The following is a 56,058-nucleotide window of genomic DNA, read 5'->3' as shown; positions in this document are numbered from 1 at the left end:
CTTGGTGAAGCTCTCTGGCGCGGCGTCCAGCAGGTCGAACACGCGCTCGGAGGGGCGGCACAGCCCGACGCCCTTGGCCGAGACGACGATCGGGCGTTCCACCAGGATCGGCTCGGCGATCATGGCGGCGAGGATCGCGTCGTCAGTCACGCCCGGCTCCAACAGGCCCAGCTCGGTAGCCGGTCCCTTGGCGCGCAGCCAGTCGCGCGGCGTCGCGCCGGCCTTGGCCAGCAGGTCCCCAAGCTGTTCCCGCGTCCAGCCGGCCTTCAGGTATTCGACGACCGTGGGCTCGACGCCCGAGGCCTGGATCATGGCCAAGACGTTGCGCGAGGTGCCGCACTTGGGATTGTGGAAGATCGTGACGGGGAAATTGGTCCGGGTCATGGGCGGTCTTGGTCCTTGAGAAGCCATCCGAACACTCCTGTCGCCAGCAGGGCGCCGACGAGCTGGGAGAGGATGAAGGCGGGCGCCGAGGCGGGGGCGACGCCGGCGAAGGTGTCCGACAGGGCGCGCGCCACGGTGACCGCCGGATTGGCGAACGATGTCGAGGCGGTGAACCAGTAGGCGGCGGTGATGTAAAGTCCGACCGCGACGGCCGTGAAGTCGGGCCGGAAGCGGACCGCGCCCAGGATGGTCACGACCAGGCCGAAGGTCGCCACCGCCTCGGACAGCATCTGGGCGGGACCGTCGCGCAGCCGGGTCGAGATCTGGAGGATCGGTTCGCCGAACATCGCATGGGCCAGCCAGACCCCGGCCACGGCCCCGGCGACCTGGGCCGGCGGATAGAGCAGGGCGTCGCGCGTCGACATCTCCTTGCGGAGCAGGGCGACCAGGGTGACGGCGGGATTGAAATGGGCGCCCGAGATCGGCCCGAACACGGTGATCAGCACCACCAGGCCCGCGCCGGTGGCCACGGTGTTGCCGAGCAGGGCGATGGCGACATTGCCGCCCGCCAACCGCTCACCCATGATCCCGGAACCGATGACCACGGCCAGCAGCAGGGCCGAGCCCAGGGCTTCGGCGGCCAGACGGCGAGGGAGGTCGAAGTAAGCGGTCACTGCGCCTCGCAACAGGTCGCTCGGGCGATCAGGCCCTCAAGCGGCGCGCAGATCTCCGGCGCGCCGCCGCAGCAGTCCTCCATCAGGAAGCCCAGCAGGCCGCTCATCGCCGCGTAGTCGGCGGTGTAGATGATCGACCGGCCCTCGCGCCGCGCGCCGATCAGCCCGGCATGCGACAGGATGTTGAGGTTGGCCGACAGGGTGTTGGGGACCATGGCCAGGCGGCGGGCGATCTCGCCGGCGGCGACGCCGGGCGGGCCGGCCTGGACCAGCAGGCGGAAGATCGCCAAACGGCCCTCGTGGCCGAGCGCGGAAAGCGAAACAGTGGCGGCTTTCAATTCCATATTTCCAATATGATGGAAATATGTGACGAGGGGAAGACGGCTTCGAGGATCTTCCCGCCATGACCGACCTGCCCGCCCTGCAATCCCGGTTCCTGTCCGTTCCGACCCCGGCCGGCCTGGAGGTCGCGGCGCCCCAGGTCCATCCGCCGCGCATCCTGCTGCTTTACGGCTCGCTGCGGGAGCGTTCGTTCAGCCGGTTGCTGACCGAGGAGGCGGCACGGCTGCTGGAGTTGATGGGCTGCGAGACCCGGATCTTCGATCCCCGCGACCTGCCGCTGCCGGACGCTGTCGGCCCCGATCATCCCAAGGTCCAGGAACTACGGACCCTCTCATTGTGGTCGGAGGGTCAGGTGTGGTGCAGTCCGGAACGGCACGGGGCGATCACCGGGGTGATGAAGGCGCAGATCGACTGGATCCCGCTGGAGATCGGCAGCGTGCGGCCGACCCAGGGCCGGACCCTGGCGGTGATGCAGGTCAGCGGCGGCTCGCAGTCGTTCAACGCCGTCAACACCCTGCGCCTGCTGGGCCGCTGGATGCGGATGATCACCATTCCCAACCAGTCGTCGGTGGCCATGGCCTGGCAGGAGTTCGACGAGCAGGGTCGCATGCGCCCCTCGGCCTATTATGACCGGGTGGTCGACGTGATGGAGGAACTGGTCAAGTTCACCCTGCTGACGCGGGACCGCGCCGATCACCTGGTCGATCGCTACAGCGAGCGCAAGGCGGCGGGCGGGATGTCGCGCGAGGCGGCGCTGGCGGCGCGCGCGACGGCCTAGGCGCGATCCTCTGTCGCAGCCCGCGGGCGCCCCCCGTCAATGCGGCGGAAACCACGCCGGCGGATAGTCGGCGTGGGAGGCGTCCATGTCCGCGTTTCATGCTGTTCGCAGCTTTGTCCTGATGACCGTCATCGTCTGCGGGTTGCTCACCGCCGCCTGGAGCGGCTTGAAGGACATGCCCTGGGTTCATGACCGCGATCGGGGTGACGTGGTCTGGATCGACACCACCCGGGGCTGAAGCCCTCGGGCCGTCCAGCGCGGACGGCCGGTCAAGTCGCGACGCTTTTGGCGGCCCCTTGTGCGCTGTGGATCAAGTTTCTTGACCTTCGCCGGGCGCAAGGCGGCGCGGACTGAACAAGAAGCGAGCGGCGGAGACATTTCGTTCAAAATGTCAGTTGACGATCCGGCCAGGACGGCGAGGGCGGGTGATGCTGCTCCTCAAGAGGCGTCGTCCTGGGGATAATCACCGCGGGTGATGGGCGCGACGCCTCGAACGAGGACGTCATGTCGAACCAACGGCTTTTGATGGCGGGTGCTTCCGCCGCTGTGCTGCTCGCCCTGTCTGGCCATGCCTTCGCCGCTGCCGATCCGGTCCCGGCCGACGCGTCAACCGCCGTCGACGAGATCGTCGTCAAGGCGCGCGACAAGGCAGGCCTGCTGGAGAAGCAGCCCAACAACACCGTGTTCGGGCTGGACAAGCCGCTGCTGGAAACGCCGCGCTCGGCCAGCTTCGTCAGCGACGTAACGCTGCAACGTTACGGCATCGAGACGATCGACGGCCTCACGGCAGTGTCGCCGGGCACCTATACCGCCAGCTTCTACGGGGTGCCCGGCGCGCTCAACATTCGCGGCACCCTGGCCGAGAACTACTTCCGGGGCTTCAAGCGGATCGAGAACCGCGGCACCTATTCGACGCCGATCGGCGCGGCTGACCAGATCCAGATCGTGCGCGGCCCGCCCACCCCGATCTACGGCTCGGGCAAGGTCGGCGGCATGCTCAACTTCATCCCCAAGTCGGGGAAGAACGAGGGCGGCTATCTCAGCGAGCCGACCGGCGAGATCACCGCCACCTACGGCTCGTACAACAAGAAGAACGTCACCGGGCAGTTCGGCCTGCCGGTCAATTTCGGGCCGGTGACCGGCGGCGTCTATGTCTATGGCGAGGCCGAGGATAGCCACAGCTATTACAAGGGCGTCTATCCGCGTCGCCAGACCGGCGAGATTTCCGCCGACTTCGACCTGGGCAACGGCTGGACCACGGCGTTCGGCGGTATGCTCTACCACTCGGACGGCGACGTGCAGACGCCGGGCTGGAACCGCCTGACCCAGGACCTGATCGACAATAGGAACTACACCACTGGCCGCGACACCAGCATCGTCGACAGCGACCACAACGGCCGCCTGACCCTCAACGAGATCAGCGGTAACGCCGCCAACCCCTACTATTACGACCCGACCTTCAACCCGCTCTACATCCCGTACTACAACTTCTACAACACCAACGCCGCCCACACCCTGGACACCGGGGTCGGCACGTTGAAGCTCAGCCCGCAGCAGGTCTATATCAGCCCGGCCGACTTCTCGAAGACCAACACCAACACCTTCTATTTCGACCTGGCCAAGGACCTGACGGCGACCAGCGCCATCAAGGCCCAGCTGTTCTATGACGACCAGGAGAACAAGCGCTTCGTCTCCTACGGCTACCCGGCCTGGTTCGACAGCTCGGTGTGGGAGGCCCGCGTCACCTACAATTTCGCCAACGAATTCCTGGACGGCAAGGTCAGCGCCAAGTCGTTCGTCGGGGCCTCGTACCGCGACTTCTCGGGCCGCCGACGCGAGAGCTACAATAGCGGTGTGATCGCCCTGGACCGTCGCGACATCGCCTTCGGCGCCACCGCCACCGACATCATCGACAGTCCCTTCAGCACCGAGACCGGAGCCGGCGTTCTCGGGCTGGCCTGGGAGAACGACAACAAGTCCGACTGGACCCAGCAGGGCGTGTTCTTCACCACCGACATCATGGTCGGCGAAAAGCTGAACCTGATGCTGGGCGGGCGCTACGACGACTACGACGTCAAGTCGCAAGATACCGGCGTGCTCAGCTACCAGATCGCCGGCCAGCAGAAGGCCAGCAAGGGCAAGGGCACCTACACCGCCAGCCTGACCTACAAGGCCCCGGCCGACATCATGCCCTACATCACCTACGCCAAGGCCTCGGCCCTGGAGATGAGCCAGGCCGGTGACATCGCCCCGGGCCTGGTGGCCTCGGCCACCGACGCCTGGCTGTCGGACAGCGACCTGGCCGAGGCCGGTTTCAAGTTCCAGTGGCTGCGCGGCACGCTGGTGGGCTCGCTGGCCGGCTACCGCCAGAATCGCACCCAGCTGATGGGCATCAACGCCACCCCGACCGGCACCCGCGCCAAGGGCGTGGAGCTGGAGGTCCGCTGGCTGGCGTCCGAGAACTTCAGCTTCACCTTCTCGGGCAACACCCAGCACACGACCGTCAAGGGGCCGGATGCGTCGTTCCAGTACATCCCGGCCTACACCGCCGGCGTCCCGGGTTCGCAAGCCTTCGGCGGCACCTATGTGGTGTGGAGCTTCGCCGGCCTGGCCGGCCGAGCGGGGGACTACGACTACACCCTGATCCCCAAGTCGGTGGTCAGCCTGTACGGCGCCTACACCAGCAACGATTACGACTGGGGCAAGGTCGGCGGCACGTTCGGGGTCACCCACGTGACCAAGACCTCGGGCACCGTGCAGGACGCCGTGACCTATCCGGCCTACTGGGTGGCCAACGCCTCGGCCTATTACAGCTACGGTCCGTACACGGCGACGTTCAACGTCGATAACCTGTTCGACAAGCTCTACTTCACCCCCGACGCCGACAGCTACGCCAACCTCGGCGCCCTGCCGAGCAGGGGCCGCGAATGGCGCCTGACCCTGGCCCGCAAGTTCTAGTTCCCGCCGCCCACACGCCCTGGAGACGGGGCGTGGGGTTCATCGCTTAAACATGGAGGCCCCCATGTCGACGATCCCGTGGAGATCCTGGCTGCTGCTCGGCGCGCTGAGCCTGCTGCTGTTCCTGATCACCGCCTCGACCTTCTCGTCGCTGGGCGTCGTGCTGCCGGCGATGATCAAGGAACAGGGGTGGAGCTTCGGCACGGCGTTCCTGGGCTTCACCCTGCTGGGGGCCTTCTGCGGCGGCTCGTCGTGGCTGCCGGCCATCCTGATCCGCAGGCTGGGGGTGCGGCTGACCATCGTCGCCGGCTCGGCGGTGATGGTGGCGGGCTTCGCCTGCCTGGCTAGCGCGCACGGCCTGCCGGTCTATCTGGTCGGCACGGCCCTGCTGGGCGTCGGCTACCAGATGATGGCCCTGATCCCCGGCACCCACGTGCTGTCGATGCTGTTCAAGAAGCGCGCCCTGCCGTTCGGGGTCTATTTCACCATCGGCTCGCTGGGCGGGGTGGCCGGACCCTGGATGGCCCTGACCGGCATGGCGGCGGCCCACGGCGGCTGGCGTCCGTACTGGTGGGCCCAGGCCATCGCCTCGGTGGCGGTCGGCGCCCTGTGCGCGGCCCTGGTCGGCGGCCGCGCCTGGCTGGCCGCCGCCGCCGTCGAAACCGACAAGGCGGTGGCGCAGGAGGCCCAGACCGCGCCCGTCAACGCCAAGGTCTATCGCACCACCACCGACTGGACGGTGAAGGAGGCCCTCGCCACCCCGCAGTTCTGGGTGATCCTGGCCGCCTATTTCGCCCACCTGCTGGGCGGGGTCACCGCCGTCAGCCTGGCGCCGACCCACTTCAGCGAACTGGGCGTGGTCTCGGCCGTGGCGGTCAGCGTCATCAGCTTCGAATCCCTGATGCAGGTGGTGGCCCGCATGGGCGGAGGCCTGCTGGGCGATCGCGTCGATCCGCGCTGGTTGCTGGCCGGGGCCCAGGGGATGATGGCCGTCGGCCTGCTGGCCCTGACCCATGCCACGACCTGGCCGCTGATGATGCTGTTCGCCGTCGGCGTCGGCGTCGGGTTCGGCATGACGGTGCTGGCGATCAGCATTCTTTTGCTCAACTATTATGGCCGGAAGAACAATCTGGAGATCTTCTCGCTGGTCTGCCTGGTGGGCGCGGTCTCGGCCCTGGGGCCGGTGATCGGCGGCGTGATGCGTGACCGTCTCGGTGGCTTCGCCCCAACCTTCCAGGTATTCGCCGCCATAATCGGCGTAATCTTCGTCGCGGCGCTGTTCATGCGGCCGCCGCGCAAGGCCACCCATGTGGAACCGGTCGCGGAACCGGTCCCGACCATGCTTCAAGACGCCGCCTGAGGAGGAAGCGCCATGTTCCACAGCCCATCCAAGCACAAGGACTTCGGGGTGTTCCTGCCGGTCGCCAACGGCGGCTGGATCATCTCCAAGACCACGCCGGTCCTCGACGGCCTCTACCAGCAGAACAAGGCCGCGGCGGTCACCGCCGACCAGGTCGGCATGGACTTCGTGATGTCGATGGGCAAGTTCCGCGGCTTCGGCGGCGAGACCGACCACTGGGGCACGGCCCTGGAGTCGGTGACGATGATGGCCGGCATCGCCGAGGCCACTTCGAGCGTCCGCATCTGGGCCACTATCCATCCGCTGCTGCAGAACCCGGCGGTGGCCGCGAAGCTAATTTCCACTCTCGACCACATCAGCGGCGGCCGCGCGGGCCTCAACATCGTGGCGGGCGCCTACAAGGGCGAGTTCGACCAGATGGGGGCCTGGGACGACAGCCTCAGCCATGACGACCGCTACGCCCTGACCGAGGAATGGACCACGGTGGTCAAGCGCCTGTGGGCCGAGGACAGCGTCGACTTCGCCGGCAAGTTCTTCACGATGAAGGACTGCCAGTCCAAGCCCAAGCCGCTGTCCAAGCCGCGTCCCGAGCTGATCTGCGCTGGCATGTCGGACCGTGGCTTCCAGTTCTCGGTGCGCGAGGCCGACATCTGCTTCATCGGCGGCCGCACGCCCGACGAGCGCCGCGACGCCTCGCTGCGGGCCAAGAAGGCGGCCGAGGGCATGGGCAAGACCATCAAGACCTACGCCATGTGCACCATTGTCCACGGCGACACCGACGCGAAGGCGCAAGGTTTGGTCGAGCACTACAAGGACGGCGCCGACATGGGCGCGATCCTGGCCATGCTGGCCAGCTGGGGCGTGCCGGCCGAGAAGCTGAGTTCCGTCGCAGCCCAGCAGGGCGCCTTCATGACCCACACCGTGGTCGGCTCGCCGAGTTCCTGCGCCGCCCAGGTCGAGGAGTTCGTCACCTATTGCGAGCTGGACGGCCTGATGCTGATTTTCCCCGACTATGTCGAGGGCCTGACCATGTTCGGCTCTGACATCCTGCCGGGCCTGCGGGCGGTCTATTCGTGAACGCCGTGAACCCGACCGCCGCAACCACGGGCGACCTGGCCGGCTGGATCGCGCCCGGCCGCACGGCGGTACTGATCATCGACATGCAGGTCGACTTCGCCTCGCCCGACGGCGTGCTGGGGGCCTTCATCGACATGAGCGTGGTCGCGCCGGCCCTGGCCGCCGCGCAAGCCCTGGCCGACAGCGCCCGCGCCGCCGGCGTGCCGGTGGTGTTCGTCGGCCTGTCGACGACGCCCGAGACCGACTCCCCGGCCTGGAACGAGCGCATGCGCCGTCGCGGCGGGGATCCCGACGTCGACGCGGCCCTGTGCCGGGCCGGCGCCGTGGGCTCGGACTTCTACGGTCCCAAGCCCCTGCCGGGCGAACGGGTGGTGTCCAAGACCCGCTACAGCGGTTTCGTCGGCACCGACCTGGACGTCAAGCTGACGGAGATGGATGTCGACACCCTGGTGGTGGCCGGCCTGACCACCGAGTGCTGCGTCGACAGCACCGTGCGCGACGCCTTCGACCTCGACTACCACGTGTTCGTCGCCGCCGACGCCTGCGCCGCCTACGAGGCCGACATCCACGCGGCGTCGCTGAAGGTGATGGAACTGAACAGCGCGATCCTCACCGACACGGCGGCGGTCGCGCGCGCCTGGAAAGGGGCTGCTTGAGTATGGCCGATGGATTTCCGCCCCTGGGCGCCAGCGCGCCCTACGCCGTCACCGACGCCGACCGCGCCGCCATCGCCGCCGCGATCAGCCAGGACGAGATCGTCGAGCTGGCCCTGACCCTGGGCAACATCCCCGCGCCGTCGGGCAAGGAGCTGGAGGTCGCCAACTACGTCCACGACTGGATGGCGCGCGAGGGCTTTTCGCCGCGCAAGGTGGGGGCCACGCCGGAACGTCCGAACATCATTGGCACGCACGGCGGCAAGGGCGTCGGCAAGAACCTGCTGTTCACCGCCCACCTCGACACCGAGGCGCCGACCTGGAACCCCGACCTCGACGCCTACAAGTACAGCCCCGAGACGATGGCCAATCCCGAATGGGAGAAATGCTGGCTGGAGGACGGCAAGCTCTACGGCTACCCGATCGCCAATGATCGCGGCCCATTGAGCTGCTTCCTCATTGCCGCCAAGGCCCTGAAGACCGCCGGCTACGAGCTGGCCGGCAAGATGTACCTGACCGCCTGTCCCGGCGAGATCGGCCCCGAGCCGATCGAGGAGCACCGGGGCGTGGCCTATATGGGCAAGGACATCGGGGCCCACTACCTGTTCCACCACGGCGGCGTGGCCCCCGACTACGCCATCGCCGCCGAGGGCTGCGACTTCGGCCTGACCTGGGTGGGCTGCGGCTATGCGGTGTTCCGCTTCCAGGTCTGGGGCGAGGGGGTGTTCACCCCGCTGCTCGACCAGCCGGCGACGGCGGCCCAGCACCCCAACCCGATCTACAAGATCGGCCGGCTGACCGACGCCATCCACGCCTGGAGCGGCGAGTGGGAGAAGAACAGCCGCTATGACAGCCCGGGCGGCGTGGCCCAGCCCAAGTCGCAGATCGCCTCGATCCGCGGCGGCATTCCGTTCGCCTTCGGGGCCGGCACCGAGCTGGTGAACCTCTATCTCGAGGTCGGCCTCAATCCGAAGCAGCGGGTGGCCGACGTCCAGCATTCGCTGGAGGCCATGGTCCGCGAGGCCGGCCTGGGACGCATCGACATCGAGCCGGTGGTGGTGCGCCATGGTTTCGAGGCCGACGCCCGCGAGGTGGCCCCGCTGGTCGCCGCCGTCGACGACGCCACCAAGCTGAGCCTGGGTCACCCCGTGGCGCTGGCCAACCCGGTCTATTCCAGCATGTGGCGCGACCACAACGTCTTCAACATGCATCGCATCCCGGCCATCACCACCGGCTTCAAGCGCTGGCGGCCCACGCCCCAGGACCTGGTCGACAGCGCCCTGGTCTATGCCCTGACCGCCCTGGCGGTCTGCGGCCGGGCCGATCCCGAGAACGGCGCCAAGCGTCCGGCCTCGGCGGTCTATCCCGACAACCCATTCGGGAACGGCTGATGGGCGCGGTGAAGGAACTCGCGCCGGAGCCGTCGGACTTCCGCAAGGCCATGGGCAGTTTCGCGGCCGGGGTGACGGTGGTCACTACCTGTCACGAGGGCCGCCTGGTCGGCACCACGGTCAGCGCCTTCAGCGCGGTGTCGCTGGACCCGCCGCTGGTCATGGTCTGCCTCAAGCGCGACAGCCGCACCCTGGCGGCCCTGAGCCAGGCCAGGACGTTCTGCGTCAACATCCTGTCGGCCGAGCAGGGCGACCTGGCCCACCGCTTCGCCAAGAGCGGGGCCGACGACCGCTTCGCCCTGACCGCCGTCGAGACGGGGGTGTGCGGCGCGCCGGTGCTGGCCGGCTGCGCGGCGGCCGTCGAATGTGAGCTGCACGCCGCTCATGACGGCGGCGATCACGAGATCCTGGTCGGCCGCGTCCTGCGCGTCGTGGTCGATGAAGCCAAGGCCCCGCTCGTCTACGTGCGCGGCGGTTTTCTGAACGTTTAGTTGGAGTTGCGCCGCATGGCTTACGACGTGCTCGATGTGAGGCCGATGACCCGCCGGATCGGCGCCGAGATCTTCGGGGTGGATCTGGGCCAGCCCCTGTCGAACCGCCAGTTCGAGGAGCTGCACCAGGCCCTGACCCAGTACCAGGTGATCTTCTTTCGCGACCAGGAGATGGACCACGAGGCCCACAAGGATTTCGGCCGCAAGTTCGGAAACCTGGCCATCCATTCGGGCGTGCCCGGCATCGAGGGCCATCCCGAGATCGTCGCCATCCACGCCGACGCCAATTCCAGGTTCGTGGCCGGCGAGAACTGGCATTCGGACCTGACCTGCGACCCCGAGCCGCCGCTGGGCAGCATTCTGCACATGAAGGTCCTGCCCGACGACGGCGGCGACACCTGCTTCGCCAGCATGTACGCGGCCTACGAGACCCTGTCGGATCGGATGAAGGCCTATCTGGAAGGCCTGTCGGCGGTGCACGACGCCAACCCGGTCTACAAGGCGATCTTCCCGGACATCGACCGCAAGTACAATTGCTCGACCCACCCGATCGTCCGCACCCATCCGGTCAGCGGTCGCAAGAGCCTGTTCGTCAACCCGTCCTACACCACCCACGTCGCCGGCCTGACCAAGGCCGAGAGCGCGGCGATCCTCAGCTACCTCTATCAACACGCGTCGAACCCCGACTTCCAGGTGCGCTTCCGCTGGCAGAAGAACTCGGTGGCCTTCTGGGACAACCGCTGCACCTGGCACCAGGCGATCTGGGACTACTTCCCGGACACACGGACGGGTTTCCGGGTGACGGTGGCGGGCGACAAGCCGTTCTAGGCTCGAAGCACTCCATCCAATCACGGCTGTCATCCCGGACAAGCGCGCAGCGCGCCGATCCGGGACCGACGCGTGAACTCAGCGCTTCCGGCGGTCCCGGATCTTCCCCCGGCTTTCGCCGGGGTACGTCCGGGATGACAGGGAGTTTGTAGATGGACCCCGCCAACCGCCGCATCCTCCTGCTCGGCGCCGCCGGCGGCATCGGCGGCGCGATCCGCGAGGGTCTGCGCGGCCGCTACGGCCTGATGCGCCTGGCCGACATCGCGCCGATGCCGCCGGCCGCGCCGGGCGAAGAAACCGTCCAGGCCGACCTCTTGGACATCCCGTCACTGGTCGCGGCGATGACCGGGATCGACTGCGTGGTTCACATGGCCGGCGTGCCCGTCGAGCCCGAGACGAACGCCTGGGAGCAGGTCCTCCCGGCCAATATCATCGGGGTCCACAACCTGTTCGAGGCCGCGCGGCTGGCGGGCGTCAAGCGGGTGCTGTTCGCCTCGTCGCATCACGCCGCCGGCTTTCATCGCCGCGATACGCCGACGGCGAATACCATGGTTCCCAGGCCCGACAGCTACTACGGAGTCAGCAAGGTGTTCGGCGAGGCCATGGGCCGGATGTACGCCGACAAGTTCGGCCTGCAGGTGCTGTCCTTGCGGATCGGCGCCTATCGCGACGCCCCGACCGACCCACGCCACCTGTCGGTCTGGGTCAGCCCGCGCGACATGGTCGAACTGGTCCGCTGTGGGGTCGAGGCCTTGGATTTCGGCTATGCGGTCGCCTACGGAGTCTCGGCCAACACGCGGAATTTCTGGGACAATCGCGAGGTGGCGTTCCTGGGCTACGAACCGAAGGATAACGCCGAGGACTGGGCGGGGGAGATCCTGGCCGGCGGCCCGGAGGACCCGGTCGCCGCGCCGTTCCAAGGCGGCTGGTATTGCGCCAAGGACTTCGTCGGCGCGCCCGAACGCGTGAATGACGGACGCTAAATCTCGCCGCGGGTGTTCCGGTTTGACAAGCCGGCCCGGTCGTTTTCAAACATATGGAACGGTCGGGGAGTGGTGTCCGTGAAGGCGCGTCGGTTTCTCATCTCCCTCAACGCGGCGTTCCTGGGCCTGCTCCCGGCGTCGCATGTCGGGGCCGCTGTCGCCGCTCCCGCCCAGGCCTTCGCCCAGGCCCCGGTTGAGGTTCAGGTCCTGGCGCCGCCCCGGCCGACGGTCGGCAGCGACGGGGTGATCCATCTGGCCTACGAGCTGCATGTCAGCAATTTCTACAAGGACACCGGCCTGCTGAGCCTGCGTCGGGTGACGGTCTATGCCGATGATGGCGCCAAGCCGTTGGCCAGTTTCATCGACGCCCAGGTCAACGATCTGCTGGCCCACCCGGCCGACGTGGCGGGTTCCGGCGTCCCGGTCGAGGGCGGCGGGCGGGTGGTGCTGTTCCTGTGGCTCGACCTGCCGGTCGGCGCCAAACCGCCCAAGGTCCTGCGCCATCAGCTGGAGTTTCAGCCCGAGAACGGGCCGTGGCGCCGGGTTGACGGCGTTCGCACGGTCGTCGACGCCACGCCGCCGATCGTCATCGGCCCGCCGCTGGGCGCGGGGCGTTGGTTGGCCCATGAGGGGCCGGGCAATCACCTGTCCCACCACTGGGGAAGCCTGGTGGCCGCCAACGGCCGGGTGACCGTCCCACAGCGTTACGCCATCGACTTCTTCGGCCTCGACGGGGCGGGCCATCTCGTCCACGTGGCGCGCGATCAACTGGCCGAGTCGACCGACGCCGACTGGACGGGTTTCGGCGCGCCGGTGCTGGCCGTGGCCGACGGCGTGGTGCGCGACGCCCGCGACGGCAGGCCCAACAACAAGCCGATGACCAGCCCGCCCGCGTCCGCCGAGCTGACCGCCCGGTCGCTGATGGGCAATTTCGTGGTGCTGGAGATCGCGCCCAAGGTCTTCGTGTCCTACGCCCACCTCCAGTCCGGCAGCCTGACCGTCAAGGTCGGCGACCGGGTGAAGCGCGGCGCGGTGCTCGGCCTTCTGGGCCAGTCGGGCGCCGCCAATGCGCCCCATCTGCATTTCCAGGTCACCGACGCGCCGACCTTCGAGGAGTCCGAGGGCCTGCCGTTCGTGATCGACCGCTTCGACCGCCTGGGCGCCGCGAGCATCAGCGACGCGCTCGACCAGACGGCGAAGGTGTCGTTCGGCCCGCCGTCGCCGACGGCGCGGCATGACCAGACGCCGCTGGACGGTGATGTGCTGGAGTTTCGGTAGGACGGCCCTACATCCGTCATCCGCCGCATAAAGCGGGGAATGACGACCGTAAGGGCGCGCGCAAACCTACTCCCGCGTATAGCTCTCCGGGATCTGCGGGTTCGCCCCCGCCTTGCCCCACAGCAGGATCTCGTTGCCCCACGGGTCGCGGAAGGCGTGGTTGTAGCCGTTGAATTCGGCCCAGTAGTGGTCGCGCCACAGCAGCTCGGCGCCCAGGCCGACGGCCGTGTCCAGGATGCGGTCGGCGCTGTCGTCGTCGCTGATCAGCACCCAGATCCGCGGCTTGCGGCCGTCGGTCGAGAGGTAGCGCGGCTCGACGCCGGTCGGCTCCGGATGGGGGCGGGCGTTGGCGGCCTTGAAGATTCCCAGGTGCAGGTTGCCGATCTCGCTGTCGGTCCCGTCGGGCTTCTTGAAGAACCCGCCCGGCACCATGCGGTGATAGAGGCCCTCGGGGCGGGCGTCGTTCTCCCAGCCAAACACTTCGGCGTAGAACTTGCCGGCGGCGGACGGGTCTTCGGAGGCCAGGTCGACGAAGATCAGGGTGTTGGTCACGGGTGGTCCTCTTGCACAGCGAAGGGGCCGTCGGGGAAGCCGATCGACAGGGTGAGGTCTTTCCAGGCGTCGATGTCGGCCCGCAGGGCGGCGGCCGCGTAGCCGGCGTATTTCAGGGCGTCCTCGCCCAGCAGCAGGTGCATCGGCGGGGCGTCGGCGTCGGCGACCTGGAGGATGGCCTGGGCCGCCTTGGCCGGGTCGCCGGGCTCGGCGCCGGCGTGGTCGGCCATGATCCGTTCGGCGTCGCGGGCCAGGCCGTCATAGTCGGCGATCTTGGACGCCACGATCGCCTTGGAGCCGGCCGAGAAAGCCGTCCGCAGGCCTCCCGGGGCGATATTGATGACATTGATTCCAAGTTCGGCGACCTCGGCGGCCAGGGTCTGGGTCAGGCCCTCCAGCGCCCACTTGCTGGCGCAATAGACCCCGGTGCCGGCCCAGACGGCCAGGCCCGAGACCGAGGTGATGTTGATGATCCGCCCGGCCCGGCGGGCGCGCATGGCCGGCAGCACCGCCTTGAGCAGGGCCAGGGGGCCGATGACATTGGTCTCGAACTGGGCGCGGATCTCGTCGAGCGAGGCCTCTTCGACCGCCCCGACCAGGCCGTAGCCGGCGTTGTTGACCAGGATGTCGATCCGGCCGGTCAGGGCTTGCGCCTTGGCGACGCCGGCCCGCACCGCGGCTTCGTCGGTGACGTCGAGGATCAGGGCGTGGCCGCCCAGCAGCTCGAAGGCGTCGGCGTCGCGCGCCTTGCGCACCGTGCCGACGACGACGTCGCCGCGCGCCAGGGCCGCCAGGGCGATCTCGCGCCCGAGGCCGCCGGACACGCCGGTGATCAGCCAGGTTTGGGTCATTTCAACTCCTGAAAACTCGGTCCTCCCCCTGTGGGGGAGGTGGCCCGAAGGGCCGGAGGGGGGAGAAGCCGGGGCGTCTCAGATACTCACCCCCTCAGTCGCTCCGCGACAGCTCCCCCACAGGGGGAGCATTCAATAGGGCTTGTCCCCTTTCACCCACAACCGCTGCATCGTCCGGAAGTACTTGGTGTCGTCGTACAGCGTGCCGGTGTGCAGGGTGCAGCGGTTGTCCCACATCAGCAGGTCGCCGGCCCGCCACTTGTGGCGATAGACGAAGTCGTCGCCGGTCATGAAGGCCACCAGCTCGTCGATCAGCGCCAGGCCCTCGGGGCCGGGCTTGCCGATCACCTGCGTCACCGTGCCGGTCGACGGCCACAGCGCCTTGCGGCCGTCGGCCGGGTGGGTGCGGATCAGCGGGTGCTCGACGTCGGGATTGGCCGCCTCCAGTTCCGGCGACAGGATCTGGGCCCCGAACTCGCGGGTGGCCATGAAGTGTTTGTAGCTGTGGTGCAGGCGCAGGGGCAGAAGCTCGGCCTGCTTTTCGGGCGACAGGGCGTTCCAGGCGGCGCAGCCGTCGGCCAGCAGGGTGTCGGAGCCCTCGTCGGGCACTTCCACCGCATAGAGCATGGTCAGCATCACCGGCTCGGGCTTGTAGCTGTAGTCGGTGTGCCAGCCGACGCCGTCGTTGTGGGCGCCGATCGGCTTGCCGTCGACGACCCGGTTGCTGAGGATGAAGATCTTCGGATAGCCGGGCAGGGTGAAGCGGGTCTGGGTGTGGTCCTCCGGATCGCCGAATCGGCCGATGAATCGCATCAGGTCGTCGGGGGTCATGGTCTGGTCGCGCAGCACGATGGCGCCGTGGCGATGGAAGGCGGCGACCACCTCGTCGATCTTCTCGTCCGTGGCGGTGGGCAGGTCGACGCCCTGGATCAGCGCGCCGAAGCCGGGTTTCAGGTCCTGGATGGCGAGGTCGTCGGCGAGCGTCATGTCCACGGGGCGCGGTCCTTTGGCGGTGTCTGAAGCAAAGCCTAGGCGGGGTCGCCGGGCCCGTCTTGCCTGAGCGCGCCCGATCCCTTTCCGTGCGCGCTGGGCGAACTTCCCTTCCGCCGGAAGCTGCGTGTCTTTTGCTCATTTCCGCCCCAGAAGGCGGCGAACCCGCCCCGGTGTCAGGCGATGGCCAAGTTATCGTGCGCGCTGGTGCAAGACCGTGGGGCGCGCCGCGCCTAGCCTCCGTATCGATCTCTCGAAGGGAGCGCTTGCACCATGGGCCCCAGTCCGCCCGCCTCCGCATATTTGAACGACGCCTTCTTCGACGGCCTGTCGCGCTCGATGCTCGACGTCGGTTCGGCCGAGACCCTGCCGCCGGCCTGCTACACCGACGCCGCCTTCTACGACTTCGAGAAGGAGGCGCTGTTCAATCACGAATGGCTGTGCGTGGGCCGCGTCGACTGGATCAAGGAACAGGGCGACTACTTCACCACCACGATCATCGGCGAGCCGATCATCGTCACCCGCAACCGGTCGGACGAGATCAAGGCGATGTCGGCCGTGTGCCAGCACCGCGCCATGCTGGTGGCCGAGGGCCGGGGCAACACCCGCGGCTTCGTCTGCCCCTACCACCACTGGGTCTATTCGCTGAACGGCGACCTGGTGAACGCCCCGGCCATGGACCGCACTTGCGACTTCGACAAGAAGTCGGTGAAGCTGCCGAGCTTCAAGGTCGAGGTCTGGCTGGGCTTCATCTTCATCAATTTCGACGCGGACGCGCCGCCGCTGGCGCCGCGCCTTTCGGACGTCGAGAGCGCCATCGCCAACTTCGACCTCGCCAACGCCGAGGGCCTGACCCCGCCGATGACCGGCCAGTTCGCCTGGAACTGGAAGGTGATGTTCGAGAACAACAACGACGGCTACCACGCCAACAAGCTGCATCGCGGCCCGCTGCACGACTTCATCCCCAGCGAGCTGTGCAGCTTCCCCGAGGCGGGCGAGGGCGACGCCGGCTTCCTGCGCTACAACGGAACGACCCATCCCGACGCCAGCTTCAACCCGACCCAGAAGGCCGTGCTGCCGGTGTTCCCGAAGCTGACCGACGAGGATCGCAACCGCGCCACCTTCGCCAACATCCCGCCGACCCTCTCGCTGGTGATGACCAGCGACATGGTCATCTACCTGATCCTGCGGCCCACCGGCCCCGAGACCATGGAGCAGGACACCGGCCTGCTGGTCGCCCCCGGCGCCACCGAGACCCCCGGCTTCGAGGAGCGGCTGGAGATGATCATGACCTCGGCGGGCAAGATCATCGCCCAGGACATGCATGTCGACGCCCTGGTCCAGCAGGGCCTGCGCTCGCGCTTCGCGGTGCGCGGCCGCTATAGCTGGCAGGAGGGCGCGCAGGTGCAGTTCAACCGCTGGCTCACCCCGCGCTACCAGAAGGCCTGGGCGGCGCTAAAAGAGGGAACCGCCGCATGAGCCGGATGCCCGTCGTCTTCTTCGGTCACGGCAGCCCGATGATCGCCCTGGAGACCAACGACACCACCAAGACCTGGAAGGCGATGGGCGAGGCGTTCGGCAAGCCCAAGGCCATCCTCTGCGTCTCGGCTCACTGGCTGACCCAGGGGGTCGGCGTCACCGCCATGGCCGCGCCGCGCACCATTCACGATTTCGGAGCTTCCTTCCCCAAGGCCTTGTTCGACGTGCAGTATCCGGCTCCGGGCTCGCCCGAGCTGGCGGCGCGGGTGGCGCAGCTTCTGGCCCCGCAGCCGGTCTTCCTGGACCAGCAGGCCTGGGGCCTGGACCACGGGACCTGGTCGGTGCTGAGCAAGGCCTATCCCGACGCCGACGTGCCGGTGGTGCAACTCTCCATGGACGCCGGCAAGCCGCCGGCCTGGCACTTCGAGCTGGCCAAACGGCTGGCGCCCCTGCGCGACGAAGGCGTGCTGATCGTCGGCACCGGCAACATCGTCCACAACCTGCCGGCCATGAACTGGGGCGAGCGCCATTGCGCGCCCTATGAGTGGTCGCGGCGGTTCAATGACCACATCAAGCAGGCCATCGTCGACGACGCCCCGCAGCGGGCGGTGGACTTCGCCTCGCAGGGCCAGGACGCGTCGCGTTCCGTGCCGACCCCGGACCACTACTGGCCGCTGCTCTACGTGCTGGGCGCGCGCCTGCCGGGCGACGCGCCGACCTTCGCCCCCGACCACATCGAGCACGGCTCGCTGAGCATGACCAGCGTCACGCTCGCGCCCGTGGCGGCCTGACCCGGAGACTCCGATGCCCTTCATCTGCGAACCCGGCCAGACCCGTCCCGACGTTCTGCCCGGAGCCCTGCACACCCTGCGCGCCACGCCCAAGACCGTGCACTGGGGCTATTTCGACCCGTCGACCGGCCCGTCCCTGCGCATCAAGAGCGGCGACCTGGTCTCGGCCGAGGCGATCACCCACCACGCCGGCGACGCCCCCCACCTGATGATGGACGAGGCGGTGACCAGGATCTTCACCGACATCCCCGAGGACGACCGCAACCCCGGTGTCCACATCATGACCGGGCCGATCTTCGTGGAGGACGCCAAGCCCGGCGACGTGCTGGAGGTGCGCTACCTGCGCATGGTTCCGCGCAACAACTACGGCTCCAACCTCGCGGCCAACTGGGGCTACCTCTACAAGGAGTTCGGCGAGAAGGAGCGGGTGACGATCTACGAGCTGGATCCCAACGCCAACACCGCCAGCGCCCTCTATGCCTACGACTTCCAGGGCAAGTACCTGATCCCCGGAACCATCACCCATTGCCCCGAATGCGACCGCCAGCCGGCCCTGAACGGGGTGCGGGTGGCGGCCCGGCCGCACCTGGGCACCGCCGGGGTCGCGCCGGCCGTCGACGGCCGCGTCAGCACCATCCCGCCCGGCGCCCATGGCGGCAATATCGACAACTGGCGGATCGGGGCGGGGGCGACGATGTACTACCCCGTGCAGGTCGAGGGTGGGCTGTTCTCGATCGGCGACCCCCACGTGTCGCAGGGCGACGGCGAGATTTCCGGCACGGCCATCGAGAGCTCGCTGAACGTCCTGATGCAGATCGTGCTGCGCAAGGACTTCGAGTCGCCTGGACCTCTGCTGGAGACGCCAAAGTGGTGGATCGTCCATGGCTTCCACGAGGATCTTGATGTCGCCATGCGCGACGCTTCGCTGAACATGCTGACCCTGCTCAGCGACCATGTGGGCCTGTCGAAGAACGACGCCTACTCACTGATGAGCGTGGCCAGCGACTTCGGCGTCACCCAGGTGGTCGACGGCAAGCAGGGCTGCCATGTGCGCATCCCGCGCGACATCTTTCCCAAGAAGAGCGGATAGGGCGTCCCATGAAAGCCTGGTCGTTCAGCACCGACAGCCACCCCCGCGCCGAGCGCGCGGAGGCCTGGCGCGAGGCGATGAGCCGGCTGGGCCTGCCGATCGAGGGCTTGTCGGACGCCGAGCCGGCCAGCGCCTCGGTGGTCTGCCTGACCTCGCCCCTGGGCATCGAGTTCGCCCTGGTCGAGGCCGGGGCCCAGGCGATCTCCGGCCGCCGCACCGGCCAGCCGGCGGCGGTCTGGCTGGCGGTGCTGCTGAGCGGCGAGGCCACCCTGGTCACCGACGACCTGGCCGAGGAGATGGTGGCCGGCGACATCGCCTACGGCCCGACCGGCCAGCCCGCGGCCCTGCGGCTGGAGACCCGCTGCCGGCTGATGTTCGTCCGCGCCCCGCGCGTGGCCCTGGACCACCGGCTGATCGCGCCGGTCAACCTGCGGATCGGACGGTTGCAGGGGGCGACCGGCGTGGCCCACATCCTGTCGGGCCTGCTGCGGGCCACGGCCGACGGGCTGGAGGACCTGACCGTCGACCAGCTGCGGCCCGTCGAACTGGCCCTGACCGAGTTCCTGGCCATCTGCCTGGTCGAGGGCGGGGCCGAGGCCGACGTCCTGGGCGTCGGCGGCGGCGGCGGTGCGCCGACCGCCCACCTGCAGCGGCTGTGCCAGACCATCGAGACCCTGCTGCCCGACCCGGACCTGTCCTTGCGCCAGGTGGCCGACGAAGAGGGGGTCTCGCCGCGCTACGTCCAGAAGCTGTTCGCCAGCGCCGACGAGACCTTCAGCCACTATCTGCGCACCCGGCGGCTGGAACGCTGTCGCACCGACCTGGCCAGCCCGCAGCACGCGCGGCTGTCGATCTCGGAGATCTGCTTCCGCTGGGGCTTCAACGGTTCGGCCCACTTCAGCCGGACGTTCCGCGACCAGTACGGGATGTCGCCGCGGGAATTCCGGCAAGGGGCGGCGGCTTAGGCCTTCCACCTCGCTTACGGGACGAACACCTCGCTGGTGTCCATGCGCACGTTGCGGACGGCGCGACAGGCGTCCTCGCCCGCCCGATTGTGCTCCGGCATGAAGTTCAGCAGAAGTGAACGTCGCCGCGCGCCGGAGCGGTTGCAGGTCGCCCCATGCAACAGGTCGGCGTCGAACACCAGGATGTCCCCCGCCTCACCCGCCAGGATCAAGGACAGGGTCTCGTCCGGCTCGCCCCGGTCGAGATGGCGCGGAACCACGCGGGTGGCGCCGTTGTCCGGCCCATAGGGATCGAGGAAGACCAGCGCGGCGACGGCGTTCAGGCCTGCGCCATCACGGTGCAGGGGCTGATGGCCCCCGTCCGGCAGCGGCTCGCGGCCCTCGACCTGGCTGAGGAAAAAGGGGCCGCCCAGCATCTGCCCTCCCGCCGCCAGCAGGGACGGCAAGCGGCAGGTCCGCTGCACCGTGGGATCGAGATCGACCAGAGCGTGGCGCCAGCCGGCGCCTCGGGGCGTGGCCCATTGGTCCTTGGTCCCCACACCGGCGTCGAAGGCGGCGCGCAGGGCATCGCGCCACGCTTCGGGCGCGGCGCCCCGCAGCAGGAGATAACCGTCGCGGTCCAGGGCGGCGGCTTGCTCCGCCTCCAGCGGATCGACCTCGGTGGGCGTCAGGAGATCGCTCATGGCGCTCCCTAGAGCATTTTCGAGCGAAGTGGATGCCGGTTCGCGTGAAGAAAATGCGCCAAAACAAAAACCTGGAGCCCCGGCCTGATGCAATCAGGTCGGGAAACGCTCTAGAATCTAGCCGTGCCGTTCGCAAGGGCGTCGCGCATGGCCACAAGTCGGCGTGAGCGTAGCAACCACGGGCCTTTTGAAGTGGAAATGGACACCTGTTCCGAGATCCACCCTCTGTCCGCACGGAGCGGACCTACTTGCTCACCCCGAACCGGAACTCCGTCGTCTGCCGAAACACCTCTCCCGGCCGCAGGACTGTGGAGGGAAAGTTCGGATGGTTGGGGCTGTCGGCGAAGTGCTGGGTCTCGATCGCCAGGCCGGCGCCCTTGTCCAGGGGGCGGCCATCGGGGGCCTTCAGCGAACCGTTGAAGCTGTTGGCGGTGAACAGCTGGACGCCCGGTTGGGTGGTGCGCACGTCCAGGGTCCGGCCGCTGGCAGGATCGGCCATCCGCACCGCTAGGGCCAGCTTGCCGCGTCCGCCGCCGTTGACGACGAAGTTGTGGTCCAGGCCACCGCCCAGCTTGATCTGCGGATCGTCGGCCGCCACCGCGTCACCCAGGCGCTTCGCCCGGCGCAGGTCCAGCCCCGTGCCGGCCACCGGCGCCACCGTGCCGATCGCCAGCTTGCGGACGTCGATCGGGGTGAAGGCCTTGGCCATCACCTGGACCGTCTGGTCGTAGACCGTCCCGCCGCCCGCCAGGTTGAAATAGGCGTGGTGGCTGAGGTTGAGCACGGTCGCCTTGTCGGTGGTGGCCCGATAGTCGATGCGCAGGGCGTTCTTGGCGGTCAGAGTGTAGGTCACGCTGACCGACAGGGCGCCGGGATAGCCGCCTTCGCCGTCGGTGGCGACATAGGCCAGGGTCACCCCGGCCTCGCCGCGCCGCTGGAACGGGGTTCCGGTCCACACCTGCTTGGCCATGCTGGTGGGACCGCCATGCGAGGAGATGCCTTCGGGGCCGCTGGGCAGGTCGTGGCGCACGCCGTCCAGGGTGAAGCCGCCGCCGGAGATGCGGTTGGCGTAGCGGCCGAGCAGCGAGCTGAAGAACGGCTTGGCCTCGTAGGCCTTGAGGTCGGCCAGTTCCAGCACGACGTTCGCGACCTGACCCGCGCGGTCCGGGACGTTGACCTGGGTGATGATCCCGCCCAGGGACAGCACCTTGACGCTCATGCCGTGGTCGTTCTTCAGGGTGAAGACCTCGACCGGCGCGCCGCTCGCCATGACGCCATAGGGCGCGCGGCTGGCTTCGGCGGCCAGGGCGGCCTGGGCGGTCAGGCCGGCGACGACCAGGGCGGCGGCCAACAGGTCAGGCCGCATGGGCCATCAGCCTTTCGTAGCGGTGCAGGATCCGCTCCAGGGTCGAGCGCTTAATGGGCTTGCCGTCGCGCAGCTTGGTCCAGGTGGTCTCGCTGATCGAATAGCAGTCGAACAGATGCTCGCGGGTCACGGCCGGCAGCCGGGCGCGCAGGCGCAGGACGAGGTCGCGGGGAACGGTGAGGGTTTCGGCCATGGCGTCAGGTACCAACGCACGATGACAAGAGTGTTGACCCGGACGGTCTCCGGCTCGACTTCCCGATCTCGTCCGCTCCGGCGGCCATGCGTTCCTTCCCGTCGTTGTTATTGGAAAGCGGTGTCAGTCAAACCGGGACGGAGATCAAGACCCCAAAAGGTCGTAGACGCCGTGGAGATATCCCTCGCACGGGAAAGCGGCCTCTCTACGGCCCTGGCGTCAGAGCGTGCCCATGCCGCCGTTGATGATCAACTCGCCGCCCACCCACGTTCGTCACCCCCGAACTGTTCGGGGGACCCAAGCGGGATCTGACGCCACGTCCAGCGCCGCTTGGGTCACCCGCATGAAGCGGGTACGGACTTCTAGACGGCGGCGGCCGGCGTCCGGTCGGGCAGGGCGGCGCGGGCGGCGAACAGGGCGATCGGCAGGCCGACGCCGAACATGTGGATCGCCACCCCGCCGAGCAGCATGGCCAACTCGGGGGTGGGGCGGGGGCCGAACCGGATGGCCAGCACCACGTAGTTCATCACCATGTAGCAGCCCAGGCCGTAGACCGGTCCCCACAGCCAGGGGCGCTTGTCGAGGGCGGGCAGGGACCGGCTGGCGGTCACGTAGACCGCCGCCATGACCAGGGCGATCGCCGCGTGCAGCAGACCGCCCAGGGCGGCGGTCGCCAGGCCGCCCTGGTAGCTGGCCTTGCCGAGCAGGCCGCTGGCCACCGACTGCAACACCCGGACCGGCCCCACGTCGCGCAGGCCGGAGGCGGCGAAGGCGTAGAGGATGTCCAGCAGCGCGGCGGTCAATCCGCCGCCGACGACGGCGACCAGGGGGGTGATCCCGGCCTTGGGGTGCGAAGACATGGCTTGCCTCAATTGGATCGCGTGGACCGGGCGGGGGCGGCCTCGACGTTCGGGCCGGGGGCAGGGTCGGGGGTCGGGTCATTGGACACGACGATGGGCGTGTGGGCGGCGATCAGCAGCTCGATGCGCGCGACCAGGGCCTGACCGCTGGCCGAGAGTCGCAGGACACGCTCGCGCGGGTCGGCGGCGCTGGTCGCGCAGTCCAGCAGGCCCAGCGAGGGCGGCAGCGGCCGGTCGATGCCCCGCGCCGCCAGGCCGCGCGACACCCGCGAGGCGCCGGCGTCGGTCAGCCCGCAGGCCTGGGCCAGTTCCGAGACGTTGATGCCCGGGTTCTCGGCCACGTAGAGGAAGGCCCGGATGCTGGTCAGGCTGATGGGCGGATAGATCCGCCGGAAGGCCTCCAGGGCGCCGAGCACCGCGTCGCGGCGGCGGATGCGGACCACGTTAGCTGTCATGATAGACCGCCAGGGCGCGGGGGCGGGTCTTGTAGTGGCGCGGCCGTCCGTCCGAAGGGGTCTCGCCCTCGGGGCGTCCGGCGCCCTTGGGGCGCACGTGGTGGAACGAGAAGGCGGCGGCGGGATATTCGGCGCGGACGGCCGCGAACAGGGCCTGCGCCCGTCGCTGATGCTCCGCCGCCTCGACATAGTCCTGGGCCGAAATCTCGATGGTGATCTGGGTGCGCAGGGTCAGTATCGGGATGTCCTTTGGCCGGGCCGTCATCTGGGCTCCCTCCGGTGAGCGTCGAATCCCAGTCTTGGCGGGGCGAGCGGTCTTGTCAGGCGTTGGGAGACCAACGGTCGGCGGAGTGCTGCGGGCGGCGCGGGGGTCTGCGAACGACGCCGCTGCGTCTGCGAACAACGCTTTGCGACCGCCGCGCCAGCAGCGACAATGCGCCATGAGGTCGACGCCCGCCGCACAACAGCAGACCCGGACCATCCTGATCGCCACGGCCGGGGTCTGGCTGCTGGCCTATGCCGCCATGACCCTGGGCTGGGTGAGCGCCGGCGCGCCGCACTTCTGGGACGGCGCCTTCCGCCGCGGGATCATCTGCCTGGTCGGCGCGATGATGTGCCTGGCCATGGGGCCGCTGCTGCTGCGCTCGACGCCATGGCCGTTCGGCTGGCGACTGGCCCTGGCGGCGGGACTGTCGCTGGTCGGCTCGCTGATCTTCGGCGTGCTCGACTACACGGTCTATGTCGTGATCCTGCCGCGTTGGCCGGAGTCGACGTTCTGGGGGGTGATGCTGATCGCCCGCACGGTGTTCTGGTTCTTCGGGGCCTGGGCGGCGATCTTCATGGCGGTTCACGCCGACCTGGCGGCGCGGGAGGCCCGGTTCAAGCTGGAGGCGGCGCGGGTGCTGGCCACCGAGACCCAGAACCGCATGCTGCGCTACCAGATCAGCCCGCACTTCCTGTTCAACACCCTCAATGCCCTGGCGACCCTGGTCATGGAGCGCCAGAACGATCGCGCCGAGCAGATGATCCTGGGCCTGTCGGGCTTCCTGCGCCGCTCGCTGGAGCGCGACGTGCGCGAGATGGTCACCCTGGCCGAGGAACTGGACGGCGAGCGCCAGTACGTGGCCATCGAGCAGATCCGCTTCGGCGACCGCCTGTCCTATGTCGAGCGTATCCCGGCCGACCTGGCCGACGCCCTGGCGCCCAATCTGATCCTGCAGCCGGTCATCGAGAACGCCGTCAAGCATGGCCTGTCGCGCACCCGCGAGCCGATGACCATCGAGGTGGTGGCCGCCGCCCAGGCGGGGGGCATGATGTCGATCACGGTCAGCGACGACGGGGCCTCGGGCGCCGGCGCGCCGCCGGGCCTGGGCGTCGGACTGGAGAACGTCCGCCGCCGCCTGGAGACCCACTATGGCGAGCGGGCGACCCTGACCTGCGGCGTGCGCGAGCCGCGCGGTTTCCAGGTGCGCCTGGATCTGCCCCTGGAGCGCGCATGACGCCGCCGGCCCTCACCGTCCTGCTGGCCGACGACGAGCCCCTGGCCTTGCGCCGGCTGCAACGGCTGGTCTCCGAGGTCGAGGACGTGCGGATCGTCGCCACGGCCACCGACGGCGACCAGGCCCTGGCCCGGGCGCGCGAGACCGCCGCCGAGGTGGTGATCATCGACATCAAGATGCCGGGCCTCGACGGGGTCAGCGTGGCCCGCGCCTTGGCCGGGCCGCCAAACGGGCCACGGGAGGGGCCGGTGGTGATCTTCGCCACCGCCTTCGACCGCTACGCCATCCAGGCCTTCGACCTGGCGGCGGTGGACTATCTGCTCAAGCCGTTCGACGCCCCGCGCGTGGCCGAGGCCCTGGCCCGAGCCCGCGCCCAGGTCCGGGCTCGGGACGCCGAGCAGCGGATCGGCGAACTGCGGGCCATCGTCCAGGACCTGCGGGCCGAGCATCCGGAGGCGGTGGGCGGCGGCTTCGAGACCGAGCTGTGGATCGACAACCGCGGCGGGGCCCAGCGGCTTCTGGTGCGCGACCTCGACTGGATCGAGGCCGAGCGCGACTATGTCCGCCTGCATGTCGGCGAGCGCAGCTATCTGGTGCGGGACTCGATCCGCAGCCTGATCGAGCGCCTGGATCCGGCCTGCTTCGTGCGCATCCACCGTTCGGCCGTGGTGCAGCGCGACCGGGTGGCCCAGTTGGCGCCGCGTCCGGGCGGGGGGCTGACCGCGGTGCTGTCGACCGGAGCGCGTCCGCCGATCGGCCGCAGCCATGCCGCCGCCGTGCGTCAGCTGTTTCGCCGAACGTCAAACCGCGCCTGAACCGTCGAAGTCATGGGAAGAGGAGGGGGAGGGGCAAACCCCTTCGTCGGGCGCGTGATCGCTGGCCCGGAATATCGTCTGGCCGGCCAAGGCGGCCAGGATGAGCGGTCGGCTCCCGTCCAGGACGGAGGCCGACCGCTCGCCGTGGATTAGCCGTTGACGGCGTCCTTCAGCTGCTTGGCCGGCGTGAAGGCGACCTTCTTGCTGGCGGCGATTTCGATGGCGGCGCCCGTCGAAGGGTTGCGGCCGGTGCGGGCCGGCTTGGCCTGCACCTTGAACTTGCCGAAGCCCGGGATCGAGGCTTCTTCGCCCTTCACGGCGGCGTCGGTCAACGACTTGAAGACGCCGTCGATGATGGCCTTGGCTTGGGCCTTGGTCAGCTTGTCGTCGGCGGCCACGGCGGCGTCGACCAGATCCGAAACGTTCATAAGTCAGCTCATCTGCTGGGAATCAAAAGAGAGCCAAGCCTGCCGGGGGAAACGCGCTTTGTCACCCTATGATGGAAACAAGGGTTAATGCGCGGGTCCTAGAGACGCTGGCGCACGCTTCCTCGCGGAAAAATCAGGCTTTATCAAGCCCTTACCGGAGTGGTTGACAACGAGCGGGGGCGATCGACGAGACCCTGGCGACCGGGCGGACCGTCGATCGGCTGGTGAGCGGCGCGGCGGATTCGGTGGAATCGAGCTCCAGAACGGCCGGCGTGGGCGAGGCGGGCGCCGTCGTCGCCCCGAGGCGCGACCGGAGAACGGGGCTTCCCGCTGGCCTCGGCGATTGGATGTTTGGTCTCGGCGGGGAGGCGGAACGTTCAAGCGCCGACCCCGTCGAAGGGCGCAGCATCCGGCGTTGGCGCGAAAGGAATGCCTGGTCGTGGATGTGCTGATGGTGCTCACGTCCCACGGACGCCCGCCGGACGGCGGGGGAGGATGCGGGCTGAGTTTCGACCAGTTCCTGAGCCCCTACTATCTCTTCGTGACGGCCGGGATCGACGTGGCTCTGGCCTCGCCACGCGGCGGCCCCCCGCCGCTGGACCCGGGCATGGACCAGCGGGAAGCCGATCCGGTCCTGGCGGCGCGGTTCCGGAGCGACAATGCCGCCCGTGACCTGCTGGCCGACACACTGAAGCTGTCGCAGGTGGCGCCGGAGGACTTCGCGGCGGTGCTCTATCCTGGTGGCCTGGGCGCGCTGTTCGACCTGCCCGCCGACCCCGTTTCGCAGGGGCTGATCGAGGCCTTCGCACGAGCCGGAAGACCCATGGGCTTTATCGGCCATGCCCCCGCCGTTCTGGCGGGGCTGAGGCGGCCGGACGGCGCGCCCTTCGTCGCCGGCCGGCGGCTGACCGCCCTGTCCGATCGGGAAGGATGGGGGACTGGCGCCGCGCCCGCGCCGGCCTGGTCGGCGGAACAGGTCTTGCGGGGGCTGGGAGCGGACTACCGCTGTGGGCCGGAAGGGCGGTCGCACTTGGTCCGCGACGGCTTGCTGGTGACCGGCCAGAACACCGCCTCGGCGCCGGGCGTGGCCCGCGAGCTGATGACGCTGATGGCCTGACCGGCGGGCCTCAGCCCGGCGCGGTCCAGCCGCCGCCCAGGGCCTGGATCAGGGCCACCGCCGTGGTCTGGCGGGCCACCGCCGCCGTCAGCAGCGCGCGCCGGGCCGACAGGGCCGAGGCCTGGGCGGTCACCACGTCGGTATAGGCCACCTGGCCGGCGCGATACTGGTTGAGCAGCATCTGCTCGGTCTGGTCGGCGGCGCTGGACGAGGTCTGCAGCAGGCCGTAGCGGCGTTCCAGCACGCGGACGCCGGTCAACTGGTTCTCGACGTCCTCGAAGGCGGTCAGCACGGTCTGCCGGTAGTCGGCGACCGAGGCGTCGTAGGACGCGCGGGCCTGCTCCACCCGGGCCTTGCGGGCCCCGGCGTCGAACAGGGTCTGGGCCGCTGACAGGCCCAGCGACCAGGTGTTGGCCGAGGCCGAGAACAGGTCGCCCAGGCGGCTGGCGCCGCTGGCGCCCGAGCCGGTCAGCGACAGGGTGGGGAAGAAGGCGGCGCGGGCCACGCCGATGTCGGCGTTGGCGGCGGCCACCCGGCGCTCGGCGGCGGCGATGTCGGGGCGGCGCTCCAGCAGGGTGGAGGGCACGCCGGCCGGGATCTCCGGCAGTTGGGCGGCCCAGTTCGGGTCGGCGGTGACCTTGAAGGCGCTGGCCGGTTCGCCCACCAGCACGGCGATGGCGTTTTCGTAGGTCGCCCGGGTCTGTTCCAGGCTGGCCAGGTCGGCCTGGGCGTTGGCCAGCTGGGTCTGGGCCTGCAGCACGTCGGACTTGGGCGCGATGGCGGCGGCGTAGCGGTTCTGGGTGATGGTCAGGCTACGCTGGTAGCCCTCGACGGTCTTCGAGACGAGCGCGATCTCGGCGTCGGTCTGGCGCAGGCCCAGATAGCTTATCGCCAATTCGCCCTGCATCGACAGCTTGGCGGCCGCCAGGTCGGCGGCGCTGGCCTGGGCCGAGGCCTGCGCGCCGTTGACGGTCTGGCGGATGCGGCCCCAGACGTCCGGCTCCCAACTGGCGCCGATGCCGGCCTGGTAGCGTTGGCCGCTGCTGGAGCCGCTGGTCCCCGAACTGGTCGAGCCCGAACCGCCGCTCCTGGTCGCCGAACCGGTCAAGTCGAGGGTCGGGAACAGGCTGGCCCGCTGCTCGCGCACCAGGGCCCGGGCCTGGCGATAGTTGGCCTCGGCGGCGGCGATGGTCTGGTTGGAGACGTTGACCCGGGCGATCAGGGCGTCGAGTCGCGGATCGCCCAGCAGGGTCCACCAGTCGCCGCGATCCAGCAGGTCACCGGGCGTCGCCGGCTTCCAGCCGTCCAGCGCCTTGAAGGTGGCGGGTAGCGGTGTCGGCGTGGCGAGGGCCGGCTTTTGATAGGCCGGGCCCACCGTGCAGGCCGACAGCAGGGCGAGGGCGGAGACGGCGCAGGCCAGGCGTTGAACGGACATCAGGCGGGCTCCGGCGCGTTCGGGGGCGCGGTGGGATTGTGGGTCAGGTAGCGCTCGTCGCGCGGCTTGCCCCGCAGGCGGTCGAGATAGACGTAGACGACCGGCGTGGTGATCAGGGTCAGCAGCTGGCTGGCGATCAGCCCGCCGATGATGGTGATGCCCAGCGGCCGGCGCAGCTCGGCGCCTTCGCCAAAGCCGATGGCCAGGGGCAGGGCGCCCAGGGCGGCGGCCAGGGTGGTCATCAGGATCGGCCGGAAGCGCAGCAGACTGGCCTCGCGCACCGCCTCGATCGCCGTCAGCCCGCGCGAGCGCTGGGCCTCCAGGGCGAAGTCGATGATCAGGATGGCGTTCTTCTTGACGATGCCCAGCAGCAGGAACACCCCGATCAGGGCGATGATCGAGAACTCCATCTTGAAGACCAGCAGGGCCAGCACCGCCCCGACCCCGGCGGCGGGCAGGGTGGACAGCACGGTCAGCGGGTGGACGTAGCTCTCGTAGAGCATGCCCAGCACGATGTAGATGGCGATGACGGCGGCGGCGATCAGCAGCGGCTGCTGCTTCATCTGCTCGTTGTAGCTGCGGGCGCTGCCCTGGAACCCGCCGCGCACGCTGGTCGGCAGGCCGATGTCGGCCTCGGCCTGCTTGATGGCGGCCTGGGCGTCGCTCAGCGACTTGCCGTCGGCCAGGTTGAACGACACGGTGGTGGCCAGCTCGCCGTTCTGGTGGTTGATCGAGGTCGGGGTGGCGGCCTGGGCGACGCTGGCGATCGCCATCAGCGGCGTCATCGGCGTCACCGTCGTGTTGAGGGCCGAGCCGGTCGAGGGGTCGCGCAGCGACGGGTTGACCGCCGCGCCGCTGCTGGTGGTTCCGCCGGTCGTCGCGGCCGCCCCCCCACCGGAAGTGGTGGGCACATAGACGTCGTTCAGGGCCTCGGGACCCTGGGCGAAGGCCTTCTGCCATTCCAGGATCACGCTGTACTGATTGATGTCTTCGTAGATGGTCGCCACCTGGCGCTGGCCGAAGGCGTCGTAGAGGGCGTTGTCGATGGCGCGCGGGGTGACGCCCATCCGCGAGGCGCTGTCGCGGTCGATGGTGATGTAGGTCTCGACGCCGTTCTCCGACTGGTCGGAATCGACGTCGGTCATCACGTCGCTGTGCTCTTTCATCGCCTCGGCCAGCTTGGGAGCCCACTGCTTGAGGGCGGCGCTGCTGTCGCTGGTCAGGGTGTACTGGTAGGTCGAGTTGGCCTGCCGGCCGCCCATCCGCACGTCCTGCACGGGGTTGAGGAAGACGCTGATGCCGGTCACCTGCTGCAGCTTGGGCCGCAGGCGGTTGATGACCGCGGAGCCCTTCTCCTTGCGCTCGTCGGCCCCATCGCCCAACGGCTTGAGGTTGACGAACATGAAGCCGCCGCCGGCCCGGGCCCCGCCGGTGAAGCCGACCACGGTGTCGACCGCCGGGTCCTTGCGGATGATCTCGACCACCTGCCGCAGTTTCAGCTGCATGGCCTGGAACGACACGCTCTGGTCGGCGCGCAGCCCGGCCTGGATCTGGCCGCTGTCCTGCTGCGGGAAGAAGCCCTTGGGCACGGCGATATAGAGCCAGGCGGTCAGGCCCAGCACCACCACCAGGATCAGCAGCACCACCGGCTTGGCGGCCAGGGCCCAGTCGAGGCTGTGTTCGTAGGTCCTGTGCACGCGGTTGAAGCCGGCCTCGAACCAGCGGCCGATCCGGCCCTCCTTCTGGCCTTCGGGGCGCGGCCGCAGCAGGTAGGCGCACATCATCGGCGTGGTGGTCAGCGAGATGACCAGCGAGATCAGCACCGCCGCCGACAGGGTGACGGCGAACTCGCGGAACAGCCGCCCGACCTGGCCGCCCATGAACAGCAACGGGATGAACACCGCCACCAGCGAGATGCTGATCGACAGCACCGTGAAGCCGACCTCCTTGGCCCCCAGGGTGGCAGCGGCGAAGCGTTCCATGCCGTTCTCGATGTGGCGCTGGGTGTTCTCCAGCACGACGATGGCGTCGTCGACGACGAAGCCGGTCGCCACGGTGATGGCCATCAGGCTGAGGTTGTTGAGCGAGAAGCCCAGCAGGTACATCACCCCGAATGTGCCCAGCAGCGAGACGATGGTCGCCGCCGCCGGGATGAAGGTGGCCCGGGCGCCGCGCAGGAAGGCGCTGACCACCAGGACGACCAGCACGATTGAGATCAGCAGGGTGACCTCGATCTCGTGCAGCGAGGCGCGGATCGAGTTGGTGCTGTCGCTGGCCACCTGGATGCTGACGTCGGCCGGCAGCTGGGCGCGCAGCTCGGGCAGCACCTGGCGGACGCTGTCCACCGTCTGGATGATGTTGGCCCCCGGCTGGCGGGTGACCAGGATGATGATGGCCGGCTTGCCGTTGAACAGGCCCAGAGTGCGGGTGTCGGCGACGCTGTCGGTGACGCTGGCCACGTCCGAGAGCTTGACCCCGGCGTCGCCGCGCCAGGCCACGACCAGGCCGGCATAGTCGGCGGCCTTGCGCCCGCCGCTGCTGGTATAGACCTGGAACCGCTGGCCATCGCCCTCGACCGCGCCCTTTGGGCGGTTGGCGTTGGCGGCCTGGACGGCGGCGCGGACGTCTTCCAGGGCGACGCCGTACTTGTTGAGCAGGAACGGGTTGACCGACACCCGCACGGCCGGCAGCGAGCCGCCGCCGATCTCGACGTCGCCGACGCCCGTCACCTGGGCCAGGCGCTGGGAGACGATGTTGGAGACCGCGTCGTAGATCTGGCCCGGGGTCTTGGTGTCGCTGGTCAGGGCCAGGATGATGACGGGCGCGTCGGAGGGGTTCTGCTTGCGGTAGGTGGGGTTGCTGCGCAGCGTGGCGGGCAGATCGCCGCGCGCCGCGTTGATCGCCGCCTGCACTTCGCGGGCCGCGCCGTCGATATTGCGGTTGAGGTCGAACTGCAGGGTCACCCGGGCCGAGCCGGTATTGCTCTGCGAGGTCATCTCGGTGACGCCGGGGATCACCCCCAGTCGCCGCTCCAGCGGGGTGGCGACGCTGGAGGCCATGGTGTCGGGGCTGGCCCCCGACAGGTTGGCCGAGACCGAGATGGTCGGATAGTCGACCTGCGGCAGGGGCGAGATCGGCAGCACGAAGAAGGCCGCGATCCCGGCCATGGCCAGGCCGATGGTCAGCAGGACCGTCGCCACCGGCCGGCGGATGAACGGGGCCGAGAGGTTCACGACGGTGTCCCTGGGATCGGCTCGGGGTCGATACGCTCTTCATGGCGCAGACCGCGGTCGGCCGGGCTCAGGCGGTCGAAGGCCAGGTAGATCACCGGGGTGGTGAACATGGTCAGCAACTGGCTGACCAGCAGGCCGCCGAAGATGGCGATGCCCAGAGGGCGGCGCAGCTCGCCGCCGTCGCCGAAGCTGAGCATCAGCGGCACGGCGGCGAACAGGGCCGCCAGGGTGGTCATCAGGATCGGCCGGAAGCGCAGGATGGCGGCCTGGAAGATGGCGTCCTGGGGGCTCTTGCCCTGGTTGCGCTGGGCGTCGATGGCGAAGTCGATCATCATGATCGCGTTCTTCTTGACGATGCCGATCAGCAGGATGATGCCGATGATCCCGATGACGCCCAGGTCGTTGCCGGTGATCCACAGGGCCAGCAGCGCCCCGACCCCGGCCGACGGCAGGGTCGACAGGATGGTCAGCGGGTGGATGTAGCTCTCGTAGAGCACGCCCAGCACGATGTAGACGCAGACCACGGCGGCCAGGATCAGCCACAGCTGGTTGGACAGCGAGTTCTCGTAGGCCCCCGCCGCGCCCAGGAAGGTGTGGGTGACGGCCACCGGCATGCCGATGTCCTTCATCGCCGCGCGGATGTCGTCGACCGCCTTGCCCAGCGAGACGCCGGGCGCGGTGTCGAAGCCGAGGGTGGTGGCCGGGAACTGGGCGACGTGGGTCACCTGCAGCGGCGCGGTCTGCTCGCGGATGGTCGAGATCGCCGACAGCGGGGTGGGACTGCCGCCGCCGGTCTTGAGGTTCAGCAGGCCCAGCGACTGCGGCGCGGTCAGCAGGCCGGGCTTGGCCTCGAGGATCACCCGGTACTGGTTGGTCTCGGTGAAGATGGTCGAGACGATGCGCTGTCCGAAGGCGCTGTACAGGGCGTCGTCGATGTCGGCCGCGGTGATCGAAAGACGCGCGGCGGTGTCGCGGTCGATGTCGACATAGGCCGCCGCGCCCACGGCGCCGGCGTCGCTATAGACGTTGCGCACCGACTTCACGGTCTTCAGCCGTTCAGCCAGCTTGCCGGCCCATTCGCGCACCGTGGCGGTGTCGGCCCCCTCCAGCGACAGTCGGTAGAGGGTGGGGCCGGTCTCGGCGTCGATGGTCAGGTCCTGGGTGGGCTGCAGGTAGAGGGTGACGCCCGGCACGGCGGCGACGCGGTCGCGCAGCCGCTGCATGATCTTCTCCTGCGAGCCCTTGCGGTCGGGCTTGAGGTTGATCAGCATCTGGCCGGTGTGGAGCATGGCGTTGTTGGCGCCGTCGACGCCGATGAACGAGCTGAGGTTCTCCACCGCCGGGTCGGCCAGGATCGCCTTGGCCGCCTGTTGCTGCAGCCCGGCCATACGGTCGTAGGACACCGACTGCTCGACTTCCGTACGTGCTTGAAGTTGGCCGGTGTCCTGGGTGGGGAACAGGCCCTTGGGGATGATCAGGTAGAGGGCGGCGGTCAGGGCGAAGGTCAGGACCGCGACGACCAGGGTGGCCTTCTGGCGCTTCAGCACCCAGGCCAGCCCGCGTTCGTACTGGCGCTCGACCCGCTCGAAGACCTCCTGCGACTTGCGGGCGACGCGGCCCGGCTTCTCTTCGCTCTGCGGCTTCAGCCAGCGGGCCGACAGCATCGGCGTCAGGGTCAGCGACACCACGGCCGAGATCAGGATGGTGATGGCCAGGGTGACCGCGAACTCGCGAAACAGCCGCCCGACCACGTCGCCCATGAACAGCAGCGGGATCAGCACGGCGATCAGCGAGACGGTCAGCGAGATGATCGTGAAGCCGATTTCGCGGGCCCCGTTCAGGGCGGCGGCCATCGGTTTCTCACCGCGCTCCAGGTGGCGCGAGATGTTCTCGATCATGACGATGGCGTCGTCGACCACGAACCCCGTGGCGATGGTCAGGGCCATCAGGCTCAGGTTGTTGAGACTGTAGCCCAGCAGGTACATCACCCCGCACGAGCCGATCAGCGAGATCGGCACGGCCAGGCCGGCGATCAGGGTGGCGCGCAGGCTGTGGAGGAAGAAGAAGATCACCACCACCACCATCACCACGGCCAGCAGCAGCTCGATCTCCACGTGGTGGACGGACGATCGGATGCCGGTGGTGCGGTCGGCCAGCACCTCGACCTTGAGCGTGGCGGGCAGGGCCTCTTCCAGCTCCGGCAGCTTGGCCTTGATGGCGTCGACGGTCTTGATGACGTTGGCGCCGGGCTGGCGCTGGACGTTGACGACGATCGCCGGGGTCTGGCTGGCCCAGGCGCCCAGGCGGGTGTTCTCGGCGCTCTGCACCACCTGGGCGATGTCGCGCAGGCGGATCGGGGCCTGGTTCTTGTAGGCGACGATCAGGCTGGAATAGTCCTCGACGGTCAGCAACTGGTCGTTGGCGTTGATGGTGTAGCTGCGGGTCGGGCCGTCGAAACTGCCCTTGGCGCTGTTGGCGTTGGCGTTGCTGATGGCGCTCTGCAGGTTGGCCAGGGTGACGCCGTACGAGGCCATGGCCTGGGTGTCGGCCTGGATGCGGATGGCCGGGCGCTGGCCGCCGCTCAGGGTGACCAGGCCGACGCCGGAGACCTGGCTGATCTTCTGGGCCAGGCGGGTGTTGACCAGGTTCTGCACCTCGGTCAGCGGCAGGGTGTCAGACGTCACCGCCAGGGTCAGGACCGGGGCGTCGGCCGGATTGACCTTGGCGTAGACCGGCGGGGCGGGCAGGTCGGCGGGCAGCAGGCTGTTGGAGGCGTTGATCGCCGCCTGCACCTCCTGCTCGGCGACGTCCAGCGTCTCGCCGAGGTTGAACTGCAGGGTGATGATCGAGGCGCCGGCCGTGCTGACCGAGCTCATCCGCGCCAGGCCGGACATCTCGCCCAACTGGCGCTCCAGCGGGGCGGTGACCGTCTGGCTCATCACCTCGGGGCTGGCCCCCGGATAGAGGGTCTGGATCTGGATGGTGGGATAGTCGACCTGGGGCAGGGCCGACAGCGGCAGCAGCCGGAAGCCGACCAGGCCGGCCAGGACGATGGCCGCCATGAACAGGGCCGTGGCGACCGGCCGCTGGATGAAGGGACGCGAGGGGTTCATCGGATGCGGGCCCGGCTACTGGGCTTGCTGCTGGCGGCGGCGACGCTCGCCGCCCTTGCCCTTGCCCTTGCCTTGGCCCGGGCGTTGGGCCGCCTGGCCTGGAAGCTGGACCTTGCCGCCTTCCGTCAGACGGTCGCCGCCTTCGGTGATCACCTTCTCGCCGACCTTCAGGCCGGTGGCGATGGAGACCTGGGTGGTGGTCGAGGGGCCGGCCGTGACCTTGCGCTTGCTGACCGTCTGGTCGGCGTTCAGCACCCAGACGAACGCCCCGTCGGCGCTCTGGCGCAGGGCGGTGGCGGGCACGACGACCGCGCCCTTGATGTTGTCCAGCTCCAGCCGGACATTGACGAACTGGCTGGGGAACAGCGCCCCGCCGGTGTTGGCGAACCGGGCCTTGGCCTTGACCGTGCCGGTGCCGGTGTCGACGACGTTGTCGAGGGTCGAGAAGGTCCCCTTGTCCAGGGTCACGGTCCGCGTCCGGTCCAGCGCGGTGACCGGCAGGACGGCGCCGGTGGCGACGCGGGCCCCGATGCGGGGCACGTCGTCCTGCGGGACGGTGAACTCCACATCGATCGGCGAGACGGTGGTGACCACCGCCACGCCGTTGGCGTCGCCCGCGGCGATATAGTTGCCGACATCGACGACCCGCAGGCCGACCCTGCCGCTGACCGGCGCGACGATACGGGCGTAGCCGAGGTTCAGCTGGGCCGTGCCTACGGCGGCGCGGTCGGCCATCACCGTGCCCTGCAACTGCTTGACGGTGGCGGCCTGGGTGTCGACCTCCTGGCGGGCGATGCTGTCCTGGGTCAGCAGGGTCTGGAAGCGGGCCAGGGTGACGCGGGCGCTGGCCAGCTGGGCCTCGTCGCGGGTCAGGTTGCCCTGGGCCTGCATCAGGTCCATCTGGAACTGGCGCGGATCGATCTGCGCCAACGCCTGGCCGGCGCGGACCATCTGGCCTTCCTTGAACAGCACCTGGGTGATCGTGCCCGACACCTGCGGGCGGACCGTCACCGTCGCGGCCGGGGTCACCGCGCCCAGGGCCTCGATGATCACCGGCAGGTCGGCCTGACCGGCCGTGGCCACCGCCACCGTGCTGGCGGGACCGCGCCGTCCGCCGCCGCCGCCGGGACCGCCGCCGAAGCCGCCCCCGCCGGCGCCGGCGCTCGGCGCGGCGTGCATCAGCGTCCAGGCCAGCCAGACGATCCCCGCCAGCACCGCCAGGGCGATCGCGCCGCCGATGATCTGGGCCTTGCGGCTGACGGTGCGGGGCTGGTGCGGGGGCAGTGCGGTCATCGAGGGCCTCGGGCGAGCGGCGGGCATGGCGAAGGGCGGCGAACGCGACCAAACAACAAACGCCACGGTAGCGAACTGGATGCTTGGCCGTGGCGCGAACGGTCGAACGGCGCTCGTGGGGATGTTCTTGGGGCCCGACGTTGCGCCGACATTTCACGATGGAAATGTCACGCGCCCCACTTGAGGCAGGGACGCGCCTAGCGCGGAGGGCGATCCTTGGTTTCGAGAACGAAGCCCGGGAATGCGGAAGAGACGACACCGTCGAGGGTGATGGCGCGCCGACCGATCCGTTGCGATCCCGGCCAAGTGACGTGGATCGCTCCGTCCCGGCGCTAGGGTTCGATGCCGGGGCGGTGGGTTGCGCGCCAGGCGCCCTTGAACAGAGCCGCGTAGAGCCGCGCCTTCAGGTCGCCGGGATGGTCGAGGGCGAGCCGGGCCAGGGCGGGCCCGGCATCCTTCGACGAAGCGGTCAGCCCGCTCCACAGCAGGCGGGCCAGGCGGGCGGGCGAGGGTTGGGCGGCCTTGAGCGCGGCCAGGGCCGGCAGCATGGACTGTTCCAGGGCGTCGAAGTCCGTGCCGAACGGGAACAGCGGCGCCAGGCCGGCGTCCTTGGCCGGCCGCAGGGCGGCGGCCAGGCGCTCGGGGGTGTTGTCGCGATGGGCGGCGTCGATCTGGTAGCCGGCCTCGATCTTGCCGGCCTCGAGGGCGGCCTTCAGGAGCCCCGGCTGGAAGCGGCTGTCGGCGACGGCCAGCAGGGCGGCGATGACGTCGCGGTCGGTCTTGCCGCGCAGGTCGGCCACGCCGTACTCGGTGACCACCACGTCGCGCAGGTGGCGCGGAATGGTGCCGTGGCCATAGGACCACAGGATGTTCGAGGTCGTGCTGGGGCCGGCGCCGCGCACCGCGTCCAGGGTGATGATCGAACGAGCGTCGGCCAGGGCGAAGGCCTGGGCGACGAAGTTGTACTGGCCGCCAACGCCGCTGACCACGCGGCCGTCCTCCAGCCCGTCGGAGATCACCGCGCCCAGCAGCGTCGCCATCATCGCGGTGTTGATGAACCGGCCGCCGCGGCGGGCGAGGCGTTTGGCCTCCTCGTCGCCATAGAGTTCGTTGGTGAACGAGATCGCCTTCATCTGGAACCTGGCGCGCTCGGCGTCCGGCATGTCGCGCAGGGCGGTGTAGAAGGCCTTGGGACCCAGGAAGAAGCCACCGTGCAGCACGGCCCCGTCGACCTGGCGCTTCAGCACGCCGGCCCGATAGAGGTCGAGCAGGCAATCGACGAACATCTCGGTGCAGGCGTAGAGGCCGGTGTCGAACGGTTCGGCGTGGCGGACGGGTTGACCCGGAGCCAGGCGTTCCAGGGTTTCCCTGAAGGCCGCCGGCTGGCGATGACGGACGATCAAGCCCTGGGCCACCGCGTCGCTGATCGAGCCGATGCCCATCTGCAATGTGCCGCCGTCGGGGATCAGGCCGGCGGCATGGAAGCCGATGGCGTAGTGGGCGTCTGTGACCGGCTCCTTGGGCGGGGCGAACAGCGGGAACTGCACGGCGGGTCCGTCGAGCACATGACTGAAGACCTCTATTGCCAGGTCGCCGTCGCCGGGCATGAAGGGCAGTTCGTCATTGACCTGGCCGACCAGCAGGAACGCGGCCTGGCCCGCCTGGCGGGCGGTCAGCAGGTCCAGGGTGATGTCGCTGTTGCCGCTGAGGCTGAAGCGATCGCCGCGTTTGGCCACCAGTTGGGCGACGACATTGACCCCGCGGTCGAGCAGGTAGCGCGAGGCGTGGGTGTAGTTGGCGCTGATGTAGCTGCGTTGGGCGCTGGCGACGTTCAGCCGTGTGCCGGCCTGGAAGAAGAACTCGTCGACCTGGATGTTGGCGGGCAGGGCGTCGGCGCGCTGCACGGCGGCGTAGGCGAGGGCGGGGTAGCCGCCCAGCAGCCGGTCCAGCACCGGCCCGACGAACCGCGCCTCCATCTCCGACTTGGGCCTTGGCGGCTCCAGGGTCAGGGCCGAGAAGATGTGCAGGTGGATCGACGGGTCGGCCATGGCGCGGGCGAACAGGGCGTTGGCCACGTGGTTGGCCTTGCCCAGGCCCAGCGGCAGGCCCAGCACGATCCTGCGGCCAACGACGTCGATCACCGCCTGGGCCAGGGCGTCGGGATCGGTGAAGTCGGCGGGGATCGTTCTTGTCATCCGCCGAGGCTATCCCAGCCGGCGTCGAGCTTGAAGTGATCGCCGCGCGGAGCGGACCGCGCCCAAGACGGGCGCGGTCCCAGGCCCTATTGCCGGACGAAGGTCTCCTGATAGGCCTTCGACTTGCCCTCGGGCGACTTGCCGACCCCGCGGCGGACCAGGGTCTTGCCGTCGGGGCGGAAGGTCCAGAACTCGCCGACGATGACGTCGCCGTCCTTCATCTTCAGGATCTGGAACTCGTCGGGCCCCAGTTGCTTGACCGAGACCTGATTGAACCGCTCCTGGTTCTCGAACACGGTCGGCGTGCCGTCCAGGGTGGTCAGGTAGTCGGTCTTGAACTCCGTGCCTGGGCGGGTGGTGTTGACCGAGTGATACTCAAGCTTGTTGTCGCCGAACAGCAGGTTGAGGGTCAGCTTGAAGCCCTTGGGCAGCTTGCCGTCGCTCCAGTAGGACTTGGCCTCCACCGAGGCCCAGGCGCCGTCGTGCGGATTGGCCGCCAGGGCCTGGCCGGCGGTGATCGCCAGGGTCGCCGCCGCCAGGGCGAGCATCAGGGTCTTTCTCATCGTCATCGTCTCCGGGGGCAGGGGTCAGAGGGGCGTGCGGGCTTCGAGGTGCTGTTCGACCTCGGCCCGGGTGGTCCACAGGGTGCGCAGGGTGTTGTCGGCCAAGTGCCGCAGTTGGTCGGCGCGGTGCGGCGAGCCGGGCTGGCTGGCGTTGCCGTAGCTCATCAGCCCCACCGCCTTGATCGGGGTGGAGAACTCGACCAGCGACACCCAGGTCTCGCCGTGCTGCGGCGTGCGCTGGCCGTTCTTCAGCGGGCCCCAGGTGATGGTGCGGAAGATGCCGGTGTTGCCGAACCCGCCGTTGCCGGGGAGGTTCACCTCGTCGATGGCGAAGCGCGACACCTCGCCGAACGGGCGGTCGATGGCGCCGTATTTGGCCTTGGTGTCGACGATGGCCGCCTTCAGCATGCCGACGGCGGCGGCCGGATCGGCGATGCCGCTAGGGGTGGAGACCGGATCGGTGGGCGACCACTTGACCTTGTAGTTGGCCAGGCTGGTGAAGTTGTTGGGCGCGAACTTGCCGGCCCAGGTCTCGAACAGCAGGGCCGCGCGGCTGTCGGCCACGGTCCGCCGGTCCCAGGCCTTCAGCAGGGCGACGGCGGCCTGGACCTCGGGGTCGGGATCGCCCTGGGCGGCGGCGATCAGGTCGGGCAGCACGCGGTCGGCCATCAGGGTGTGGTGCGACAGCTTGTGGGCCACGAAGTCGTCGAACGACAGCTTGGGCGTGTCGGCCAGCAGGTGGACCGACTGCTGGGCCCGCAACGACATCGGTCCGTTGGGCGCCAGATAGGGCGGGTAGTCCTCGTAGCGGATGGTCTGCGGATAGGTGGCCACCCAGGGCGGGTCGTTGGCGTTCTGGACGAAGCCGGTCGGCGGATCGGTGACCTTGGGCAGGTCGTCATAGGACAGGATGTCGGTCCACAGGGTGGCCGAGGTGTCGCCCGGCACGAAGCCGCTCCAGAACGCCAGGTCGCCCTGATCGTGCTTGGGCAGGATGCCGTTGTCCAGGAACTGGATGTGGCCTTCCTTGTCGCCGTAGATGATGTTGAACTTGGCCACCTGCAGCCGCTTCAGCACCTTTTCGAACTCGGCGAAGCTGCGGGACTTGCCCATGTCCCAGTACTGCGAGAGGCCGCCGGGCCGGTCGAGGCCGGCGACCCGCAGGGCCACGGTCTTGCCGTCGGGGCGGTCGAATACCGGGCCGTGGACCGACGAGCGGATGGTCAGGGTCTCGGTGCGCAGGGTCCCGTCGGCCGCCTTGATCTTGAAGCGGGCCTCGCGGGTCTTGAACGGCAGGACCTTGCCGTCGAACAGATAGCCGCCGTCGGCCAGCTTCAGCTCGTAATTGGTCGAACCCAGCAGGGTGTTGACGGTGTTGGTGAAGCCCATCCGCTGGTTGAAGGCGAAGCGCAGCACCGGCAGGCCGACCTGGGTGGCGCCGTACATCTGGAAGCCCGGCCCGTTCAGGTCGGCCTCGAAATAGGTGAAGTAGCTGGTCGGCCAGGGCAGGTGCGGATTGGCCAGCAGCAGGGTGTTGCCGCTGGCCGACCGGGACGGCGCCACCGCCCAGGCGTTGGAGCCGGCGTTGGCGGCGGGGTTGGACCCGCCCATCGTCCGCTCGCGCGGCGCGATGTAGATGAAGTTCATCAGCCGGTGGGCGTGGGCCACCACGTCGACGCCGCTGACCGGCAGCACCACGGCCACGGTGGGGTCGATCTTGTCCGGATGGGCCTTGGCGTAGGCGTTGATCCCCTCGGCGAAGGCGTCGAGATTGGCGCGGAACTGCGCGGTCTCGGCCCGATACCACGACGCGGCGCGGGCCGGCACGTCGTTGGCCAGCAGCCAGCGGTCGGAGTCCGCGAAGCTCTCGCCCCAGTACTCGGCCGCCCGGCCGCGGGCCTCGCCATAGAGATGGATGACGATGTTGGCGTGGTTCTGGGCCTGGGCCCAGCCGAAGCCGTAGAACACCGCCGCCTCGTCCTTGCCGTAGACGTGCGGGACGCCGTAGCTGTCCCACAGGATCTCGCCCCGGCCCGCGAAGCTCTTGGGCGCGGCCTCGGCGAAGCCGCCGGCCAGGCCGGCGACGCCCAGGCCCAGGGACGCGCCCAGGAATGTCCGTTTACGCATGATCAGTTGTTTCCTTGGCCTGGAGCGCGGTCAGAAGTCCCATTGCAGGCGGGCGTAGTAGGAGCCGCCCGTGAAGCCGAACGGCGAGATGCCGGGATACTGGCCGGCGCCGGTATTGGCGTTGAAGACCGTATTCGACGCGTTGTCCGCGCCGCTGCGCGACGGATAGATGTTCAGCAGGTTGTTGGCTCCGACCGCGACGCTGATGGCCTTGGTCACGCGATAGCTGGCCTCGAGGTCGGTGATCCACTTGGCGCCATAGGAACGGTCGTTGGTCGGCTTGCCGCCCACCAGGTTCTGCTGGACCGTGTAGCTGCCGAACCGCGTCTGCCGCATGTTGACGTTGAGCTTGTCCCACGACCAGTTGACGCCGAGGCTGACCTTGTCCTTCGGGAAGGACTTGGTCAGGTAACCCTGGCTCAAGCGATCGAACAGCGCGTAACTTGGACCCAGGGCGGCCAGTTCCGGCGGGTTGTCGATGATGTCGGTGATCTTCGTCTTGTTGTGGTTGTAGCCGAGGGTGAAGCGCAGCGTGCCGTAGGCGTCCAGGTCCTGCCGGTAGGCGGCCACCAGGTCGACGCCCCGCGTGCGGGTGTCGATGGCGTTGGTGTAGTACTGGGCGCTGAGCGAACCGGGAAGGCCGTTGGCGACCAGGATGTTGCTGACCGCCGGGCCCGTCAGGGTGCTGGTGATGGCGATGCGGCCATCGACGTCGATCTGGTAGGCGTCGACCGTGACGCTCAGGCGGGGCAGGGGCTCCAGGGTGACGCCCAGGCTGTAGTTCTTGGACTCCTCCGGCTTCAGCGGCTTGGCGCCCAGGGCGACCGCCTCGCGCGAACCGACCGGCAGGGTCTTGATTTGCAGCAGGTCGAGCGTGCCGCCCACCTGGCGGAACTGGCTGGAGCTGGCGGCGTAGTTTTCCTGGGCCAGGCCCGGGGCGCGGAAGCCCGTGCTCGCCGCGCCTCGGATGGCCAGCCAGGGCGTCAGCTCGTAGCGGCCGTTGACCTTGCCGACCACGGTGTCGCCCGAGGCGTCGTCATAGTCCTCGTAGCGGATCGCCGCGCCGAGGAAGAGCTTCTGGGTCGGGGTGTATCCGACCTCGCCATAGGCCGCGTAATTGTTGCGCGAGGACTTGCTGGCGTCGGTGGGCTGGAAGCCCGGCGCGGCCTGGGCCCCGGTCGCCGGGCGCTGCCCCGCGAACGGCTGACCGGCCGGAATGACGTAGTTTCCCGCCGCGTAGCTGAGCGGTTCGCCGGCGCCGACCTGATAGGTCTCGCGGCGATGCTGCGCCCCGAACGACAGCTGCAGGTCGCCGCCGCTGGCCAGGGAGAAACCGCGCGTCACGTCGAGCGAATTGACCCATTCGGACGAGACCAGCTTGCCGACGTAGAAGTCGGTGGGGCTGGCCGGGCCCAGGCTGGCGTTGATGCTCTCGGACACGTGCTCCTTGGCCAGGTCCTTGCCGTAGGTGGACGAGACCTCCCAGGACCAGCCGCGGAACTTGCCCCGCGCGCCGACCGCCAGCTCGAAGTCGTCTTCCTTGATCACCAGGTTGGGCCGGAAGCCTTCGGGATAGATTTGGGGCAGGGCGTTGACGCTGTTGGGCGACCGGAAGGTGAAGGGCAGGTCCGAGGTCCGCTGGCTGGCCGTGCCGAACGAATAGAGTTCGACGCCGCTCTCCAGTTCGTAGTGGCCGTTGTAGCCGAGATTGACGCCGTTCTGCGGCAGGACGCCGGAGTTGCGGGTGACCAGGCGGTCGACCGTGGCCTCGCGCGGGTCGGGCTGGCCGTTGATCTTCGGATATATCTGGATGGACGAGGCCACCGGGACGGCGCGGTTGGACAGCGCCTGGTCCTTGGTCGCGAACGACAGGTTGAGGAAGCCCCGGTCGCCGATCTTGACGCCGTAGTTGCCGACGACCTGGGTGAACTGGCCGTCGTCGCGGTCGAAGTTTTGGCCGTGAGTGACGCTGATCGAGCCGCCGGGCGTGTCCTTGAGGATGATGTTGATCACCCCGGCGATGGCGTCCGAACCGTACTGGGCGGCGGCCCCGTCGCGCAGCACCTCGATGCGGCCGATCGACGAGGTCGGGATCAGGTCGAGGTCGGCGGGAACCGAGCCGTTGTAGAGCGACGAGACCGAGTTGATCAGCGAGGTCTTGTGGCGGCGCTTGCCGTTGACCAGCACCAGGGTTTGGTCGGGGTTCAGGCCGCGCAGGCCGCCGGTGGCGATCACCGTGGCGGTGCCGCCGCCGGCTCGGGCCGGCAGGTTGAACGACGGGACCAGGGTCTGCAGGGCCTGGAAGGCGCCGGCCTTGCCCGTGCGCTCCAGGTCGGCGGCGCTGAGTACGTCGATCGGCGTCGGGCTCTTGATCACCGTCCGCGCCACGCCGCGCACGCCGGTCACCACCACCTCCTCGACCTCCTCGGGCGTGACGTCTTCCGGCGCCGCCACCGCGGTGGTCTGTGCGATCTCGGCGGCCGCGAAGGCCCCTGGCGCGCTGGCCTTGATCAGGCCTTGCTGGGCGGGCGCGGCCGTGAGGGCGATCAGGCCGTCCTGCATGATCGCGATCCGCAGCGATGACCGCTCGATGATCTTCTCGAGCGCCTGGCGGGTGGGCATGCGACCGGTCACCGCCCGCGACCGCAGACCCGCGACCTGGTCGTACGGGTAGAGCAGGCGCACGCCCGATTGTTCGGAAAGCGCGTTCAGCGCCCCCTGCATCGGCTGGGCCGCGATGTGGAACTCGGTGGACTTGTCCGCCGCCGTCGCGGGGAAGGCCGCCGCGGCGACCGTGGCCAGCAGCGCGCCACGATACCAGATGTTGAATGCAGATCCGCCAGCCATGTCTCGAACGCCCCCAAAGCGCGGTTGAACCGTGTCAATCAGGTCAAACGGGCCGGGGCGGGGAGAACCGCCATCCGTGTCGAGAATAAATTCTAGGACCGCACCACCAGCAAGATGCTGCCGTCGGCGGTGGGGATGGCGCTGACGGCAAAACTGCCTTCCAGCGCGGTGATGAACTTGTCGGCCTCGTCGACTTCGAAGCGGCCGCCGACCCGCAGATTGGCCAGCCGGGGGTCGCCGACGATGATCGGATGGTCGCGATAGCGGTTGAACTCCTCGACCGCCTGGGGAAGCGTTTCGCCGTCCAGTTCGATCACCCCGTCCTGCCAGGCCGTGCGCTGGCGCAGGAGGTCGGGATTGAGGACGGTCGGCGCGACCGCGCCGGAGCGGATGACCGCGCCGTCGCCGGCGGCGATGCGGGGCGCGGCGCGTTCCAGAGCGTGGCCGCCGCCCTGGGCGACGGCGACGACTCCCTCGGTGACCGTCAGTTCGACCAGGGTCTCGCGGATGCGGACATTGAAGGCGGTGCCGACGGCGCGCAGGCGCGCCGAGCCGGCGTCGACCAGGAACGGGCGCGCGGTGTCGTGGGCGACCTCGAACAGCGCCTCGCCCTTGACCAGGTGAATGCGCCGCCGCCGCTTCTCCATCGCCACCTCGATGGTCGAGGCGGTGTTGAGGTGGACGCGGGAGCCGTCCGACAGGGTGACGATCCGGCGTTCGCCCAGGCGGGTGCGATAGAGCTCGACGTCGCGGGTGTAGCGCCAGGTCGCCGTCGCCGCGCCGGCCACCACCGTGGCGGCGACGAAGCCGCCGACCAGGGCGCGGCGCGACACCAGGGGCGGGGCGGGGGCGTCCTGGTTGGCGGGCTGGCTTTCGATCGCGGGCGGGCAGGCCCGCAGGCGGGCGCCGGCCTCCCAGGCCGCTTCCATGCGCGCGAAGGCGACGGCGTGGCGCGGGTCGGCGGCGACCCACGCGAAGATGGCTTGTCGCCCGGCTTCGTCGATCTCGCCCTGCAGCCTAGCGACGAACGCCGACGCCTGGTCGTCGATCGCCTGCCGGCTGTCCAGACCTGCGGGTGGTTCGGTCAAAACTGTCTTCCTCGCGCTCGGACATAGCCTTGGCCACGAGCATCACAGCCCTAGCAAGATGCTTCTCAACTGTCGAAACGGATAGCGACATCTGAGCCGCTATCTCCTGGAAAGAAACTTCTTGAACCCTACGTAGCAAAAAGACGCGACGGCACTGCGGAGGCAGGGTCTCGATGATCGCCTGAAGGTGGCGCAGTTCGTCGCGCGCCGTCAGGGACGCCTCCAGGGAGTCGTCGGACCGCAGCATGTCCAGGTCGGCCACGAAGTCGAGCGAGACGATGGTGTCCTTGCGGGCGGCGTCGATCAGGAGGTTGCGGGCGATCCTGAAAAGATAGCCGCGCCCGGCCGTGATCCGCTCGATGTCCTTGGCCGTGTAGGCGCGGGCCAGACTTTCGGCCACCAGGTTGTCGATGTCGAAGCCCGAGGGGCAAACCCTGCGCAGGCGCGACCGCAGGCCGGCCTCGTGCGGCAGGATCACGGCCTTGAACCAGTTCAAGCGCGCGGTCACGTCGTCCATGATGTCGCCCCCATCTCGAGCCGGCGCTCCATTCGCGCCCTATCGTTCAATTCCTACTCAATCGGTAGGTTTTATATCGCCGCGAGCGGAGCCTTGGGACCCCAGGAAAACTGGAGGTCATGGCAGGATAGCGGAGTTCGGCGTCTCGCCCGTTCTACACGGGCGACGGGGTGGGACGTTCGCCATGAGCCGCTGATCCTCGTTCGACCGGAACTAAAGACCGTCAGGGGGAAACAGCGCTTTGGAAAAATCATCGGAACGACGCCAGCGCCTGAAGTCGATCATTGGCGGATCGGCGGGCAATCTGGTCGAGTGGTACGACTGGTATGCCTATTCGGCGTTCACTCTCTATTTCGCGCCGGTGTTCTTTCCGTCGGACGACTCGACCGCCCAGCTGCTGAGCGCGGCGGCGGTGTTCGCGGTCGGTTTCGTCATGCGTCCGATCGGGGCGTGGATCATGGGAATCTACGCCGACCGCAAGGGACGCAAGGCGGGGTTGACCTTCTCGGTGACCCTGATGTGCCTGGGCTCGCTGCTGATCGCGGTGACGCCGGGCTATGACCGCATCGGCATACTGGCCCCGACCATCCTGGTGATCGCCCGGCTGATGCAGGGGCTGTCGGTCGGCGGCGAGTACGGAGCCTCGGCCACCTACCTGTCCGAGATGGCCGGGCGGGAAAGCCGGGGGTTCTTCTCCAGCTTCCAGTACGTGACCCTGATCTCGGGGCAGCTGATCGCCCTTTGCGTGCTGCTGGTCCTGCAGGCGGTCATGCCGGTGCGCGACCTGGAAAGCTGGGGCTGGCGCATCCCGTTCGCCATCGGCGGCGCGCTGGCGGTGGCGGTCTATTTCATCCGGCGCGGCCTGAGCGAGACCAAGAGCTTCACCAACGCCCAGGCGACGCCGGGCCCGAGGTCCAGCGGCTGGACCCTGTTCCGCGACCACCCGAAGCAGGCGTTCACCGTCATCGCCCTGACCGCCGGCGGCACGCTCGCCTTCTACGCCTATTCCACCTACATGCAGAAATTCCTGGTCAACACCTCAGGCTTCAGCCGCGAGGCGTCGACCGAGATCACGGCCGCGGCGCTGTTCATCTACATGCTGCTGCAACCCGTGGCTGGCGCGCTCTCGGACCGCATCGGCCGCAAGCCGTTGATGATCGGCTTCGGCATCGCCGGCGTGGCCTTCACCTGGATCATCTTCCGGACCCTGGAGACCGTCTCCAGCTCGTTCGCCGCCTTCCTGCTGGTGCTGGGCGCGCTGGTCATCGTCACCGGCTACACCTCGATCAACGCGGTGGTGAAGGCCGAGCTGTTTCCGGCTCACATCCGCGCCCTGGGCGTGGCTCTGCCTTACGCCCTGGCCAACACGGTCTTCGGCGGGACGGCGGAATATGTCGCCCTTTGGTTCAAGGGGCAGGGGCTGGAGCGCGGCTTCTACTGGTATGTCACCGCGATGATCGCCTGCTCGCTGGTCGTCTATCTGCGGATGCCGGAGACCCAGCGCGAAAGCCGCATCCTCGAGCCCTGATCGGGCCGTGCGGGACGCTGGATGACGGGCTTGTCAGTTTGGCGTCAGCCTGGCGACCGCGTGGCGCTGGTAGGCCTGCGGTCGTCCTTCTTCCGCAACGACGGAACCAGCCATGATCTCCCTCGTGCGGATCGCGCTTTCACGCCCCTATACCTTCGTGGTGATGGCCATCATGGTCTTCATCGTCGGGGTGCTGGCCGTCCTGCGCACCCCCACGGACATCTTCCCCAACATCCGGGTGCCGGTCGTGGCGGTGGCCTGGACCTATAACGGCCTGTCGGCGTCGGAGATGTCGGGGCGCGTGCTGACGCCCTACCAGCGCGCCCTGACCACGACGGTCAACGACATCGAGCACATCGAGGCCAATTCCCTGCCAGGCATCGGCGTGGTCAAGGTCTATTTCCAGCCTGGCGCCGACGTGCGGCTGGCCAACGCCCAGATTACCGCCGTCTCCCAGACCCTGCTGCGCCAGATGCCGGCGGGCACGACGCCGCCGCTGATCCTCAACTACAACGCCTCGACCGTGCCGATCGTCCAGCTGGCGCTGTCGGGGGAAGGGCTCAACGAGCAGCAGCTGTTCGACTACGGCGTCAACTTCATCCGCACCCGCCTGGTCACCGTGCCCGGGGCGGCCGTGCCGTTCCCGTTCGGCGGCCGGACGCGCCAGATCCAGGTCGACATCGACCCCCAGGCGCTGCTGTCCAAGGGCCTGTCGGCCACCGACGTCGGGGCCGCCATCGCCGCCCAGACCCAGATCACCCCGGCCGGTTTCGTGAAGATCGGCGAGTTCCAGTACAGCTTGAAGCTCAACAACGCTCCGGGCTCGGTCGAGGAGCTCAACAACCTGCCGATCCGCACGGTCAACGGCTCGACCGTCCGCATGAGCGACGTCGCCCACGTGCGCGACGGCTCGGCGCCGCAGCAGAACGTGGTTCACGTCGACGGCCAGCGCTCGGTGCTGATGACGGTGCTGAAGTCCGGCTCCACCTCGACCATCGCCATCGTCGACGGCGTCAAGGCGGCCCTGCCGGAGCTGAAGCTCAACCTGCCCAAGGAACTGAGCATCACGCCGCTCAACGACCAGTCGGCCTTCGTCAAGGCGGCCATCGACGGCGTGGTGCACGAGGGGGCGCTGGCGGCGATCCTGACCTCGCTGATGATCCTGCTGTTCCTGGGTTCCTGGCGCTCGACGGTGATCATCGCGATCTCGATCCCGCTGGCGGTGCTGGCCGCCATCGCCGCCCTGGCGGCCTTTGGCCAGACGCTCAACGTCATGACCCTGGGCGGCCTGGCCCTGGCGGTGGGCATCCTGGTCGACGACGCCACGGTGACCATCGAGAACATCAACTGGCACCTGGAGCAGGGCAAGGACGTGCGCACGGCGATCCTCGACGGCGCCGCCCAGATCGTCACGCCAGCCTTCGTCAGTCTGCTCTGCATCTGCATCGTCTTCGTGCCGATGTTCTTCCTGCCGGGCGTTTCCGGGTTCCTGTTCGTGCCGATGGCCCTGTCGGTGGTCTTCGCGATGATCGCGTCGTTCCTGCTGTCGCGGACACTGGTGCCGACCATGGCCATGTACCTGCTGCGGCCGCATGCGCCCCATGGACATGAGGGGGGTGGGCATGAAGAGCATGCGCCGCCGCGGGGGTCGTTCGGGCGCTTCCAGCAGGGCTTCGAGCGTCGCTTCAGCGCCTTCCGCGACGGTTATTCGGGGGTCCTGGGTTTCGCCCTGGGATCGGGTCGGGTCTTCGTCGCCGGCTTCCTGGCCTTCGCGATCCTCAGCCTCGCCCTCGTGCCATTCCTGGGCCGCAACTTCTTTCCGGCGGTGGATTCCGGGGCGATCGCCATGCACGTCCGGGCGCCGGTGGGCTCGCGGATCGAGGAGTCGGCGGCGCTGTTCGACAGGATCCAGCATCAGGTCCGCGCGATCATCCCCGCCTCCGAGATCGAGACGGTCGTCGACAACATCGGCCTCAGCAGCAGCGGCATCAACGTCGCCTACAACGCCTCGGGCACGATCGGCCCGCAGGACGGCGACATCCTGATCAGCCTGAAGAAGGGCCACAGCCCCACGGCCGAGCACATCGCCAGGCTGCGCCGTGAGATGCCCCGGCTGTTCCCGAACGCCACCTTCTCGTTCCTGCCCGCCGACGTCACCAGCCAGATCCTGAACTTCGGCGCCCCAGCCCCGATCGACATCCAGGTGACCGGCAACAACCTGGCCGCCAACCAGGCCTACGCCCAGAAGATCCTGCGGGCGATCCGCGGCGTCGACGGGGTGGCGGACGCGCGGATCCAGCAGCCGGCGGGCGCCCCCGAACTGCGTTTCGACGTCGATCGCACGCGGATCAACGCCCTGGGCCTGGACGAGCGCGACGTCACCGCCAGCCTGGCCGGGGCCGTGGCCGGCAGCGCCCAGGCCTCGCCGGTCTTCTGGCTCAACCCCGCCAACGGCGTGTCCTATCCCGTCGTCGCCCAGACCCCGGAATACATGATCGACAGCCTGCAGAAGCTGGCCGCGATCCCGGTCAGCGGCGCGCGCGCCCCGGGCCAGGACCCGCAGGTGCTGGGCGGCCTGGGCGCGCTGAGCCGCGGCTCGACCCAGGCCGTCGTCTCGCAGTACAACATCCAGCCGATGATCAACGTCTTCGCCGCCACCCAGGGCCGCGACCTGGGCGGCGTGGCGACCGACGTCCAGAAGGTTCTCAAGACCCTGGAGAAGGACAAGCCCGCCACCGTCAAGGTGACCCTGCGCGGCCAGTACCAGACCATGAACACCGCCTTCTCGGGCATGGGCTGGGGCCTGCTGGGCGCGGTGGTGATGATCTATCTGCTGATCGTCATCAACTTCCAGTCCTGGTCGGACCCGTTCGTGATCATCTCGGCCCTGCCGGCGGCGCTGGCCGGCATCGCCTGGATGCTGTTCGCCAGCGGCACGCCGCTGTCAGTGCCCGCCCTGACCGGCGCGATCATGTGCATGGGGGTGGCCACGGCCAATTCCATCCTGGTGGTCAGCTTCGCCCGCGAACGCCTGGCCGAGCACGGCGACGCCCTGCAAGCCGCCTTCGAGGCCGGGGTCACCCGCTTCCGGCCGGTGCTGATGACCGCCCTGGCCATGGTCATCGGCATGGCCCCCATGGCCCTGGGCCTGGGGGAGGGCGGCGAGCAGAACGCGCCGCTCGGCCGGGCGGTGGTCGGCGGGCTGATCTTCGCCACCTGCGCCTCGCTCCTCTTCGTTCCCTGCGTCTTCGCCCTCGTTCACGGCCGCCGCGCGTCCCCCCGGGATGCGTCCTCCGAAGGTCCCGTCCATGCCTGACACCATCCTTCCCCAAACCAATCCCAGGCGGCTGCGTCGCGCCGCCCTCTTCGTCGGCGCCGCCCTGGTGATCGTCCTCGGCGTGGGCGCGGCCACCCGGCTGATGGCGCGCCAGGAACTGAGCGCGACGACCCGCGACAGCGCGGTGCAGTCGGTCAGCGTCACCCAGCCGTCGCGCGGCGACGCCGGGACGCTGGTCCTGCCGGGTCGCCTGCAGGCCTGGGCCCAGGCTCCGGTCTACGCCCGGACCAGCGGCTACCTGCGCAATTGGTACGCCGACATCGGAACCCCGGTGAAGGCCGGACAGGTCCTGGCCGAGGTCGACGCCCCGGAAGTCGACCAGCAGTTGGTCGCCGCCAACGCCGCCCTGGCCACGGCCCAGGCCCAGCGCGACCTGGCGTCCGTCACCGCCACCCGCTGGGACCGCCTGGTCAGCGAGAACGCGGTCTCCCAGCAGGAGGCCGACGAGAAGCGCGGCGATTTCGCCGCCCGCCAGGCGATGCGCAACGAGGCCCAGGCCAACGTCCAGCGCCTGCGGGCGTTGACCGGCTTCCGGCGGATCGTCGCGCCGTTCGACGGCGTGGTGACCAGCCGCGACACCGACGTCGGCGCCCTGATCGCGGCCGGCGACGGCCGGGCCACGCCGCTGTTCACCGTGGCCGACACCCGCAAGCTGCGGCTCTATGTCAGCGTGCCGCAAAGCCTGGCTGCCGGCATCCGGCCCGGGTTGACGGCGCACTTCACCGTGCCCGACCAGCCGGACCAGGTGTTCGAGGCCCAGCTTGTCCGCTCGGCCGACGCCGTCGACGCCCAGTCGGGGGCCATGTTGATCCAGTTGGTGTTCGACAACAGCGCCGGCCGCCTCAAGCCCGGCGCCTACGCCCAGGTGACCCTGAATCTGCAAGGCCCGGCGGCCGGCGCCAGCCCGCTGCGGGTGCCGTCCAGCGCCCTGCTGTTCCGCAAGGAGGGCACGTCGGTGGCCGTGGTCGGGGCCGACAACCGCGTCAGCATCCGGCCCGTGCGGATCGCCCGGGACTTCGGGGCCGACCTGGAGCTGGCCGGCGGCGTGGGGGCCACGGAATGGGTGGTCAACAGTCCCCCGGACTCCATCACCAACGGCGACGTCGTGCGCGCGGTGCGGCCCCAGAACGTGGCCAAGGGCGCGGCCAATGCCCGCTCGTAGTCAGCCCGCCCGTAGCTTCGCGGCCGTCGCCCTGCTGGCGCTCGGAGGCTGCAGCCTGGCCCCGGCCTATGCGCCGCCGGTCTCGGTCGCGGCGGCCCCGGCCTATCGCGAAACCGGCCCGTGGACCCCGGCCGCGCCGGCCGACGCCGAAGCGCGCGGGCCCTGGTGGCGGATCTTCGGCGACCCGGCCCTCGACGCCCTGGAGCAGCGCCTGGAAACCGGCAGCCCCGCGCTGGCCGTGGCGCTGGCCCGCTACGACCAGGCAACGGCCCTGGCGCGCCGGGTCGGCGCCGACCGTTGGCCGTCGGTGAGCGCCACGGCCAGCGCCGAGCGCGACCGCAACGCCGCCAACGGCCGGCGGGACAACAATGTCCTCACCGCCACGGCGCTTTACGAGCTCGACCTCTGGGGTCGGGTGCGCAACCTGGTGGCGGCCGGTCGCGCCGAGGCCCAGGCCAGCGCCGCCGACCTGGCCTCGGTCCGGCTCAGCCTGCAGGCCCGGCTCGCCGACACCTATTTCCAGCTGCGCGAGCTCGACGCCCAGATCTCGGTCCTGACCCAGACCGCCGACGCCTATCAGAAGGCCCTGGCCCTGACCGACAAGCGGTTCCGCGGCGGCGCCTCCAGCGCGGTCGATGTCGGCCGGGCCCGGACCCAGCTGGCCGTCACCCAGGCGCAGTACGAACAGGCGCTGGCCGACCGGGCGCTGCTGGAGCACGCCATCGCCGCCCTGCTGGGCGAGTCGGCGTCCAGCTTCACGATCGCCGCCGCCGCCGACGTCGTCGAACCGCCGCGCGTGCCGGTCAGCGCCCCGTCCGACCTGCTGCAGCGCCGGCCCGACATCGCCGCCGCCGAGCGCCGGGTGGCGGCCGCCAACGCCCGCATCGGGGTGGCCCGGGCCGCCGCCTATCCGAGCCTGACCCTGGCGGCGACCGGCGGGTTCCAGTCGACGGGCGGCGACCTGTTGTCGGCCTCGAACCATCAATGGGCCCTGGGACCCGTGGCCGTCAGCCTGCCGCTGCTGGACGGCGGCGCGCGGCGCGCCGACGTCGCCGGCAGCCGCGCGGCGTTCGAGGAACAGGCGGCGCTCTATCGCCAGACCGTGCTGGACGCCTTCCGCGAGGTCGAGGACCAGATGGCCCTGGCCAACCGCCTGGCGGCGGCCGAGGCGCGGCAGACGGAGGCCGTGGACGCCGCCGTCCAGACCAACGCCCTGGCCACCACCCGCTATCGCGAGGGCGCGGCCAGCTATCTGGAAGTGGTGACGGCCCAGACGGCCGAACTGGACGCCCGCCGCTCGGCGCTCGACATCCGCGCGCGCCGGCTGGCGGCCGGCGTCGATCTGGTGCGGGCCCTGGGCGGCGGTTGGGACGGGGCGCTGGGGTCGTGAGCTGTTGTCGAGGGAGGGTCTGGACGCCGCTCGGTACTCAGAACTATCGCATATCGCTCATTACCGCTGTCATCCCGGACGAGCGCGCAGCGCGAAGATCCGGGACCGACGCCTGAGCGCATGCGCTTGTGGCGGTCCCGGGTCTGCGCTTCGCTTCGCCCGGGATGACAAGGTTTTTGTGCGGGAGCCAATGCAGATAGCCCACGCCTCATGATCGAGGGCCGTCAATTCAATCGTCACACTAGACCGGCTGGGTCATCTCCGGTTTGACCGGCGCGCCGGCGGGGCGGGGGGCGGACGTCTCGACGGAATCATCGAGGCCCGCCCGGGCGCGCTTCTTCAGGAACAGGCCGACCAGCACCTCGCCGTTCTCGCAGCGCGCGAAGACGCTGCCGCAATGCATCGAGGCCACGGCCTTGACGACCGCCAGGCCCAGGCCGTGGCTGTCGCCGCTGTTCTCCCGCGCCGGATCCAGGCGGTAGAACCGGTCGAACAGCCTGGCCAGGTGCGCCTCGTGGATGGGCGTTCCGTGGTTGCGCACGCCGATGCAGACCTGGTCGCCATGGTCCTCGATGGTCACGGTCACCAGGCCAGGCCCAGCCCCATGGCGGATGGCGTTGTCGAGCAGGTTGGTCATCGCGCGGCCCAGCAGCGACTCCTCCACGGCGATGGTCGCGTCGCCTTCCACCCGCAAGGTGACGCCGGCCTCCTCCAACAGCACGTCGAGGAAGTCGGCCGTCTTGCGGACCAGGGCGGCCAGCGAGGTCGGCGCGAGGTTGGCCGCCATCGCCCCCTGGTCGGCCCTGGCCAGGAACAGCATGTCGTTGATGATGGTCCTGAGCCGTTCCAGCTCTTCCAGGTTGGAGTGCAGCACCTCTTCCAGCTCGTCGGTCCGCCGGGTGCGCGACAGGGCCACCTGGGTCTGGCCGATCAGGTTGCTGAGCGGGGTGCGCAGCTCGTGGGCCACGTCGGCGTTGAACGAGGACAGCCGGACATAGGCGTTCTGCAGACGGTCGAGGGCGCCGTTGAAGGCGGCCATCAGCCCCTTCAGTTCCGCCGGCAGCCGCTGGGTCGGCATTCTCAGGCTGAGGTCGTCGGGGTTCAGCGCCGCGGCGTGCCGCGACAGCCGGTCGACCGGCGCCAGCCCGCCCTTGGCGATGCGGCGCCCCAGCAGGCTCACCGCCGCCACCGTCAGCAGCGAGGCGGTCAGCACCCCGACGCCCAGGACCAGTCCCGAGGCGTCGAAAGGCGCGGTGTCAGCGGCGATGGTCAGGCGCACGGCCGGACGCTCGCGGTAGGGGGGCACCACCTGGGACAGGGTCATGAAGCGCCGCTGGTCGAACCGGACGTAGCCGACGCCTTCGCGTGGCCCCTGGGCCTGGGCCCCGGCCGGCCAGGGCGCGCCGTAGGCGAAGCGGGGGTCGGGGCTCTCGACCCGATAGCGGATGCTGTCGTTGGCCGGGGTGAAGGACGTCAGCTTGTCGGCCAGCATCGGCCATCGATCCGCTCCGCCCAGGTGCCGGACCATGGTCTCGACGATCTCGAAGCGGGCCCGCAGTTCCTCGGCCTGGTGCCGCTTCAGCTCCAGGGTCTGGAACATGAAGATGGCCGTGCCGGCCAGGGCGGAGACCAGCCCCGTGGCCACGGCGAACATCAGGGTCAGGCGTCCGGCGATGGAGGTCGGCATCACGGGGTCTCCTCCGGCCGGTGCTCGAGCACGTAACCCATGCCACGGATGGTGTGCAGCAGCTTGCTTTCGAACGCGCCGTCGATCTTGGCGCGCAGGCGCTTGATCGCCACCTCGACGACATTGGTGTTGGTGTCGAAATTGATGTCCCAGACCAGCTCGGTGATCGCGGTCTTCGAGACGATCTGCGACTGGCGCCGGCCCAGCACGGCCAGCAGGGCGAACTCCTTGGCTGTCAGGTTCAGGCGCTTGCCGGCCCGGGTGGCGCGGCGTGACAGCAGGTCCAGGTGCAGGTCACCGACGGTGATCGAGGTCGACTCGTTGCGGCCGCGCCGGGTGATCGCCTGCAGCCGGGCCAGCAATTCCAGGAACGAGAACGGCTTGACCAGATAGTCGTCCGCGCCGGCCCCCAGGCCCTGGAGGCGGGCGTCGACGCTGTCGCGGGCGGTGAGCATGATGACCGGGGTCTGGCGGCTTTGGCGCAGGCGCTCCAGCAGCGCGATCCCGTCGAGGCGCGGCAGCATGACGTCGAGGATCACCGCGTCATAGTCCAGGGTCTGGGCCAGGTGCAGGCCGCTTTCACCGTCGCTGGCGAAATCCACGGCGTAACCCTGCTCCGTCAGCCCCTTGCGCAGGTAGGCGACGGTCTTGGGTTCGTCCTCGACAATCAGGATCTTCATGGCGGCGATGCGCCCCTTATCAACGCGCGGCGGACATGACGGGATTCCGCGACAGGGCGTCAGCCTACAGCGTGGATCCCCGCGCCTGAAGGCCTGAGCGAGCCGCGACGGGGGGCGGAGCGGTCCGCGAGCCGACAGGGCGAGGAAACCGGACTATCGGCGACCGACCCAGTCTCCTCGCTGACGCGAAAATGACAAATCCGACCGGATCGGCCCGTGGCGCGATCCTGTCGCTGTCGAAGTAATGGTCTCCGAAGACCTGTCACGAAACCGCATTACGGCTCGGACGAACCTTCGGAGAGCGCCATGTTGAGTCTGTTGATCGCCCTGCTGGGCGCGGCCCCCCTCGCTCAGAATGGCGCGCGAGACGCCGCGCTGCGTCTCAACGACATCGCGGCCGTCGGCACGCACAACAGTTACAAATTGGCCGTTCCCGCCGACGAGATGGCGGCCATGGTCGCGGCGGGCGGCCAGCCGGCCCTGGGCCTGGACTATGGACATCGGCCCTTGGCCGAGCAGCTCGACCAGGGCG

General features: G+C 69.2%; 48 protein-coding genes (2 of these 48 cut by a window edge). 23 read left to right on the top strand and 25 right to left on the bottom strand.

Annotated features, from left to right (window positions below; all coding sequences use genetic code 11):
• The 3 genes in view from arsC to ASD79_RS18390 are tightly spaced (each overlapping or abutting the next) and all read right to left on the bottom strand, a layout consistent with a single transcriptional unit that may run on beyond the window.
• Nucleotides 1-384, bottom strand: the 5' portion of a protein-coding gene (arsC, locus tag ASD79_RS18400) for an arsenate reductase (glutaredoxin) (RefSeq protein ID WP_056724319.1). 33 nt of this gene lie to the left of the window's left edge; only the first 384 of its 417 coding nucleotides appear in the window; the start codon lies at nt 382-384; its stop codon lies off the left edge, out of view.
• Nucleotides 381-1,058 (bottom strand): MIP/aquaporin family protein, encoded by a 678-nt coding sequence (locus ASD79_RS18395; RefSeq protein ID WP_056724318.1) that lies wholly within the window; start codon nt 1,056-1,058, stop codon nt 381-383. Before ASD79_RS18395 ends, arsC begins: the two co-directional genes overlap by 4 nt.
• Nucleotides 1,055-1,402 (bottom strand): helix-turn-helix transcriptional regulator, encoded by a 348-nt coding sequence (locus ASD79_RS18390; RefSeq protein WP_056724316.1) that lies wholly within the window; start codon nt 1,400-1,402, stop codon nt 1,055-1,057. The genes ASD79_RS18395 and ASD79_RS18390 overlap by 4 nt, the downstream gene beginning before the upstream one ends.
• A gap of 59 nt (nt 1,403-1,461) precedes the next feature.
• Between ASD79_RS18390 and arsH the strand changes: the two genes are divergently transcribed.
• The 11 genes from arsH to ASD79_RS18340 all read left to right on the top strand — a co-directional run bounded on the left by arsH (nt 1,462) and on the right by ASD79_RS18340 (nt 13,197).
• Nucleotides 1,462-2,178, top strand: a complete 717-nt coding sequence (gene arsH / locus ASD79_RS18385) for an arsenical resistance protein ArsH (protein WP_056724314.1) — start codon at nt 1,462-1,464, stop codon at nt 2,176-2,178.
• Nucleotides 2,179-2,263: 85 nt separating this feature from the next.
• On the top strand, nt 2,264-2,416 hold the full coding sequence (locus ASD79_RS24065) for a hypothetical protein (RefSeq protein WP_156400577.1): 153 nt from the start codon (nt 2,264-2,266) through the stop codon (nt 2,414-2,416).
• Between the two features lie 266 nt (nt 2,417-2,682).
• On the top strand, nt 2,683-5,136 hold the full coding sequence (locus ASD79_RS18380; RefSeq protein ID WP_056724313.1) for a TonB-dependent siderophore receptor: 2,454 nt from the start codon (nt 2,683-2,685) through the stop codon (nt 5,134-5,136).
• A gap of 64 nt (nt 5,137-5,200) precedes the next feature.
• The gene (locus ASD79_RS18375; protein WP_056724748.1) at nt 5,201-6,496 is read left to right on the top strand and encodes a CynX/NimT family MFS transporter; all 1,296 of its coding nucleotides are present in this window, start codon (nt 5,201-5,203) and stop codon (nt 6,494-6,496) included.
• A 12-nt stretch (nt 6,497-6,508) separates the two neighbouring features.
• Nucleotides 6,509-7,573, top strand: coding sequence for an LLM class flavin-dependent oxidoreductase (locus ASD79_RS18370; protein WP_056724311.1), 1,065 nt, complete (start codon nt 6,509-6,511; stop codon nt 7,571-7,573).
• Nucleotides 7,570-8,229 (top strand): cysteine hydrolase, encoded by a 660-nt coding sequence (locus ASD79_RS18365; protein WP_082585012.1) that lies wholly within the window; start codon nt 7,570-7,572, stop codon nt 8,227-8,229. Before ASD79_RS18370 ends, ASD79_RS18365 begins: the two co-directional genes overlap by 4 nt.
• Nucleotides 8,230-8,231: 2 nt before the next feature.
• A complete protein-coding gene (locus ASD79_RS18360; RefSeq protein WP_056724309.1) occupies nt 8,232-9,617 on the top strand; it encodes a hypothetical protein in 1,386 nt (461 codons plus the stop codon).
• Nucleotides 9,617-10,108, top strand: coding sequence for a flavin reductase family protein (locus ASD79_RS18355; protein WP_056724306.1), 492 nt, complete (start codon nt 9,617-9,619; stop codon nt 10,106-10,108). The genes ASD79_RS18360 and ASD79_RS18355 overlap by 1 nt, the downstream gene beginning before the upstream one ends.
• Before the next feature lie 15 nt (nt 10,109-10,123).
• Nucleotides 10,124-10,936, top strand: coding sequence for a TauD/TfdA family dioxygenase (locus ASD79_RS18350; protein WP_056724305.1), 813 nt, complete (start codon nt 10,124-10,126; stop codon nt 10,934-10,936).
• Between the two features lie 152 nt (nt 10,937-11,088).
• Nucleotides 11,089-11,919, top strand: a complete 831-nt coding sequence (locus tag ASD79_RS18345; protein WP_056724303.1) for an NAD(P)-dependent oxidoreductase — start codon at nt 11,089-11,091, stop codon at nt 11,917-11,919.
• A gap of 78 nt (nt 11,920-11,997) precedes the next feature.
• Nucleotides 11,998-13,197 carry a M23 family metallopeptidase gene (locus ASD79_RS18340; protein ID WP_162252383.1) on the top strand — a complete coding sequence of 400 codons (1,200 nt, stop codon included), beginning with the start codon at nt 11,998-12,000 and terminating at the stop codon, nt 13,195-13,197.
• Nucleotides 13,198-13,263: 66 nt separating this feature from the next.
• Here the strand turns inward: ASD79_RS18340 and ASD79_RS18335 are convergent, their stop codons facing one another.
• From ASD79_RS18335 to ASD79_RS18325, 3 genes are all read right to left on the bottom strand, one after another.
• Entirely contained in the window at nt 13,264-13,749 is a 486-nt protein-coding gene (locus ASD79_RS18335) for a VOC family protein (protein WP_056724298.1), read from the bottom strand.
• Nucleotides 13,746-14,600 carry an oxidoreductase gene (locus tag ASD79_RS18330; RefSeq protein ID WP_056724296.1) on the bottom strand — a complete coding sequence of 285 codons (855 nt, stop codon included), beginning with the start codon at nt 14,598-14,600 and terminating at the stop codon, nt 13,746-13,748. Before ASD79_RS18330 ends, ASD79_RS18335 begins: the two co-directional genes overlap by 4 nt.
• Before the next feature lie 132 nt (nt 14,601-14,732).
• Nucleotides 14,733-15,587: a TauD/TfdA family dioxygenase gene (locus ASD79_RS18325; protein WP_056724294.1), complete on the bottom strand. Its 855-nt coding sequence runs from the start codon at nt 15,585-15,587 to the stop codon at nt 14,733-14,735.
• A gap of 276 nt (nt 15,588-15,863) precedes the next feature.
• On the opposite strand from ASD79_RS18325, the gene ASD79_RS18320 reads away from it, so the two are divergent.
• From ASD79_RS18320 to ASD79_RS18305, 4 genes are read left to right on the top strand one after another with little or no spacing between them, the layout of a single operon-like run.
• Complete coding sequence (locus ASD79_RS18320) at nt 15,864-17,069, top strand: aromatic ring-hydroxylating dioxygenase subunit alpha (protein ID WP_056724292.1); 1,206 nt, start codon at nt 15,864-15,866, stop codon at nt 17,067-17,069.
• Nucleotides 17,066-17,860 (top strand): 4,5-DOPA dioxygenase extradiol, encoded by a 795-nt coding sequence (ygiD, locus tag ASD79_RS18315; protein ID WP_056724291.1) that lies wholly within the window; start codon nt 17,066-17,068, stop codon nt 17,858-17,860. The genes ASD79_RS18320 and ygiD overlap by 4 nt, the downstream gene beginning before the upstream one ends.
• 13 nt (nt 17,861-17,873) lie before the next feature.
• The gene (locus tag ASD79_RS18310; protein WP_056724289.1) at nt 17,874-18,950 is read left to right on the top strand and encodes an acetamidase/formamidase family protein; all 1,077 of its coding nucleotides are present in this window, start codon (nt 17,874-17,876) and stop codon (nt 18,948-18,950) included.
• An 8-nt stretch (nt 18,951-18,958) separates the two neighbouring features.
• On the top strand, nt 18,959-19,915 hold the full coding sequence (locus tag ASD79_RS18305) for a helix-turn-helix domain-containing protein (RefSeq protein WP_056724286.1): 957 nt from the start codon (nt 18,959-18,961) through the stop codon (nt 19,913-19,915).
• Between the two features lie 14 nt (nt 19,916-19,929).
• Here the strand turns inward: ASD79_RS18305 and ASD79_RS18300 are convergent, their stop codons facing one another.
• The 6 genes from ASD79_RS18300 to ASD79_RS18275 all read right to left on the bottom strand — a co-directional run bounded on the left by ASD79_RS18300 (nt 19,930) and on the right by ASD79_RS18275 (nt 23,737).
• On the bottom strand, nt 19,930-20,598 hold the full coding sequence (locus ASD79_RS18300; RefSeq protein WP_056724283.1) for a phytanoyl-CoA dioxygenase family protein: 669 nt from the start codon (nt 20,596-20,598) through the stop codon (nt 19,930-19,932).
• Nucleotides 20,599-20,842: 244 nt separating this feature from the next.
• Nucleotides 20,843-21,964: an aldose epimerase family protein gene (locus tag ASD79_RS18295; protein ID WP_056724282.1), complete on the bottom strand. Its 1,122-nt coding sequence runs from the start codon at nt 21,962-21,964 to the stop codon at nt 20,843-20,845.
• Nucleotides 21,954-22,157: a hypothetical protein gene (locus ASD79_RS18290; RefSeq protein ID WP_056724279.1), complete on the bottom strand. Its 204-nt coding sequence runs from the start codon at nt 22,155-22,157 to the stop codon at nt 21,954-21,956. Before ASD79_RS18290 ends, ASD79_RS18295 begins: the two co-directional genes overlap by 11 nt.
• Before the next feature lie 362 nt (nt 22,158-22,519).
• Nucleotides 22,520-23,017, bottom strand: a complete 498-nt coding sequence (locus ASD79_RS18285) for a hypothetical protein (RefSeq protein WP_056724277.1) — start codon at nt 23,015-23,017, stop codon at nt 22,520-22,522.
• An 8-nt stretch (nt 23,018-23,025) separates the two neighbouring features.
• Nucleotides 23,026-23,472, bottom strand: a complete 447-nt coding sequence (locus tag ASD79_RS18280) for a MarR family transcriptional regulator (protein WP_156400575.1) — start codon at nt 23,470-23,472, stop codon at nt 23,026-23,028.
• Entirely contained in the window at nt 23,462-23,737 is a 276-nt protein-coding gene (locus tag ASD79_RS18275) for a hypothetical protein (protein WP_056724273.1), read from the bottom strand. The genes ASD79_RS18280 and ASD79_RS18275 overlap by 11 nt, the downstream gene beginning before the upstream one ends.
• A 175-nt stretch (nt 23,738-23,912) precedes the next feature.
• On the opposite strand from ASD79_RS18275, the gene ASD79_RS18270 reads away from it, so the two are divergent.
• Together ASD79_RS18270 and ASD79_RS18265 are read left to right on the top strand one after the other, a co-directional pair.
• On the top strand, nt 23,913-24,971 hold the full coding sequence (locus ASD79_RS18270) for a sensor histidine kinase (protein ID WP_056724271.1): 1,059 nt from the start codon (nt 23,913-23,915) through the stop codon (nt 24,969-24,971).
• Nucleotides 24,968-25,786, top strand: a complete 819-nt coding sequence (locus ASD79_RS18265) for a LytTR family DNA-binding domain-containing protein (RefSeq protein ID WP_056724269.1) — start codon at nt 24,968-24,970, stop codon at nt 25,784-25,786. The genes ASD79_RS18270 and ASD79_RS18265 overlap by 4 nt, the downstream gene beginning before the upstream one ends.
• Before the next feature lie 149 nt (nt 25,787-25,935).
• Here ASD79_RS18265 and ASD79_RS18260 read toward each other — a convergent pair whose 3' ends face one another.
• Nucleotides 25,936-26,214 (bottom strand): HU family DNA-binding protein, encoded by a 279-nt coding sequence (locus tag ASD79_RS18260; protein WP_007665420.1) that lies wholly within the window; start codon nt 26,212-26,214, stop codon nt 25,936-25,938.
• A gap of 451 nt (nt 26,215-26,665) precedes the next feature.
• Between ASD79_RS18260 and ASD79_RS18255 the strand changes: the two genes are divergently transcribed.
• A complete protein-coding gene (locus ASD79_RS18255) occupies nt 26,666-27,331 on the top strand; it encodes a type 1 glutamine amidotransferase domain-containing protein (protein ID WP_156400574.1) in 666 nt (221 codons plus the stop codon).
• A gap of 10 nt (nt 27,332-27,341) precedes the next feature.
• On the opposite strand, the gene ASD79_RS18250 is transcribed toward ASD79_RS18255, so the two are convergent.
• The 10 genes from ASD79_RS18250 to ASD79_RS18205 form a co-directional block, all read right to left on the bottom strand.
• Nucleotides 27,342-28,766 carry an efflux transporter outer membrane subunit gene (locus ASD79_RS18250; RefSeq protein WP_056724265.1) on the bottom strand — a complete coding sequence of 475 codons (1,425 nt, stop codon included), beginning with the start codon at nt 28,764-28,766 and terminating at the stop codon, nt 27,342-27,344.
• Nucleotides 28,766-31,999 carry an efflux RND transporter permease subunit gene (locus ASD79_RS18245; RefSeq protein ID WP_056724263.1) on the bottom strand — a complete coding sequence of 1,078 codons (3,234 nt, stop codon included), beginning with the start codon at nt 31,997-31,999 and terminating at the stop codon, nt 28,766-28,768. The genes ASD79_RS18250 and ASD79_RS18245 overlap by 1 nt, the downstream gene beginning before the upstream one ends.
• Entirely contained in the window at nt 31,996-35,112 is a 3,117-nt protein-coding gene (locus ASD79_RS18240) for a multidrug efflux RND transporter permease subunit (RefSeq protein ID WP_056724260.1), read from the bottom strand. The genes ASD79_RS18245 and ASD79_RS18240 overlap by 4 nt, the downstream gene beginning before the upstream one ends.
• Before the next feature lie 15 nt (nt 35,113-35,127).
• The gene (locus ASD79_RS18235) at nt 35,128-36,405 is read right to left on the bottom strand and encodes an MdtA/MuxA family multidrug efflux RND transporter periplasmic adaptor subunit (protein WP_056724258.1); all 1,278 of its coding nucleotides are present in this window, start codon (nt 36,403-36,405) and stop codon (nt 35,128-35,130) included.
• A 332-nt stretch (nt 36,406-36,737) separates the two neighbouring features.
• A complete protein-coding gene (locus ASD79_RS18230) occupies nt 36,738-38,600 on the bottom strand; it encodes an acetyl-CoA hydrolase/transferase C-terminal domain-containing protein (protein ID WP_200952328.1) in 1,863 nt (620 codons plus the stop codon).
• An 86-nt stretch (nt 38,601-38,686) separates the two neighbouring features.
• Nucleotides 38,687-39,163: a hypothetical protein gene (locus tag ASD79_RS18225; RefSeq protein WP_056724256.1), complete on the bottom strand. Its 477-nt coding sequence runs from the start codon at nt 39,161-39,163 to the stop codon at nt 38,687-38,689.
• Nucleotides 39,164-39,187: 24 nt separating this feature from the next.
• Nucleotides 39,188-41,290: a penicillin acylase family protein gene (locus ASD79_RS18220; RefSeq protein ID WP_056724254.1), complete on the bottom strand. Its 2,103-nt coding sequence runs from the start codon at nt 41,288-41,290 to the stop codon at nt 39,188-39,190.
• A gap of 30 nt (nt 41,291-41,320) precedes the next feature.
• The gene (locus ASD79_RS18215; RefSeq protein ID WP_056724251.1) at nt 41,321-44,137 is read right to left on the bottom strand and encodes a TonB-dependent siderophore receptor; all 2,817 of its coding nucleotides are present in this window, start codon (nt 44,135-44,137) and stop codon (nt 41,321-41,323) included.
• Nucleotides 44,138-44,229: 92 nt separating this feature from the next.
• Nucleotides 44,230-45,225 (bottom strand): FecR domain-containing protein, encoded by a 996-nt coding sequence (locus tag ASD79_RS18210; RefSeq protein WP_056724249.1) that lies wholly within the window; start codon nt 45,223-45,225, stop codon nt 44,230-44,232.
• Nucleotides 45,155-45,742, bottom strand: a complete 588-nt coding sequence (locus ASD79_RS18205) for an RNA polymerase sigma factor (protein WP_056724247.1) — start codon at nt 45,740-45,742, stop codon at nt 45,155-45,157. The genes ASD79_RS18210 and ASD79_RS18205 overlap by 71 nt, the downstream gene beginning before the upstream one ends.
• Nucleotides 45,743-45,983: 241 nt before the next feature.
• Between ASD79_RS18205 and ASD79_RS18200 the strand changes: the two genes are divergently transcribed.
• From ASD79_RS18200 to ASD79_RS18185, 4 genes are all read left to right on the top strand, one after another.
• A complete protein-coding gene (locus tag ASD79_RS18200) occupies nt 45,984-47,270 on the top strand; it encodes an MFS transporter (RefSeq protein WP_056724245.1) in 1,287 nt (428 codons plus the stop codon).
• A 112-nt stretch (nt 47,271-47,382) separates the two neighbouring features.
• A complete protein-coding gene (locus ASD79_RS18195; RefSeq protein WP_056724243.1) occupies nt 47,383-50,586 on the top strand; it encodes an efflux RND transporter permease subunit in 3,204 nt (1,067 codons plus the stop codon).
• On the top strand, nt 50,579-51,769 hold the full coding sequence (locus ASD79_RS18190; RefSeq protein ID WP_056724241.1) for an efflux RND transporter periplasmic adaptor subunit: 1,191 nt from the start codon (nt 50,579-50,581) through the stop codon (nt 51,767-51,769). Before ASD79_RS18195 ends, ASD79_RS18190 begins: the two co-directional genes overlap by 8 nt.
• Nucleotides 51,756-53,159, top strand: a complete 1,404-nt coding sequence (locus tag ASD79_RS18185; protein ID WP_056724239.1) for an efflux transporter outer membrane subunit — start codon at nt 51,756-51,758, stop codon at nt 53,157-53,159. The genes ASD79_RS18190 and ASD79_RS18185 overlap by 14 nt, the downstream gene beginning before the upstream one ends.
• Nucleotides 53,160-53,400: 241 nt before the next feature.
• Here the strand turns inward: ASD79_RS18185 and ASD79_RS18180 are convergent, their stop codons facing one another.
• Together ASD79_RS18180 and ASD79_RS18175 are read right to left on the bottom strand one after the other, a co-directional pair.
• The gene (locus ASD79_RS18180; protein ID WP_235524515.1) at nt 53,401-54,846 is read right to left on the bottom strand and encodes a heavy metal sensor histidine kinase; all 1,446 of its coding nucleotides are present in this window, start codon (nt 54,844-54,846) and stop codon (nt 53,401-53,403) included.
• Nucleotides 54,846-55,526, bottom strand: coding sequence for a heavy metal response regulator transcription factor (locus ASD79_RS18175; protein ID WP_056724236.1), 681 nt, complete (start codon nt 55,524-55,526; stop codon nt 54,846-54,848). The genes ASD79_RS18180 and ASD79_RS18175 overlap by 1 nt, the downstream gene beginning before the upstream one ends.
• A 306-nt stretch (nt 55,527-55,832) precedes the next feature.
• Between ASD79_RS18175 and ASD79_RS18170 the strand changes: the two genes are divergently transcribed.
• Nucleotides 55,833-56,058, top strand: the start of a protein-coding gene (locus ASD79_RS18170; RefSeq protein ID WP_082585011.1) for a phosphatidylinositol-specific phospholipase C1-like protein. The gene runs 1,061 nt beyond the window's last position; 226 of the gene's 1,287 nt are visible here — the first part of the coding sequence; the start codon lies at nt 55,833-55,835; its stop codon lies off the right edge, out of view.

This window comes from Caulobacter sp. Root655 (genome assembly GCF_001427665.1).
GTDB lineage: Bacteria > Pseudomonadota > Alphaproteobacteria > Caulobacterales > Caulobacteraceae > Caulobacter.
Note: the sequence above shows the minus strand (reverse complement) of the source record. Positions and strands in the feature narration are given on the sequence as shown.

What these genes read in the sequence shown, in the direction of transcription:
- ASD79_RS18390 (WP_056724316.1), bottom strand. Translation starts at nt 1,402, where the DNA reads ATGGAATTGAAAGCCGCCACTGTTTCGCTTTCCGCGCTCGGCCACGAG.
- arsH (WP_056724314.1), top strand. Translation starts at nt 1,462, where the DNA reads ATGACCGACCTGCCCGCCCTGCAATCCCGGTTCCTGTCCGTTCCGACC.
- ASD79_RS24065 (WP_156400577.1), top strand. Translation starts at nt 2,264, where the DNA reads ATGTCCGCGTTTCATGCTGTTCGCAGCTTTGTCCTGATGACCGTCATC.
- ASD79_RS18380 (WP_056724313.1), top strand. Translation starts at nt 2,683, where the DNA reads ATGTCGAACCAACGGCTTTTGATGGCGGGTGCTTCCGCCGCTGTGCTG.
- ASD79_RS18375 (WP_056724748.1), top strand. Translation starts at nt 5,201, where the DNA reads ATGTCGACGATCCCGTGGAGATCCTGGCTGCTGCTCGGCGCGCTGAGC.
- ASD79_RS18370 (WP_056724311.1), top strand. Translation starts at nt 6,509, where the DNA reads ATGTTCCACAGCCCATCCAAGCACAAGGACTTCGGGGTGTTCCTGCCG.
- ASD79_RS18360 (WP_056724309.1), top strand. Translation starts at nt 8,232, where the DNA reads ATGGCCGATGGATTTCCGCCCCTGGGCGCCAGCGCGCCCTACGCCGTC.
- ASD79_RS18355 (WP_056724306.1), top strand. Translation starts at nt 9,617, where the DNA reads ATGGGCGCGGTGAAGGAACTCGCGCCGGAGCCGTCGGACTTCCGCAAG.
- ASD79_RS18350 (WP_056724305.1), top strand. Translation starts at nt 10,124, where the DNA reads ATGGCTTACGACGTGCTCGATGTGAGGCCGATGACCCGCCGGATCGGC.
- ASD79_RS18345 (WP_056724303.1), top strand. Translation starts at nt 11,089, where the DNA reads ATGGACCCCGCCAACCGCCGCATCCTCCTGCTCGGCGCCGCCGGCGGC.
- ASD79_RS18330 (WP_056724296.1), bottom strand. Translation starts at nt 14,600, where the DNA reads ATGACCCAAACCTGGCTGATCACCGGCGTGTCCGGCGGCCTCGGGCGC.
- ASD79_RS18325 (WP_056724294.1), bottom strand. Translation starts at nt 15,587, where the DNA reads ATGACGCTCGCCGACGACCTCGCCATCCAGGACCTGAAACCCGGCTTC.
- ASD79_RS18320 (WP_056724292.1), top strand. Translation starts at nt 15,864, where the DNA reads ATGGGCCCCAGTCCGCCCGCCTCCGCATATTTGAACGACGCCTTCTTC.
- ygiD (WP_056724291.1), top strand. Translation starts at nt 17,066, where the DNA reads ATGAGCCGGATGCCCGTCGTCTTCTTCGGTCACGGCAGCCCGATGATC.
- ASD79_RS18310 (WP_056724289.1), top strand. Translation starts at nt 17,874, where the DNA reads ATGCCCTTCATCTGCGAACCCGGCCAGACCCGTCCCGACGTTCTGCCC.
- ASD79_RS18305 (WP_056724286.1), top strand. Translation starts at nt 18,959, where the DNA reads ATGAAAGCCTGGTCGTTCAGCACCGACAGCCACCCCCGCGCCGAGCGC.
- ASD79_RS18300 (WP_056724283.1), bottom strand. Translation starts at nt 20,598, where the DNA reads ATGAGCGATCTCCTGACGCCCACCGAGGTCGATCCGCTGGAGGCGGAG.
- ASD79_RS18295 (WP_056724282.1), bottom strand. Translation starts at nt 21,964, where the DNA reads ATGCGGCCTGACCTGTTGGCCGCCGCCCTGGTCGTCGCCGGCCTGACC.
- ASD79_RS18290 (WP_056724279.1), bottom strand. Translation starts at nt 22,157, where the DNA reads ATGGCCGAAACCCTCACCGTTCCCCGCGACCTCGTCCTGCGCCTGCGC.
- ASD79_RS18285 (WP_056724277.1), bottom strand. Translation starts at nt 23,017, where the DNA reads ATGTCTTCGCACCCCAAGGCCGGGATCACCCCCCTGGTCGCCGTCGTC.
- ASD79_RS18280 (WP_156400575.1), bottom strand. Translation starts at nt 23,472, where the DNA reads ATGACAGCTAACGTGGTCCGCATCCGCCGCCGCGACGCGGTGCTCGGC.
- ASD79_RS18275 (WP_056724273.1), bottom strand. Translation starts at nt 23,737, where the DNA reads ATGACGGCCCGGCCAAAGGACATCCCGATACTGACCCTGCGCACCCAG.
- ASD79_RS18270 (WP_056724271.1), top strand. Translation starts at nt 23,913, where the DNA reads ATGAGGTCGACGCCCGCCGCACAACAGCAGACCCGGACCATCCTGATC.
- ASD79_RS18265 (WP_056724269.1), top strand. Translation starts at nt 24,968, where the DNA reads ATGACGCCGCCGGCCCTCACCGTCCTGCTGGCCGACGACGAGCCCCTG.
- ASD79_RS18260 (WP_007665420.1), bottom strand. Translation starts at nt 26,214, where the DNA reads ATGAACGTTTCGGATCTGGTCGACGCCGCCGTGGCCGCCGACGACAAG.
- ASD79_RS18255 (WP_156400574.1), top strand. Translation starts at nt 26,666, where the DNA reads ATGGTGCTCACGTCCCACGGACGCCCGCCGGACGGCGGGGGAGGATGC.
- ASD79_RS18250 (WP_056724265.1), bottom strand. Translation starts at nt 28,766, where the DNA reads ATGTCCGTTCAACGCCTGGCCTGCGCCGTCTCCGCCCTCGCCCTGCTG.
- ASD79_RS18240 (WP_056724260.1), bottom strand. Translation starts at nt 35,112, where the DNA reads ATGAACCCCTCGCGTCCCTTCATCCAGCGGCCGGTCGCCACGGCCCTG.
- ASD79_RS18235 (WP_056724258.1), bottom strand. Translation starts at nt 36,405, where the DNA reads ATGACCGCACTGCCCCCGCACCAGCCCCGCACCGTCAGCCGCAAGGCC.
- ASD79_RS18230 (WP_200952328.1), bottom strand. Translation starts at nt 38,600, where the DNA reads ATGACAAGAACGATCCCCGCCGACTTCACCGATCCCGACGCCCTGGCC.
- ASD79_RS18225 (WP_056724256.1), bottom strand. Translation starts at nt 39,163, where the DNA reads ATGAGAAAGACCCTGATGCTCGCCCTGGCGGCGGCGACCCTGGCGATC.
- ASD79_RS18220 (WP_056724254.1), bottom strand. Translation starts at nt 41,290, where the DNA reads ATGCGTAAACGGACATTCCTGGGCGCGTCCCTGGGCCTGGGCGTCGCC.
- ASD79_RS18215 (WP_056724251.1), bottom strand. Translation starts at nt 44,137, where the DNA reads ATGGCTGGCGGATCTGCATTCAACATCTGGTATCGTGGCGCGCTGCTG.
- ASD79_RS18205 (WP_056724247.1), bottom strand. Translation starts at nt 45,742, where the DNA reads ATGGACGACGTGACCGCGCGCTTGAACTGGTTCAAGGCCGTGATCCTG.
- ASD79_RS18195 (WP_056724243.1), top strand. Translation starts at nt 47,383, where the DNA reads ATGATCTCCCTCGTGCGGATCGCGCTTTCACGCCCCTATACCTTCGTG.
- ASD79_RS18190 (WP_056724241.1), top strand. Translation starts at nt 50,579, where the DNA reads ATGCCTGACACCATCCTTCCCCAAACCAATCCCAGGCGGCTGCGTCGC.
- ASD79_RS18185 (WP_056724239.1), top strand. Translation starts at nt 51,756, where the DNA reads ATGCCCGCTCGTAGTCAGCCCGCCCGTAGCTTCGCGGCCGTCGCCCTG.
- ASD79_RS18180 (WP_235524515.1), bottom strand. Translation starts at nt 54,846, where the DNA reads ATGCCGACCTCCATCGCCGGACGCCTGACCCTGATGTTCGCCGTGGCC.
- ASD79_RS18175 (WP_056724236.1), bottom strand. Translation starts at nt 55,526, where the DNA reads ATGAAGATCCTGATTGTCGAGGACGAACCCAAGACCGTCGCCTACCTG.